The 40,484-nt window shown below is 41.4% G+C and carries 46 protein-coding genes and 2 pseudogenes; 31 read left to right on the top strand and 17 right to left on the bottom strand.

Annotated elements, in window-relative coordinates; translation table 11 throughout:
* Positions 1-116 precede the first annotated feature (116 nt).
* Positions 117-341 (bottom strand): hypothetical protein, encoded by a 225-nt coding sequence (locus J7I90_RS08395; protein WP_034310640.1) that lies wholly within the window; start codon positions 339-341, stop codon positions 117-119.
* Positions 342-677: 336 nt separating this feature from the next.
* Here J7I90_RS08395 and J7I90_RS08390 point away from each other — a divergent pair, with 336 nt between their 5' ends.
* A complete protein-coding gene (locus J7I90_RS08390; RefSeq protein WP_214770464.1) occupies positions 678-2,171 on the top strand; it encodes a peptide MFS transporter in 1,494 nt (497 codons plus the stop codon).
* 33 nt (positions 2,172-2,204) lie between these two features.
* Here the strand turns inward: J7I90_RS08390 and arfA are convergent, their stop codons facing one another.
* Both arfA and J7I90_RS08380 read right to left on the bottom strand, forming a co-directional pair.
* On the bottom strand, positions 2,205-2,420 hold the full coding sequence (gene arfA / locus J7I90_RS28100; protein ID WP_214770462.1) for an alternative ribosome rescue factor ArfA: 216 nt from the start codon (positions 2,418-2,420) through the stop codon (positions 2,205-2,207).
* 69 nt (positions 2,421-2,489) lie between these two features.
* Positions 2,490-2,603, bottom strand: coding sequence for a hypothetical protein (locus tag J7I90_RS08380; RefSeq protein WP_311380993.1), 114 nt, complete (start codon positions 2,601-2,603; stop codon positions 2,490-2,492).
* Positions 2,604-3,496: 893 nt separating this feature from the next.
* On the opposite strand from J7I90_RS08380, the gene J7I90_RS08375 reads away from it, so the two are divergent.
* A complete protein-coding gene (locus J7I90_RS08375; RefSeq protein ID WP_214770460.1) occupies positions 3,497-3,781 on the top strand; it encodes a hypothetical protein in 285 nt (94 codons plus the stop codon).
* Positions 3,782-3,853: 72 nt separating this feature from the next.
* Here the strand turns inward: J7I90_RS08375 and bioA are convergent, their stop codons facing one another.
* Genes bioA through J7I90_RS08360 form a run of 3 tightly spaced genes read right to left on the bottom strand, consistent with a single transcriptional unit; the run spans position 3,854 to position 6,503 of the window.
* Positions 3,854-5,236, bottom strand: a complete 1,383-nt coding sequence (bioA, locus tag J7I90_RS08370) for an adenosylmethionine--8-amino-7-oxononanoate transaminase (protein ID WP_214770459.1) — start codon at positions 5,234-5,236, stop codon at positions 3,854-3,856.
* Complete coding sequence (bioD, locus tag J7I90_RS08365) at positions 5,233-5,940, bottom strand: dethiobiotin synthase (RefSeq protein WP_214770457.1); 708 nt, start codon at positions 5,938-5,940, stop codon at positions 5,233-5,235. Before bioD ends, bioA begins: the two co-directional genes overlap by 4 nt.
* Entirely contained in the window at positions 5,919-6,503 is a 585-nt protein-coding gene (locus J7I90_RS08360) for a biotin transporter BioY (RefSeq protein WP_214770454.1), read from the bottom strand. The genes bioD and J7I90_RS08360 overlap by 22 nt, the downstream gene beginning before the upstream one ends.
* A gap of 288 nt (positions 6,504-6,791) precedes the next feature.
* Here J7I90_RS08360 and J7I90_RS08355 point away from each other — a divergent pair, with 288 nt between their 5' ends.
* The 6 genes from J7I90_RS08355 (at position 6,792) to modA (ending at position 12,890) form a co-directional block, all read left to right on the top strand.
* Positions 6,792-6,947, top strand: a complete 156-nt coding sequence (locus J7I90_RS08355; protein ID WP_214770450.1) for a hypothetical protein — start codon at positions 6,792-6,794, stop codon at positions 6,945-6,947.
* A 45-nt stretch (positions 6,948-6,992) separates the two neighbouring features.
* Complete coding sequence (gene bioB, locus J7I90_RS08350) at positions 6,993-7,958, top strand: biotin synthase BioB (protein ID WP_053537392.1); 966 nt, start codon at positions 6,993-6,995, stop codon at positions 7,956-7,958.
* A gap of 1,492 nt (positions 7,959-9,450) precedes the next feature.
* Positions 9,451-10,080, top strand: coding sequence for a polysaccharide deacetylase family protein (locus J7I90_RS08345; RefSeq protein WP_311380992.1), 630 nt, complete (start codon positions 9,451-9,453; stop codon positions 10,078-10,080).
* A 17-nt stretch (positions 10,081-10,097) separates the two neighbouring features.
* The gene (locus J7I90_RS08340; protein ID WP_214770447.1) at positions 10,098-10,697 is read left to right on the top strand and encodes a DedA family protein; all 600 of its coding nucleotides are present in this window, start codon (positions 10,098-10,100) and stop codon (positions 10,695-10,697) included.
* A gap of 132 nt (positions 10,698-10,829) precedes the next feature.
* Positions 10,830-11,996 (top strand): MGDG synthase family glycosyltransferase, encoded by a 1,167-nt coding sequence (locus J7I90_RS08335; RefSeq protein ID WP_214770444.1) that lies wholly within the window; start codon positions 10,830-10,832, stop codon positions 11,994-11,996.
* 102 nt (positions 11,997-12,098) lie between these two features.
* Entirely contained in the window at positions 12,099-12,890 is a 792-nt protein-coding gene (gene modA, locus J7I90_RS08330; protein WP_214770441.1) for a molybdate ABC transporter substrate-binding protein, read from the top strand.
* Positions 12,891-13,274: 384 nt separating this feature from the next.
* Here the strand turns inward: modA and J7I90_RS08325 are convergent, their stop codons facing one another.
* A complete protein-coding gene (locus tag J7I90_RS08325) occupies positions 13,275-13,769 on the bottom strand; it encodes a VanZ family protein (protein ID WP_214770439.1) in 495 nt (164 codons plus the stop codon).
* Between the two features lie 119 nt (positions 13,770-13,888).
* Between J7I90_RS08325 and J7I90_RS08320 the strand changes: the two genes are divergently transcribed.
* The 3 genes from J7I90_RS08320 to J7I90_RS08310 are packed head-to-tail and all read left to right on the top strand — an operon-like array spanning position 13,889 to position 15,305.
* Positions 13,889-14,260, top strand: coding sequence for a hypothetical protein (locus tag J7I90_RS08320; RefSeq protein ID WP_214770437.1), 372 nt, complete (start codon positions 13,889-13,891; stop codon positions 14,258-14,260).
* Complete coding sequence (locus tag J7I90_RS08315) at positions 14,257-14,757, top strand: hypothetical protein (RefSeq protein ID WP_214770434.1); 501 nt, start codon at positions 14,257-14,259, stop codon at positions 14,755-14,757. The genes J7I90_RS08320 and J7I90_RS08315 overlap by 4 nt, the downstream gene beginning before the upstream one ends.
* Before the next feature lie 38 nt (positions 14,758-14,795).
* The gene (locus J7I90_RS08310) at positions 14,796-15,305 is read left to right on the top strand and encodes a GrpB family protein (RefSeq protein ID WP_214770432.1); all 510 of its coding nucleotides are present in this window, start codon (positions 14,796-14,798) and stop codon (positions 15,303-15,305) included.
* A gap of 75 nt (positions 15,306-15,380) precedes the next feature.
* Here J7I90_RS08310 and J7I90_RS08305 read toward each other — a convergent pair whose 3' ends face one another.
* The 3 genes from J7I90_RS08305 to kduI form a co-directional block, all read right to left on the bottom strand.
* Complete coding sequence (locus J7I90_RS08305; RefSeq protein ID WP_214770430.1) at positions 15,381-16,388, bottom strand: LacI family DNA-binding transcriptional regulator; 1,008 nt, start codon at positions 16,386-16,388, stop codon at positions 15,381-15,383.
* A gap of 184 nt (positions 16,389-16,572) precedes the next feature.
* Complete coding sequence (gene kduD / locus J7I90_RS08300; protein ID WP_034310689.1) at positions 16,573-17,349, bottom strand: 2-dehydro-3-deoxy-D-gluconate 5-dehydrogenase KduD; 777 nt, start codon at positions 17,347-17,349, stop codon at positions 16,573-16,575.
* A 44-nt stretch (positions 17,350-17,393) separates the two neighbouring features.
* Positions 17,394-18,224, bottom strand: a complete 831-nt coding sequence (gene kduI, locus J7I90_RS08295; RefSeq protein WP_214770490.1) for a 5-dehydro-4-deoxy-D-glucuronate isomerase — start codon at positions 18,222-18,224, stop codon at positions 17,394-17,396.
* A gap of 289 nt (positions 18,225-18,513) precedes the next feature.
* Here kduI and J7I90_RS08290 point away from each other — a divergent pair, with 289 nt between their 5' ends.
* The 10 genes and pseudogenes from J7I90_RS08290 (at position 18,514) to J7I90_RS08240 (ending at position 26,025) form a co-directional block, all read left to right on the top strand.
* Positions 18,514-19,479 carry a sugar kinase gene (locus J7I90_RS08290; protein ID WP_214770428.1) on the top strand — a complete coding sequence of 322 codons (966 nt, stop codon included), beginning with the start codon at positions 18,514-18,516 and terminating at the stop codon, positions 19,477-19,479.
* Between the two features lie 84 nt (positions 19,480-19,563).
* Positions 19,564-20,589: a 2-keto-3-deoxygluconate permease gene (locus J7I90_RS08285; RefSeq protein ID WP_214770426.1), complete on the top strand. Its 1,026-nt coding sequence runs from the start codon at positions 19,564-19,566 to the stop codon at positions 20,587-20,589.
* A gap of 140 nt (positions 20,590-20,729) precedes the next feature.
* Positions 20,730-21,293, top strand: coding sequence for a GrpB family protein (locus J7I90_RS08280; RefSeq protein WP_214770423.1), 564 nt, complete (start codon positions 20,730-20,732; stop codon positions 21,291-21,293).
* Positions 21,244-21,639 (top strand): annotated as a pseudogene (locus J7I90_RS27300) (DUF4937 domain-containing protein). The gene J7I90_RS08280 and the pseudogene J7I90_RS27300 overlap by 50 nt, the downstream one beginning before the upstream one ends.
* Positions 21,585-21,815 (top strand): hypothetical protein, encoded by a 231-nt coding sequence (locus J7I90_RS08265; protein WP_214770419.1) that lies wholly within the window; start codon positions 21,585-21,587, stop codon positions 21,813-21,815. The pseudogene J7I90_RS27300 and the gene J7I90_RS08265 overlap by 55 nt, the downstream one beginning before the upstream one ends.
* Positions 21,816-21,969: 154 nt before the next feature.
* Entirely contained in the window at positions 21,970-22,725 is a 756-nt protein-coding gene (locus J7I90_RS08260) for an AAA family ATPase (protein WP_214770417.1), read from the top strand.
* Positions 22,726-22,904: 179 nt separating this feature from the next.
* Entirely contained in the window at positions 22,905-23,285 is a 381-nt protein-coding gene (locus J7I90_RS08255) for a GntR family transcriptional regulator (protein WP_034310706.1), read from the top strand.
* The gene (locus J7I90_RS08250) at positions 23,282-23,968 is read left to right on the top strand and encodes an ABC transporter ATP-binding protein (protein WP_214770415.1); all 687 of its coding nucleotides are present in this window, start codon (positions 23,282-23,284) and stop codon (positions 23,966-23,968) included. Before J7I90_RS08255 ends, J7I90_RS08250 begins: the two co-directional genes overlap by 4 nt.
* Positions 23,965-24,795, top strand: coding sequence for a hypothetical protein (locus J7I90_RS08245; RefSeq protein WP_214770413.1), 831 nt, complete (start codon positions 23,965-23,967; stop codon positions 24,793-24,795). Before J7I90_RS08250 ends, J7I90_RS08245 begins: the two co-directional genes overlap by 4 nt.
* A 24-nt stretch (positions 24,796-24,819) precedes the next feature.
* Positions 24,820-26,025 (top strand): hypothetical protein, encoded by a 1,206-nt coding sequence (locus J7I90_RS08240; protein WP_214770411.1) that lies wholly within the window; start codon positions 24,820-24,822, stop codon positions 26,023-26,025.
* A gap of 66 nt (positions 26,026-26,091) precedes the next feature.
* Here J7I90_RS08240 and J7I90_RS08235 read toward each other — a convergent pair whose 3' ends face one another.
* Together J7I90_RS08235 and J7I90_RS08230 are read right to left on the bottom strand one after the other, a co-directional pair.
* A complete protein-coding gene (locus J7I90_RS08235; protein WP_214770408.1) occupies positions 26,092-27,291 on the bottom strand; it encodes an MFS transporter in 1,200 nt (399 codons plus the stop codon).
* A gap of 12 nt (positions 27,292-27,303) precedes the next feature.
* Positions 27,304-27,723, bottom strand: coding sequence for a MarR family winged helix-turn-helix transcriptional regulator (locus J7I90_RS08230; RefSeq protein WP_048686687.1), 420 nt, complete (start codon positions 27,721-27,723; stop codon positions 27,304-27,306).
* Between the two features lie 196 nt (positions 27,724-27,919).
* Between J7I90_RS08230 and J7I90_RS27295 the strand changes: the two are divergent.
* Positions 27,920-28,310 (top strand): annotated as a pseudogene (locus J7I90_RS27295) (VOC family protein).
* Here J7I90_RS27295 and J7I90_RS08225 read toward each other — a convergent pair.
* Positions 28,307-28,951, bottom strand: coding sequence for a DUF6944 family repetitive protein (locus J7I90_RS08225; RefSeq protein WP_214770406.1), 645 nt, complete (start codon positions 28,949-28,951; stop codon positions 28,307-28,309). The pseudogene J7I90_RS27295 and the gene J7I90_RS08225 sit on opposite strands and share 4 nt — an antisense overlap.
* A 135-nt stretch (positions 28,952-29,086) precedes the next feature.
* On the opposite strand from J7I90_RS08225, the gene J7I90_RS08220 reads away from it, so the two are divergent.
* The 8 genes from J7I90_RS08220 to J7I90_RS08185 all read left to right on the top strand — a co-directional run bounded on the left by J7I90_RS08220 (position 29,087) and on the right by J7I90_RS08185 (position 36,390).
* A complete protein-coding gene (locus tag J7I90_RS08220) occupies positions 29,087-29,569 on the top strand; it encodes a DUF4306 domain-containing protein (protein WP_214770404.1) in 483 nt (160 codons plus the stop codon).
* Between the two features lie 214 nt (positions 29,570-29,783).
* The gene (locus J7I90_RS08215) at positions 29,784-30,431 is read left to right on the top strand and encodes a pentapeptide repeat-containing protein (RefSeq protein WP_214770402.1); all 648 of its coding nucleotides are present in this window, start codon (positions 29,784-29,786) and stop codon (positions 30,429-30,431) included.
* A 165-nt stretch (positions 30,432-30,596) separates the two neighbouring features.
* The gene (locus J7I90_RS08210) at positions 30,597-31,283 is read left to right on the top strand and encodes a VOC family protein (RefSeq protein ID WP_214770400.1); all 687 of its coding nucleotides are present in this window, start codon (positions 30,597-30,599) and stop codon (positions 31,281-31,283) included.
* A gap of 136 nt (positions 31,284-31,419) precedes the next feature.
* Positions 31,420-32,007: a glycerol-3-phosphate 1-O-acyltransferase PlsY gene (gene plsY, locus J7I90_RS08205; protein WP_214770398.1), complete on the top strand. Its 588-nt coding sequence runs from the start codon at positions 31,420-31,422 to the stop codon at positions 32,005-32,007.
* Positions 32,008-32,084: 77 nt separating this feature from the next.
* On the top strand, positions 32,085-32,222 hold the full coding sequence (locus J7I90_RS08200; RefSeq protein ID WP_214770396.1) for a VOC family protein: 138 nt from the start codon (positions 32,085-32,087) through the stop codon (positions 32,220-32,222).
* A gap of 274 nt (positions 32,223-32,496) precedes the next feature.
* Positions 32,497-32,859, top strand: coding sequence for a thioredoxin family protein (locus J7I90_RS08195; RefSeq protein WP_371748549.1), 363 nt, complete (start codon positions 32,497-32,499; stop codon positions 32,857-32,859).
* Between the two features lie 172 nt (positions 32,860-33,031).
* A complete protein-coding gene (locus J7I90_RS08190; protein ID WP_063574903.1) occupies positions 33,032-33,538 on the top strand; it encodes an Rrf2 family transcriptional regulator in 507 nt (168 codons plus the stop codon).
* Between the two features lie 2 nt (positions 33,539-33,540).
* On the top strand, positions 33,541-36,390 hold the full coding sequence (locus tag J7I90_RS08185) for a YhgE/Pip domain-containing protein (RefSeq protein ID WP_251025181.1): 2,850 nt from the start codon (positions 33,541-33,543) through the stop codon (positions 36,388-36,390).
* Positions 36,391-36,675: 285 nt separating this feature from the next.
* On the opposite strand, the gene J7I90_RS08180 is transcribed toward J7I90_RS08185, so the two are convergent.
* The 4 genes from J7I90_RS08180 to J7I90_RS08165 all read right to left on the bottom strand — a co-directional run bounded on the left by J7I90_RS08180 (position 36,676) and on the right by J7I90_RS08165 (position 38,657).
* Positions 36,676-37,026, bottom strand: a complete 351-nt coding sequence (locus J7I90_RS08180; protein ID WP_214770390.1) for an ArsR/SmtB family transcription factor — start codon at positions 37,024-37,026, stop codon at positions 36,676-36,678.
* A complete protein-coding gene (locus tag J7I90_RS08175; RefSeq protein ID WP_106027645.1) occupies positions 37,027-37,455 on the bottom strand; it encodes an SRPBCC family protein in 429 nt (142 codons plus the stop codon).
* A gap of 118 nt (positions 37,456-37,573) precedes the next feature.
* Positions 37,574-38,017 (bottom strand): DUF6376 family protein, encoded by a 444-nt coding sequence (locus J7I90_RS08170; RefSeq protein ID WP_054399099.1) that lies wholly within the window; start codon positions 38,015-38,017, stop codon positions 37,574-37,576.
* Positions 38,018-38,051: 34 nt separating this feature from the next.
* Positions 38,052-38,657 (bottom strand): protein kinase family protein, encoded by a 606-nt coding sequence (locus J7I90_RS08165; protein ID WP_214770388.1) that lies wholly within the window; start codon positions 38,655-38,657, stop codon positions 38,052-38,054.
* Positions 38,658-39,242: 585 nt separating this feature from the next.
* On the opposite strand from J7I90_RS08165, the gene J7I90_RS27290 reads away from it, so the two are divergent.
* Positions 39,243-40,484 (top strand): SH3 domain-containing protein (locus J7I90_RS27290; RefSeq protein WP_251025174.1); only part of this gene is annotated, 1,242 nt, incomplete at its 3' end.

The following is a 40,484-nucleotide window of genomic DNA, read 5'->3' as shown; positions in this document are numbered from 1 at the left end:
CTTAAATCGTTTCGTTTAAAACAACAATCTTTACGAAAAGAGCCAATTCCTATGGCGGGCGGAAGGTTTTTAAAACGGCATAATATCCATTAAAAAAGACGAACAACGTTACTGACTTACAGTAACCTTGGTTCGTCTCTTTTTTGTTCGAATTTCATCTGATCCAGTTCCAGCCTCATTTTTTCCGTCTCCATAAGGAAGTTTTCATGTTTAAGTTTTTCAAGCTCCAATTCAACTTGCAGCATCTTGTGTTTGGTTTTTGACTGTTTTTCGAAATGGCTTGTCAGTATGGCGATTATAGGGATGGAAAAAATCATCACGACGGTTATGATCCCGAACATTATGGTGCCTCCTCGTTTTTATATTTATTATACGGTGAATAAAACGGTTGTAGTGGGGTTATTTCAAATTTCACCATTTTCTACTCTCATTAATAAGTGCAAAGCAACCAAAGTTTATCAAACGTAATACCATGGGTGAAGTTAGGGTAATATATCATTGATTATCGCTTTCTATTAGATTAGATGGACTGTATTTTAGTGCGAAATCCGGACTTTTGCTTACATGGCGGAAAGCCACTTCTATTTATTTTGAAATTAATTATTTAAATATACTAAATATTTGTTTACAATAGTGAAAATTAAAGTTATTATACAATAATAAAAGGAGGGCTAGGTATGGCAACGATAAATAAACAGAAAATTGTGGATAGTGTACCTCAAAAAGGTTTTTTTGGAAACCCTAAAGGATTATTCACCCTTTTCTTTACTGAGTTCTGGGAGCGTTTCTCCTATTATGGTATGAAGGCCATTCTTGTTTACTATATGTATTACGAAGTTTCTAAAGGGGGGCTAGGCCTTGATGAACCCACAGCCCTTGCCCTTGTATCCATCTATGGATCTTTAGTATATATGTCAGGCATAATTGGCGGATGGCTCGCCGATAGGATTTTCGGGACGTCAAAAGCCGTATTTTACGGTGGTATCTTGATCATGCTCGGGCATATTGTCCTTGCTGTACCAGGCAGTCTCTCCATGTTCTTTGTTTCCATGGTACTCATTGTTCTGGGTACTGGATTATTAAAACCGAATGTTTCCAGCATTGTCGGGGAAATTTACGCAGAAAATGATGAACGCCGGGATTCCGGTTTCAGCATATTCTATATGGGTATCAACATGGGGGCATTCCTTTCGCCGTTTGTTGTCGGTACAGTCGGAATGGACTACAGCTTCCATCTTGGATTTGGACTTGCAGCAATTGGCATGTTGATTGGACTCATCGTCTTTGTTGCAACAAAGAAAAAGAACCTGGGCTTGGCTGGAACTCTTCCTGCTAACCCATTATCACAGAATGAAAAGAAAAAAGTATTCACTAAATTGGGGATAGCCGCACTTATCATAGCTGCCATCATCGGCATCACTGCTTCTGCAGGCATCTTAACGATTGAAACCTTCATTAATCTTGTAGGTATCCTGGGAATCGTTATTCCGACCCTTTATTTCATTTTCATGTATCGCAGCCCGAAAACAACTTCCGTTGAACGATCACGCTTGATTGCCTATATTCCTTTGTTTATAGCAGCCGTCATGTTCTGGGCGATTCAAGAACAAGGTGCAACAATATTGGCAAGCTATGCAGACAAACGGACACAGTTGAACTTTGCAGGATTGGAAATAAACCCGGCATGGTTCCAATCTTTGAACCCTTTGTTCATCATTACCCTTGCACCAGTATTCGCATGGTTATGGATTAAATTAGGAAAGCGCCAGCCGACCATTCCTCAAAAATTCTCGATAGGTCTACTGTTCGCCGGTTTATCATTCCTGGTGATCCTGCTTCCTGTTTATTTCGGTGGATCAGACGCATTAGTCAATCCGCTATGGCTTGTACTTAGCTATTTCCTTGTAGTGCTTGGAGAACTTTGTTTATCTCCTGTCGGACTTTCAGCAACTACAAAATTGGCTCCGGCCGCATTCTCGGCACAAACGATGAGCCTGTGGTTCCTGGCAAGTGCAGCAGCACAAGCGCTGAACGCACAAATCGTCAGATTCTACACACCTCAGACCGAAATGGCTTATTTTGGAGTGATTGGTGTTGCTTCAATGGTCCTTGGACTGATCCTGATGGTCTTATCACCAAAGATTCAAGGCTACATGAAAGGCATTCGCTAACACATAAAAAAGATGACCTCCGAATTAACGGGGTCATCTTTTTTGTTTTTGTATCCTCGCAATTTTACTGAATGAGTAGCATAGATCACCGGAATGGTTGTCAGCTAGCAATAAGCGAATGTGTAAAAAAGTGCTTCCTTTATAGGATTGCTCTTTTTTCCGGTTGTAAGAACCTTTTCCTTTTTTGTTTTTGATAATACGGGTGGAGGGGGTCAAACGCCCAACGCATTCGGCTATTTGCCAATTCACAATGGATTTCTGATTGGTTTTATTCAGTCATTGAATATATTCCTGCTTTCATAGTAATTGAACTGAATTTTAGCTTTGTACACCGTTGTTTTTGCTCGCAATAATTGAAGCCGCAATTGCAAATGGAAGTAAAAAGAAAGCCAATATTCCATATCCCGCTCCTTCAAACCCTCTGATGTTCACAAAACCGATGTAAAACAAAATAATTGAAGTTATGACGGTTAATATTCCTGGAAAAGCCTAACAAATAAAGATAAATGTAATTTCCTAAACCACCATGCTAAAAGTATTACTAACATCCCAGGGACGCAAGCAACCAGGAGGGAAACTGCCAACATCATTTTGTAACCTCCTCAAATTCATTAAGTAAATAATACCATAATAAGTAAATTCCTCTTGTATATTAGAATGAAAAAGACAGCCGGTAGTGGTCATTTTCTTGGATGCGTGCGTGAGGAAAACAAAAGTTGAACGTGAAGGATGAGGTAAATTAAATGGATAGGGATTCTATTAAGCTTTAACACAAATTTGATTGGAACAGGTGTGTGAGACTACTACGGAAAAGCGTGTCTAGGGGAGACCCCGCAGGCGCAAGCAGAGGGCCGACCGTCCGCGGAAAGCGAGTGCCTGAAGCGAAAATCAACATGCAATAAAGCCCTCAAAAAAACTGGAGGTAAAATCGATTAGTTGCCGGTTTTGTACAGACAAAGTTCACTTACACGAGTGATCGGCCCTTTTTTTATCAAAATCTCCAAATAGCCAACTGAAAAGTACAATACCTGCTACAAAATAGAATGCATATCCTAAATTCCCTGACCACCTTATCGGTTCGCCACTGAAGTATTGCAGACAAGAATGAGCAAGAAACACGAATATGATACCCACTATACATCTTATGAAAAATATTTTCTTTGTTATCGACATACTGCAAATCTTCTCCTTTGCTTATCCAGTTTGCAATAAATATCCAATCATTTAACATATATGATTATTAAAATTAGTCAATTTATGGTGCGTAATGGGATGAATGTTATATTTATATCGCACTTGATTTTTCAAAAAGAAAGGAGGTAAAAATGAAACGTTTACTTGGAATATGCATATCCATGCAAATGACTTTCGTGTTGCTTTTCTTTACCGGGATTACTCCAAAGTTGAATTCCTATGTTGGGGCCACCATTTATTTGATCATTGGGTTTGCAAGTCTGGTGATCAGCTTATATTTAGCAGGTAAGAAATTTCTCTTGGGCATTTCGTTTATTGTATTCATCTTTTCCTTGCTTATCATTTGTTTCACATTTTCATTTATTTCTTGCCTGAAGCCGGGATGCCGCCGGAAATCCCTTTGTTTGAATAGGTGAGTTCATCCAAAATTCAAGCGAAAAAAAGGGCATCTCATTGAGGTGCCCTTTTTAATTCCACATCTTTTTGAATCAGTTTGCTGCTGGAATCAATCCTTTATGAATGGAGACTTCCTGAATGGCGCGGTAGACGGTTTCGACCATGAAATCGAGTTCCTTTTCTGACATGGAAAGGATCGGCATCATCGTGATGACTGGGCCGAGTTCCCGGATGATCAGGCCATTTTCCCGGGCTGTATGGATGATTCCGGAAACGACATTCTCTTGGAGGGTGAACGTTTCCTTTGTTTGGCGGTCTTTAACGATTTCCACTCCAATCATGAAGCCGCGCTGGCGGATATCGCCGACTATCGGAAGTTCGTATAGCGCTTGCAGTTTTTCGGATAGATATTTAGATTTTTTCTGGATGTCTTTAATGAGATTGCGGCTTTCCATCAGCTCGATATTCTTCAGGGCCAGGGCACAGGCAAGCTGATTTCCTGTATAGGTGTGACCATGATAGAAGGTTTTATGTTCTTCCCGTTCCCCCAAGAAGGATTGAAAGATCTGCTCGTTCATGATGGTGGCGGCGAGTGGCATATATCCCCCAGTGATCCCTTTACCCATACACATGATATCGGGGACGACGTCTTCCTGTTCGCAGGCAAACATCGTACCGGTGCGACCGAATCCTACAGCCACCTCGTCACAAATTAAGAGGATATTGTACTTTTTGCATAATTGCCCGACCTCTTTCAAAAAGCCATGGGGATGGGTTATGATGCCTGCTGCTCCCTGCACGAGCGGCTCGATGATCAATCCTGCAATTTCCTCGGATTGTTTCTGCAGTAACTTCTCCAGTTCCTTCAAGCAATGGTTTTTCACTGCTTCTGGATCTCCATACTCAGTCATGTGATAGGCATATGGTGAAGGGGCTGAAATCCGTTGAAATAAGAGGGGCTTAAAGATTCTATGGAATAAATCCATTCCGCCCACACTCACGGCACCGACAGTATCTCCATGGTATGCTTCGTCAAGTGAGACGAATTTGTTTTTATTCTGATGCTTGACGGGATCGATATTCTGCCAATATTGATAAGCGACTTTAAGGGCGATTTCCACAGCGGCTGATCCCGTGTCCGAGTAAAAGACTTTCGATAAAGAACCAGGAGTGATCTCTGCCAGTTTTTTCGCCAGTAAGATCGATGGTACATTCGCAGATCCGAGCAGCGTCGAGTGCGCGACTTTATTCACTTGTTCAATTAGGGCGCCGTTTAATTCCGGCTCGTTATGCCCGTGCACATTCACCCATAATGAAGCATAGCCATCGAGGTAGCGTTTGCCATCCACATCAATCAGGTAGCTGCCTTCGCCGCGCTCGATGATCAGCGGTTTACTTTCCCGATACGTTTTCATTTGTGTGAACGGATGCCATACATATTCCTTATCCCATTGTTCTAAATCCTGACTGTTCATGCTTCGAACACCTCTTTCAGTTGTTGGGTATATTCTTGATCACCAAGCAAATCAAGGATGCAGATCCTCAAGTCTTTTCTAACATCGGCCAGTGTCGGGATGCAGGCGAGGCCATTCAGCCCAGTCAGTTTTTCAATGGTTTCGATATTGTCTTGATGAATCCGATTTTCTGCCCGGTAATGATTATACAAAATGGTTTTCACGTTGATATCATGGACTTGGGCATAAGAATGGGTCGTCACGACATCATGAATCGCCCCTAAACCGCTTGTGGATACGAAGAGGACAGGCATCCCGCAATCCTTTATGAAATCCGCCGTCATATAGAAACCTTCCGTTCGTTCAATAAGCGGCACAGCCAATCCGCCAGCTCCCTCGACTAATACGATGTCATACATTTCCTCAAGTTCGTGAACCCTTTCCACGACTTTCTTCTCATCGATGATACTGCCGGTTAATTTAATCGCCAAATGTGGGGAGGTTTCGGGTTCCAGTGTGTAAAACCCCGATTCCTTTACACCGAGTTCCTGCTCAAACCAAGATATATCCGGGTATGTATGATTTTCCTCATTGATTCCAGTTTGAAATGGTTTGAATATCGTGACGCTTTTTCCCAATGTTTGAAGAGACAGATAGAGTGCACTCGTGACGATGGTCTTTCCAATGTCCGTGCCAGTTCCGGTTATAAAGTAGGCTTGGCCCATGGATGATTCAGCTCCTTTACGTTTATATATCTTGCAATGCGTGGACGTACTTTCTGAATGATGACAGCACATAGAATGCATAGCATTAAATCACCGGGTACAGGTAACAAGAAGCCGTAAAGGATCGTTTGGCTGATGGAAAGCGGCGTTTCCACAATCCACTTCATCGCACCATACAGCCAGATGCAGCCGAAAAGGTAAACGGTCAGCAAAGTGGCGGCATTAGCAAAGAATATGGAACGAATCGTGGAGAGGGTAAACCGGTTGATCAGCCATCCATTTACATAGGCTCCCAGTATATATCCGAGCAAATAGCCGAAAGTGGGTTTGAATATATAGCCGAATCCCCCGCCTTCAGCAAACACGGGCACCCCGATAAGTCCGATCAAGACGTAGCATAACTGACTGAGCATCCCAAGCCGGGGCCCCAACAATGCGCCTGCCAAATAGACTGCCAGAATTTGCAGCGTGAAAGGTATGTAAGGGATAGGTATCTTAATAAAGGCGCCGATGGCAGTTAACGCGGTAAAAAGGGCCACATAAGAAATCGTCCTTGCTTTCAAGTTTTTAACCCCCTTTTTTGAAAGTGCTGGCAGAATGCCCACTATTAGTTTGCCTGATTCCTATTTTATATGTCAACTAATTTGTTATTTAGTTAACATATAAAGTGCCATTTTTCTTAGGATTTAAAGGACAACTAGGAAAATATTGAAAAAAGGCCATTGAATAATATTTTGTATGTATGTTATTATTCTAACAATATGTTAACTTTTTATATTTTAGGTTAACAAATATTATCGCTCCATTTGATACTGCTAAATGTTAATGCCCATTGAGGATTGATGGTGCACATGCAGCCGGTTGGAGGGAAAAGTGGTTTAGGGAATTTCGCGGCTGGAGCAGCAGGTTGCAGGAAGCGGGTCTATTACTGGTATCTTCCGTTTTATGTGCGGAGAACCGGAACAGGATATGTGCTTTTTCAAGGAATGGGATTCGGCACACAATAAAAGAAAAGAGGGATAGGTTTGGAAACATTGGTAAGGGATTGGAAGATGTTGGCGGAGAACGTTATCAAAGGATATAAAGTGACGGAGGAAGAGGCATTATCCATCGTCCAAGCACCAGACGAAGAGGTTTTGGAAATTCTGAATGCAGCCTATCTCATACGTAAACATCATTATGGGAAAAAGGTAAAATTGAATATGATCATCAATACGAAATCAGGATTATGTCCCGAAGATTGCGGCTACTGCTCGCAGTCGATCGTGTCGGAAGCCCCGATTGATAAATATGCTTGGCTGACTAAAGAAAAGATTGTCGAAGGAGCGCAAGAATCAATTCGCCGGAAAGCGGGTACTTATTGCATTGTTGCTTCTGGCCGTCGTCCGACCAACAGGGAAATCGATCATGTCATTGAAGCGGTAAAAGAAATCCGCGAAACGACGGATCTTAAAATCTGCTGCTGTTTAGGTTTCCTGAATGAGGAACATGCAGGTAAACTAGCGGAAGCAGGCGTTCATCGCTATAACCACAACTTGAATACATCACAGGAAAACTACAGTAAAATTACATCGACACATACATATGAAGACCGGGTAGATACAGTGGAAGCTGTGAAAGAAGCCGGAATGTCCCCATGCTCTGGAGCCATTTTCGGAATGGGTGAATCTGAGGCGGAAGCGGTGGAAATCGCTCTATCCTTACGAAGCCTTGATGCAGATTCCATTCCTTGTAATTTTCTCAATGCAATTGACGGAACGCCGCTTGAGGGAACTTCCGAGCTGACCCCCACTAAATGCCTGAAATTGATTTCGATGATGAGATTCGTTAATCCGAGTAAAGAAATCCGCCTGGCCGGCGGCCGGGAGGTCAATCTACGTTCCATGCAGCCCATGGCACTTTATGCAGCCAATTCCATCTTCGTCGGCGACTATTTAACGACAGCTGGTCAAGAACCCACAGCGGATTGGGGAATCATTGAAGACCTGGGGTTTGAAATTGAAGAATGTGCCCTTTAATTGATAAAGAAGATTATTGAGACAAACCAAAAAACACCCTTTGGGTGTTTTTTTCAGTTTGTCGACTAAAGGGAGCGGATTTCTGAAAGGGGGAGGTGTAAGGATTTCCACTCCAGGCACTCGCTTTCAGCGGGCGGTCCGGGAGCCTCCTCGGCGCTCGCCTGTGGGGTCTGGCCACGCTTTTCCCGCAGGAGTCTCGTACCTTCCGTTCCAATCAATTGGAACTTCTTTTTTTAGAAATATTGAAGGGAAACTGGCTCTTCTTCTCCAATAAGTCTACAGTCAGGCGGTTCCAACAATTTTTCGACAAAAGGAGTTTCGAATTGCTCTCGCCCCGAACCAAGATTTTAAAAATAAACTTGATTATGTTTCATGTTTTTTACTAGTTTATACGGATGAAATCCTCACTAGATATAAGAAATATGAAACACTCCTGCCGAATAACTGGCTAGCCGAGACCCCGCAGCCGTTTACCGGCGAGGAGGCTTGGCAGACAGTCGGCGGAAAGGGAGTGGATTTCTGGAATCGACTGAAATGGTTTTAAGAGAAAAAAATTGCAGGTGGTCATCCTGAAACATGTTGAAGACTAGATTATCGTACATGTTTTTTTACAACAATCCTTAAAGGATATAAGAAATATGAAACACTCCTGCCGAATAACTGGCTAGCCGAGACCCCGCAGCCGTTTACCGGCGAGGAGGCTTGGCAGACAGTCGGCGGAAAGGGAGCGGATCTCTGGAATCGACTGAAATGGTTTTAAGAGAAAAAAATTGCAGGTGGTCATCCTGAAACGTGTTGAAGACTAGATTATCGTACATGTTTTTTTACAGCAATCCTTAAAGGATGGAAGAAATATGCGACACTCCTGCCGAATAACTGGCTAGCCGAGACACCGCAGCCGTTTACCGGCGAGGAGGCTTGGCAGACAGTCGGCGGAAAGGGAGCGGATCTCTGGAATCGACTGAAATGGTTTTAAAAGAAAAAAACTGCAGGTGGTCATCCTGAAACATGTTGAAGACTAGATTATCGTACATGTTTTTTTAAAGCAATCCTTAAAGGATGGAAGAAATGAGCGACACTCCTGCCGAATAACTGGCTAGCCGAGACCCCGCAGCCGTTTACCGGCGAGGAGGCCTGGCAGGCAGTCGGCGGAAAGGGAGAGGATTTCTGGAATCGACTGAAATGGTTTTAAAAGAAAAAAACTGCAGACATTCCCGTAATAGAACTAATGTCCTTCAACCTTTACAAAAATAAAAAAGTAATGATAAGTGAAAATAATGAAAAAAAAATGCTAAATTGTAAGGAGAGGTTTTATAATGAATTACCTGAATGCAATAACATTTGCTGCATTGTAGTAAATGATTATGAAATAGGGAAAGGATCAGTATTGGTAATATCAATAATGAGAGGATAGTTTTGTGTGATGCATATATGGCTGATTAGTTTTATTATTTTATTATTGCTATTAATATTTTATACTATTATCCCAACGGTGCTTATTCGTGTAGGCAGCCTGGGAATAACCAAAAAAATAAATTCGAATAATGGGATTGCGCTAACTTTCGATGATGGCCCAAACCCTGAACATACAATGAAATTACTTGATCTTTTAAAGGAATATGAGATAAAGGCTACATTTTTTGTTGTAGGCAGTAAAGTGAAAAGTAATCCTGGGATTATTAAAAGAATGCATGAAGAGGGACATACGATAGGTATCCATCATTTTCATCATGTTTCAAGTTGGGTCCTATCACCAATTCATCTGCGAAAACAGTTGGAAATGACTGAAAAGGCGATAACGGAATGCACGGATGAAAAGGTGATATTTTATAGACCGCCATGGGGCCATTTCAATATGTTTACCCCACTGTTCAGTAGGAAATATAAAGTAATTATGTGGTCCGGCATCTTTGGGGATTGGAAAGTCCAAAATTGCAAAAATACTCTGCTTGATCAGCTTCGAAGCACTTCAACGGAAGGTTCCATCATATTGCTTCATGACTGTGGTGAAACATTGGGAGCGGATAAAGAGGCACCAGGCTATATGATTGAAATGTTGAAAATTTACCTGCAGGAGAGTAAGGAAAAAGGAACACACTTTATTTCTTTAAAAGACTCATAACTAATTCTGGGGGTATTATGGATATAGATACACTTTTACAATTTATTGATTCTTATGGATACCTGATCATTTTTCTTTTTTTATTCTTCGGCATCGTGGGAGTGCCTGCTCCAGAAGAATCACTTCTATTTCTAATTGGGGTGCTGGTTGTCCAAGGTAAGCTCTCTATGGGTTTAGCGATGCTGTGTGCAATTCTCGGCGCCTTTATCGGAATGCTTGCAGCTTACTCATGCGGAAAATACGTGGGGTATCCATTTATAAATAAATATGGAAGATTCATTGGGATTACGGCTGAACGCTGGGAGAAAGCAAAGAGAAAATATACGGATAATGCACGAAAAACGTTAGTATTGGGATTTTATATTCCGGGGATGAGGCAAATAAGTCCATATTTTGCAGGAATCTCTTCTATACCCTTTCGGAAATACTTCCTCTTTTCCCTATTAGGCACTATACTATGGACCGTCCCTTTTATAGTGGCCGGTTATTATGTGGGGGATGCTTTTAATGTTAATCCCAAATACGTTCCATATTTAGGTGTTGTATTTTTAGTTATTTTTGTACTATATGTTACTATCAAATACATTAAAAAGAGAAAACAAAGATCCAAAAGTTGAGTCGGCTCCTTATTATAAAACGTCGGAAATAAAAAATCGATTTAAGGAATTTGTTCAACGATATTGTAAGAGGAAGATATCATGAACTATATATTTTGTATTTTCAGAATGATTTCTTAGGAGATGACACACATGAAGAAGATTTTGTTTTTACCTCTCTTTCGAATGCAGTCGGGACATCATCAAGTTGCAGAGGCATTGATGGATATGTTAAAAAAGCATTCAAATGGGATCACTTATAAAAAAATCGATCTTATCAGTTATACCAATACCTCTCTAGAAAAATTCATTGCAAATAGTTATCTGACATGGATACGCTATGCGCCGGAAACCTATAATCTTGCCTATAAGAACCTGTTTTATGTTCACTCGCCAAAGGAAAGTGTATGTAAATGGTACCAGCAATTATTCATGAATAAGATGGAACGATTGATAGCGGAAGAAAAGCCTGATTTAATTGTTTGTACACACGGTTTCCCTTCATATCTTTTGAGTCAGTTAAAGATGAAAGGGAAGTGCAGTACACCGGTAATAAACGTGTACACGGACTTTTTTATTAATAATGTGTGGGGAAGCGAAGGGATAGATGCCCATTTTCTTCCTAGTCAAGAAGTGAAAGAAAAGCTGATGAGTAAGCGTCAAATACCAAAACAAACGATGATGGTCACTGGCATTCCCGTGCACGAGGAAATCACAAAAAATGCCCGTGTCCAAAGAAACACAGAACGGCCAAAAATTTTGATATCCGGAGGAAATAGCGGTCTGGGAGGGATTTTGAACTTAGGTGATGAGTTAAAGAATTCAACCGACTTTGATTATTTAGTTCTTTGCGGAAATAACAACAAGCTTTATGAAGAAATCAATACATGGAACTTACCTCATATCAAACCACTGCCCTATATCTCATCAAGGTCTGAAATGAATAAGCTTTATGAAGAAGTTGACGCAATCGTTACGAAACCGGGCGGTGTCACGATCAGTGAATCATTGCGAAAAAAGCTTCCGATTTTTGTTCATTCCAGGCTTCCGGGGCAGGAGGAAATCAATCTGCAGTATCTAAAACAGCAAGGCCTTGTATTTAAACTTAACCAGAAAACGCCTTTTGAAAAACAATTACTGAGTATATTGAAGGATCAGAAAAAAATGAAAAAGTGGAGCACATCCATAGAGTCCTATCATAAGGAAATAGAGTTGGAGAAACCCGAGGGAATAGTGGAGGTCATGAAATTGATCCTTGATCTTAATCAAAATGGTACGCCTTCCTATCTAGCCCGACAGCCCAAACTTCTTTATAGCTAAATGCATGGTGTTCCCGCTGGTGATCCTAAAAGGAAGAATGGATACGGAAGGCTGCTGAATTAGCAGCCATCCTATAATGAAAGGTCGGAGGGAAGAGTGACTTTGAAAAAAACATACCTTTTGATTTTTTTGATGATGATGCTTGTGATGGTGGGTGCAGGGTGTTCAAGTGATGAAACGGAAATGAAGGCGCAAGCCGGAGGAAAAGTGGAATTGACGGTTTCCGCAGCTGTAAGTTTGCAAGATGCCTTAAATGATATAAAGAAGTCTTTTGAAAAAGAGAATGCAAATGTGGAAGTTCATTATAACTTTGGAGCCTCTGGAGCTCTTCAGCAACAGATATCCCAAGGTGCACCTGTTGACCTGTTTTTCTCGGCAGCAGAAGATAAATTTGATAAATTAGTAGAGGAAGATCTTATTGAAGAGAAAAGCGGAATCGATTTAGTCGGCAATGACCTGGTGCTTGTGGTGCCAAAGGATTCCAAAAAGGAAATTGGATCGCTGGAAGACCTCACAAAGGCCGCTAAAATTTCGATTGGGACTCCAGAGTCTGTACCGGCAGGGCAATATGCGAAACAAACTTTGGAAAATATGAACCTTTTCAAAGAGATGGAAGATCGATTGGTATATGCCAAGGATGTGCGGCAAGTGCTTACATATGTGGAATCGGGAAATGTGGACGCAGGCCTCGTTTATAAAACGGATGCGCTCAACTCATCAAAAGTTGAAATCATTGCAGCGGCTCAGGCAGATTTACACGATCCGATCATATATCCCATGGGAATGATCGATAACCTGGATCATTCCAAGGAAGCCAAGCTATTCTATGACTATCTCCAAACGGAAGCCTCCATGAAAATCTTTGAAAAATACGGATTTAAGAATTTGAAATAACCGCCAATCCGGTGGCCGCAGTTTAACTAGGACTTGTACAGCGAACGTCGATTTCCACTACAGGCACTCGCTTTCCGCGGGCGGTCGGGGAGCCTCCTCGGCTTGCGCCTGCGGGGTCTCCCCAGACGCGCTTTTCCCGCAGGAGTCTCGCACCTTTCGTTCCAATCTTGAATTAGTTTTTAAAACTTTAGGAGAAATCCTTTTGTCCACAAACTATAACCACCAATCTGGTGGTCTTTTTTAATTCATCCGCAGTAATATTAGGTATATTTTCCTTTATATTGAAACCTCTTCTCGCTTTACACGTAAGAAAAGGGACATGCATGTATTCGTCTTTCAATCGCTGCGTAATATGGACCTTGGGACAAAAGAAGGACAGGCACATTATTGTCCTTTGGCTTGACTGCAAATGGTACCATTCTTTTTGAAAACGATGTAAAACAGTTTAATAGGCAGGTATCCTATAACCCCGCCGAGAGTATTCAGGATTAAATCATCGGTATCAAAACTTCCTAATTCAAATAAAAGCTGAAGAATCTCATAGGTGAAACTAAGACAGAATGTTGCAATCAAGATCGATTTGAGTTGGGAAAACCTTTTTGACAGTAAGGGAAGCATCAAGCCGAATGGTACAAAGCCGATGATATTCCCCGCTATATTTTCCATCCGGATCGATGGGTTAACATCCGCTAAGAACAGGTAATGGGCAATGGTTTTAAAAGGGATGAAGTTATGGGAACCCCAATAGCGGCCATGGGAAAAATTAATATGACCATTCATCTCGGTTATCGAGAAGGTTTTAAATAAAATGAGCTTTGTAAGCATTGATAGATACAGAACCATAAATAACGATAATACTATTTTCTCAAAAAATTTCATGATACAACTCCAATATTAAAGTGGGAAATATTTATCATTTTATCATAAATGGTATATGATGAGTTTAATGTAATAATTTACTATATTCTTAGTTCGAATTACCAAGGAGGGGTAAAACGGTGGAGGAAGCAATAATTGATTTTGTCATTGCAGTCATATTAATTATTGGTTTCACATACGGTCTCATTAGGCAATTTAGACATTGTGTCAGTATCGGGAAGGGAAATAAGTCGGAGTATGTACATTACAGGAGGGCATTGATTGGAAACTATCTGGTTTGCCTATCCTATTCAGGGTTTCTTTTTTCTTATATTTTGAATTCATTATTGGCATCCCGAATTATACAGGCTTCATTTATTACAAGTGATAATACTAGTTTTTGCAGTTTCAGTTTTCTTGCCATTCTATTAATCGCCAAATTTGGGATTATTCCTAAGGAAAATGAACAAGTTGAATTACAAGAATACATAGTTGAGAAAGAGGAAATATGAAGAAAATTTCGCTTATCATATTAATTGCATGTATTTCAATCACCTTTCTATTGAATGTTGCCATGCCTGAGATTGCTGGCAAAATGAAACATAATATAAGTTCCATGAATATTCTTTATTCATACAGTGTCACAAAAACATTCTCGGAACAAACCCATGATACGGTTGAAATGGCATCCGTTCCTTCAGGGAAAACAGAGACCAGGGATGCTGATTTCCGAATTGATGTCAAGCTTGAGGGCACGCCGCTGAATATTAAAAGTGTAGTGAAAGAGCACTTGAATAAACCTCAAGCGTATAAAACTAAAGAAAAGTTAACCGGGCCCGAAAAAGGGTTTTCAAACCGGACATATTATCTTACCAAAAATTATGATAAAGGAAGATATACAGTCATCCGAACGAATAAAATAACAGGAAAAGAAAAGGTGTATGCCGGAACTTACTATGAGCCGAGCACGCAAGATCCCATCGTAAAATGGTCGCGTGATGAAAAATGATGGCGGTCATACGATTTTAAGTAAAGTTGAGTGATTATATGGAAAAAACAGTGAAGATCGAGGAATATAACCCTGATTGGGTCAGTGAATTTCAACAGGAAAAAGCGAGGATCATGGAGGTTTTAAAGAACGATTCCCTTTGTGTTGAGCATATTGGAAGTACATCCGTCATGGGGGTGGGGGCTAAACCGATTTTGGACATCATGGTTGGCGTCCAACATTTAGCTGAAGTTGACGCTTTCATTGAACCGTTGACATCGATAGGGTATGAATTTGTCACGCATAAGGAGTTTCCCGAAAGGCGTTTCTTTAGAAAAGGCCAATGGAGAGCGGGTACACACCATTTGCATATCTATAGATTTGGAAGTGAACAGTGGAAGACTCAACTTTCATTCAGGGACTACCTAAGAAGCCATCCTGACGTACGGAAACAATATCAGCAATTAAAAATGTCCTTAGCAGAAAAGCATCCTGCAGATATAGTGGGGTACACAAAAGCGAAAGCGCCATTTATCTTAAATGTCATGGAATCAGCAAAAGGCGGTTGACTTCCAAGGTAAATTTTGAATTACTTGAAATATGGTAACGGCAGTGGTTTAAACTGCCGTTTGTTGTATGAACAATTAGCATGAACTTCGAACGATGGGTTCGGGGGCAAACCGATAAGTAATGTACGGGGCCTGATCCGAATTGGTTATCCGGTTCAATAGTAACTCAGCTGTTTTAATTCCCATTTGCTGAATGGGCTGTCCAATTGTCGTGATGGATGGTTCATAAAACTCCGTATAAGCGACATCATCAATGCTGACAATCGCCACTTCCCCAGGAATCGAGATTTTTTGCTTTTTCAAATAGCTAAGGATTTCACGTAATACTAAATCATTTCCTGCCACTATGGCTGTCGGTGGTTTTTCTGCATCGAATATCCGGGCCAATTTTTCTTGAATTTGGTTTCTGGGTAAAGAATGAATATCATCCTCCCTTACTTCCAATTTATGAGATGCCATCGCTTTTTTAAATCCTTCGATTCTCTCCAGCCTTGGTGTGATCGGGATATCAATCGGTAAGGTTAAAAATGCAATGTTTTCGTGTCCTTTTTCAGCCAGCATGGAAACAGCTAAAAAGATTGCAGCATGATTATCTAAAAGAACGGAATCGGAAGTTACCCCATCAACTAATCGATCGACGAATACCATTGGAATGGAATGATCGATCAAGTAATTATAGACTTTAAAATCATTTCCTACCGGAAAGATGATGATTCCGTCCACTTGCGTAGAAACGAGCAAATCAAGGTATTCTTTTTCTTTCTCTGGGTCATCGGCAGAGTCACATATGAACACTTTCATGCCATGCTGCTGAAGCTGTTCTTCTACGGTACGAATGATTTCAGTGGATAAAGTATGTAAAATATTAGCTACGAGTATGCCAATGACTTTTGTTTTTTTCACTTTTAAATTCCGGGCATTATCATTGGGACGGAAGTCAAGTTCTTGGATGACTTGCTCGATTCTGTCCTTTGTTTCAGCACTCATATAACGAAAACGCTGGTTAATATATTGAGAAACCGTACTTTTGGAAACACCGGCCTTCTCAGCAACATCTGATATGGTAGTTTTCTTTTTTTTCATGATGCTCTCCTAAAGGATATTATTTCTTGAACTAGAACGGGATACCTTCATCATAACAAAGGAGCATGACGATTCCAACGCCATTTACCTGATTTTGTTAAACATTGGATGTAAGAAACACCCTAAGCACTTGGGCTAAGGGTGTTAACCTTAAACTATTGTTTTACATATCTTGATCAGCGGATTAACGAACGAGCCAGCCTCCATCAACTGCGAGGATATGGCCATTCATATAGTCAGAGGCCTTGCTGGCAAGAAAAACGACAGTTCCCATGACATCAAAGGGTGTTCCCCATTTTTCAGCAGGGATCCTTGAGAGAATGTCTTTGTTTCTTGACTCATCTGCACGAAGCGCGGCAGTATTGGCCGTTTCAATATAACCTGGGGCAATCGCGTTTATTTGAATGTTTTTAGACGCCAATTCATTAGCGAAGGCTTTAGTCAGCCCGGCAACGCCATGTTTACTCGCAGTATACGCGGGAACGAACTTGCCTCCTTGGAAGGTGAGCATCGAAGCGATATTTATGATTTTCCCGCTGCCTTGTTCAACCATTTCTTTGGCAACGAGCTGACTGAGAAAATACAAGGAGTTAAGGTTAATGTCCATTACTGCATTCCAATCCTCGTCTTTATATTCCAATAAAGGGGCACGGCGAATCGTTCCTGCATTATTAACAAGGATATCGATTTTTCCGTATGCATCAAGACAGCCTTTTACAACTCCTTTAAGGCTTTCCTTATTCGTAAGCTCCGCCTGATAAAATACAGCTTTTTGCCCGGTCGTTTCGATTAAATCCTTTGTTTCCTGCCAATTATCACCATGAGCAACGATAAACAGATCTGCACCCGCCTTTGCTAATGCAACCGCATACCCTTGGCCCAATCCGGTATTTCCTCCTGTTACGATGGCAACTTTCCCTTTTAAACTGAAAAAGTCCATTGAAAAATCCAGTAAACTCATCTTGTTTCCTCCATCCCCATATGGATTAATAAAACACTCTAGTCTTACTTCATATCTGAAATAGGAAAGGTATCCATATCTTCATATGTATAATTCTCTCCGGCCATTGCCCAAATAAATGTGTAGTTGCTTGTAGCGGAACCACTATGTATGGACCATGGAGGTGAAATGACAGCCTGTTCATTTTTCATGACAATATGCCTTGTTTCATCGGGTTCACCCATCATGTGGAACAAAACGGCATCATCTGCCAAGTCAAAATACATATAAACTTCCACTCTGCGGTCATGGACATGAGGGGGCATGGAGTTCCAGACATTTCCTGGAGCCAATTCGGTCATCCCCATACACAGTTGGCAGCTTTGGATTCCTTTTTCATGAATCATTCTGCGAATCGTCCGCTTATTTGCCGTTTCCTGTGATCCCATTTCATCACCTTGCACTTCCTTGAACGCTACGTGTTGAATAGGGTAGTTTTTATGTGCCGGAGCAGAGGCTAAATAAAATTTAGCAGGTTCGGAGTCTGAGTCACTAATGAAAATCAGCTCCTTACAACCTAATCCTATATATAGACAATCACGATTTTCAAGGGGATATACTTTCCCGTCAACTGAGATCCTTCCTGATCCCCCTATATTAAATACCCCTAATTCTCTTCGTTGAAGAAAATAATCAGCTTTAATGAAATCATGACCCTCAAGCTTAACCTCTTTAGAAACAGGTTTGATTCCTCCTATGATGATCCTGTCATCAAGGGAATAGCATAAAGAAACGTCGTCATCGAGAAATAATTTTTCCACTAAAAAATTTTCACGGATTTCACTTGTATCAAAGTGTTTGGCTTGTGACGGATGAATGGAATAACGTTTTTCCATATGCATATAAATAACCTCCTAGTTTAGTAAAACGGTTTATCGTTAGGTTGAAAAATGTTAACGTTACCAATATTTAAAATATATCTAATGTTTTCCAAATAGTCAATATTAATAGAAAATTTTAGTAGTTTATCAGTAAGGTAGATGGAAAATATGCAAAAAATAATTTAAAAATTAGTATTGTTAATAACTGGTTTATATGATAATCTGATTTCATCCAAAAGAAAGCGCTTTCTTGTAGTGTTGGTTTACTAAACCGAAATAAACCTTTTTTCAGGAGGAATTGGGAATGTTAGATTTAGATGTGATCACCTTTGGGGAACCGATGAACATGTTCTATGCAAATGAAGTAGAGGCTTTACATGAGGCTAAATCCTTTTCCCGAGCGATTGCGGGAGCCGAATCAAACGTAGCCTGCGGATTGGCACGTCTTGATTTAAAGGTTGCTTATATGACGAAACTTGGCAACGACAGTTTCGGTAAGTTCATCATCGGAGGATTGAATAAAGAAAAAGTCGACACGACAGGTATCCGTTTTACAAGTGATCATCCGACAGGAATGCTCATTAAATCTAAAGTGCATGCCGGAGACCCGGAGGTGGAATACTTCAGAAAAAATTCAGCTGCTTCCACTCTGAATATCGACGACCTCTCAGAAGAGTATTTTCAACAAGCTAAACATCTGCATGCAACAGGTATCCCATCCGCATTATCCGAAAGCTGCCATGAATTTACCGTTGCTGCCATGAAACTTATGAAGAGCCAAGGGAAAACGGTTTCATTTGACCCGAATTTAAGGCCTAACTTATGGCCGGATAAACAAAAAATGGTGGAATGCATTAATGAACTTGCTTATATTTGTGATTTATTTCTTCCAGGCATGTCCGAAGCGGAAGTTTTAACAGGGCTCCGAACACCTGAGGAGGTGTCCGAATTTTATTTGAACAAAGGAGTTAAAATGATTGTCATCAAGCTTGGAGCAGAGGGAGCTTATTATAAAAATGCCAATGAAGAAGGGTATGTTAAAGGATTCGCACCGGAAAAAGTCATTGATACGGTAGGTGCCGGAGATGGTTTCGCAGTCGGTGTGATCAGCGGCTTGCTTGACGGGAAATCCACGCTGGAAACCGTTACTCGGGGCAATGCGATTGGCGCCCTTCAAGTCATGGCTCCCGGTGATATGGATGGCATGCCCAGCCGGAAAAAATTGCAGGACTTTATTGAAAGCCAGAACGAACTATTAAATGTTGAATGATCGATAACAGCAGCCAGTTAACTCCACAACTAGACTTCCAATTACAAATATTCATAAATTTGATAATGAAGTGGAGAGATTGTGATGAGAATAAAAGCCGCAATAGAAAAAATCCCTGGTGGCATGATGGTTGTCCCGTTGTTCATAGGTGCTTTGATACATACTATTTTTCCTGACACGGCAACCTTCTTTGGCGGATTTACAGGTGCCATGCTAACAGGTACCGCATCGATATTAGCCGTCTTTTTCTTTTGTGTCGGAGCTACGATAGATGTTAAGCAATCCGGGTATATTGCAAGAAAAGGATTTACATTGCTTTTCGGTAAAGTCGTATTTGCGGCATTATTGGGATATGGTGCAGCGTTGCTGCTTCCGGAGAATGGGATTCAAACCGGTCTCTTTTCCGGTCTTTCGGTTTTAGTGCTGATAGCGGCTTTTAATGAAACGAATGGCGGTCTTTATACCGCACTCATGACAAAATTGGGCAGAACGGAAGATGCTGCGGCATTCCCGTTCATCAGTATTGAAAGCGGTCCGTTCTTCACGATGATCATCCTCGGTGTTGGAGGCCTTGCAACCTTCCCGTGGCAAACAATTGTCTCCACATTGATTCCATTTGCAGTCGGGATGATTGTAGGGAATATTGATAAAGAGTGCCGGGAATTCTTTGGACAGGCCGTACCGGTCCTTATCCCCTTCTTCGCATTAGCTTTAGGATTCGGGTTGGATTTTGGCATGATCGTAAAATCCGGATTCATGGGTATTTTAATGGGCGTTGCTGTCGTCTTCCTGTCCGGAGGCGTCTTATATCTACTGGACCGTTACGTTACTGGCTCCGATGGTGTTGCTGGGGTCGCCGCTTCTTCAACGGCGGGTGCCGCAGTTGCTGTACCTTTCATCATCGCCGAGTTAAACCCGCAATTCGCTCCTGTAGCAGAATCGGCAACAGCAATCATCGCGACAAGTGTATTGGTGACGGCAATCCTGACACCGATGCTGACGATGTGGGTTGCAAAGAAACAGGAGGAAAGAGGCATTCCGCAGCGAAGGGGCATGAAACCAACTATTTTGAAAGATCAAAATGTGGCTTCCTTACAAAAAGCGAAATAAAACAAATGAAATGTAAGCGCTATCCAAAAAGCAACTGGGGCTATTATCCCGGCTGCTTTTTTGTGATGCATGTACATCGGTGTTAAAATAAGGAAACAGTAAAAAGGAATGTAAACGCGAATTCCTATCAAGGAGGCTTCATGAGAAAGGTAGAGGTTGTACCATATAAGAAAGAATGGTCCAAGCTATTTCATGATGAATGCCAAAAATTAGAGGATATTTTCGGGCCTGAAATGATGAATGTATACCATATTGGCAGTACGGCCATCCCGGCAATACATGCCAAGCCTGTAATAGATATTTTGGCAGTGGTGAAAGATGTGGAATGTGTCGCTGACTTTAATAAAGAGATGGAAGAGATGGGGTATGATGCCAAGGGGGAGAACGGAATCGCTGGACGACGTTTTTTTCGTAAAGGCGGGGATGAGAGGACGCACCATATTCACATGTTCCAAAAAGGACATGAAGAAATTGCCCGACACCTCGCTTTTCGGGATTATTTGCTATCATACCCTGATAAAGCACAAGAGTATAGTAGGCTGAAGCAGCGCTTGGCAGCGGAATTCCCAGATGATATTAAAGGATATGTAAACGGGAAAAATGATTTTATCAAAAAAGTCGATGAAAAAGCGAAACATTGGGCGGCGTCCTTGAATGAGGGGGATCATCATGTTAATGAAGTGGATCAAATGCCAAGTGAATGAGGAAAGCAAGAATTCATTTTCAAAATCACAAGAGGGATGGGGACAGTTGCGCCATTGTGGCTTCATCGGTCAAATCGGAGGGTAGAAATGAACCTGTGAAGCAGGCATTCTCTCCGTTTGGAAAGATCTCCATTGTTATCAACGTTTCATGCAGCATCAGCATGATGAAATATTCAGGAAGATTGACCAAGGAAGTACGTATATAAATATTTCTGTCGATATATTCGAGAGCATATCCAATATAGGAACAATGGACATGACGGATTTGTTGACAAGGGAAAATTACTTCGAGTGGCTGAATGTTCTGTTGAAAATGTTAAACAAGCCCGTTTTGAGCAGGTGCTAAAAGACGCGGGGAACAGGGCGATGACACCGGGCATGCTGTCTGGCGCATTAGCTAAATGGCAAAACGGCAGATATCTGGCCGCCTCATTATGGGACAATGAAGATTCGCATCAACAGTATGCGGATAGGGAATTGCCTGCACTGATAAACGAATCGGGAGTGAAAGATTCAACCTAGCGCATTTCAGGAAGTTTAATTGAATTGCATCCAAAGTGGGCGGTCATTTAGAATCAAACCTTATCGATCTATCAATTTGAACAATAAATGGGACTTGGATTGTTGCAGTTTTAATGGAATGGCTCTAAATATATTCAACAGAGGGTGATAACAAATGAAACTAGATTATGATTCACAGTATATCAGGGGCATCTACCTCAATAGAGACCGAATATCTTCGTATGACCATTTCCCTCTTGATCTTCCGGTTATCAGGCACCTTCAGGAAGTTGCTTTTCATCCCAGTGTTACCTATGTCATCGGGGAAAATGGAATGGGGAAGTCCACCTTGCTTGAAGGTATTGCGATTGCGTATGGCTTCAATCCAGAAGGCGGAACGTTGAATTTCAATTTTTCCAATTATGATTCACATTCCAATTTGGACGAATACCTCCGTCTGAAAAAAGGCGTATACAAACCGAAGGATCATTTCTTCTTTAGGGCGGAAACCTTTTATAATTTAGCTACGAATATAGAGGAATTGGACAGGGAGTCATCGTTTGGGTCGAAAATCATCGATTCCTTCGGTGGAAAATCGTTACACCAGCAATCTCATGGGGAATCGTTTTTTTCTGCTTTTGTAGAACGATTTCAAGGCGATGGATTGTATATTCTCGATGAGCCTGAAGCTGCTTTGTCCCCATTGAGACAAATATCGATGCTGGCCAGGATAAATGAGCTTGTTCAACAAGGATCCCAATTCATCATTTCCACCCATTCCCCGATCATCATGGCCTACCCGGATGCTAAAATCCTCCAAATTTCAGAGGAGGGAATGAGTGAGGTGGCATTAGAGGAGTCCAATCACTATTTGTTAATGAAACAGTTTTTTGAAGATAAAGATCGGCTGCTTCATCATCTATTTCAATGAGATTTTAGCATCTCCAATGAAAAACCCCGTCTGCAGTGCGCATTCGGGGGTTTCATTTTTTTGGAATTGGTTGTTGACAGCTTAGGTGTATTACAGGTATAGTACATCTATAAGGTGTATGAACCACTTAGTACATACACATATATCAGACTTTTTTAAATAAATAGGGGGTGGTTTTAATGAACGTAAATACCCGGGAACCGGTATATCTGCAAGTCGTTAGGCATTTCAAAGAACAAATAGCCATTGGTAATTTCGTGGCGGGGCAGGAAATTCCCTCCAGAAGAGAACTGGCGGCTTCACTCAATATAAATCCCAATACCGCTCAAAAAGCGTATAAAGAAATGGAGGAACAGGGCTTGATTCATACAGAACGAAATTTCCCCAGTCAAATCACGACGAATGAAACGATTTTACAGGCTGTAAGGCAGGAATTGATTTTGGCAGCCGTCGATACGTTTGTCGATGCGATTCGTCCGATTAATGTACCGGTTGATGAACTGCTTCGTGTGGTTAAAGAAAAATACTCGGAAGAAATAAGGGAGGAGGAAGAAAAATGATAGAAGTAAAAAAGATCTCCAAGAATTATGGACGGAAAAAGATCTTGGATGATGTTTCATTTACAGCCAATAAAGGGGAAGTCACTTGTCTGATCGGGATAAATGGTGTCGGTAAAACGACTACACTCAAAGCGATCATGGGCTTGACGCCATATAAAGGTGAAATCCTGATCGATGATCAAAAGATGACAAAGGAAAGTTATGAAAAAATCACCTTCATTCCGGACGCACCGACCATGCTTCCGCAAATGACCATTAAACAGGCCATGGTTTTCATGTCGGATTTCTATACGTCCTGGAATCCGGAAAGAGCTAACCAGCTAATGGGGTTTTTCAAGCTTAAAGAGGAGAATCGCATTTCGGAATTGTCAAAAGGAAATACAGCTAAGCTCAACCTGATGCTTGGTTTGTCCCTTGACGTCGATTATGTACTGATGGACGAACCATTTTCGGGAATCGATATGTTTAGCCGCGAGCAAATTGCCGATGTCTTTGCGAGCCACCTGATTGAAGATAGAGGAGTCATCATCACGACCCATGAAATCGGTGATATTGAACATTTGATCGATAAGGTCATTTTATTGGATAACGGTTCAGTGCTTAAAGAGTTCAATACAGAAGAAATGCGGGAAGAGGAAGGGAAATCGGTAGTCGATGTAATGAGAGAGGTGTATCAATCATGATGCGATATATAAAACTAGTGAACTTTGAAATCAACCGTTTCAGTAAAATCTATCTTAGCTTATTGTTGATCACCTTGGTTTCGCAATTTGCCGGAGTGATCATCGTAACGAAGAGCCTTCTTAATGATGCCAAGGATATCATGAAAGAAGAAAGACTATCTGAAGCAGCTTATATTACCAATTATGGAGGCATTGATTTTACCCATATCGCCAATAGCCTCTTGTTTGTAGGACCGATAGCGCTGTGTGCGGTTGCCCTTATTTTTTACATTTTCCTTATTTGGTATCGTGATTGGTTTGGAAAGAATACGTTCATTTATCGTCTGTTGATGTTACCGACATCCAGATTATCGATCTACCTTTCAAAAGCTACGGCCATCTTCCTGATGGTATTAGGATTGATTGCTTTCCAAATCATCATTTTACCTATGCAAAATGCACTATTTAATTCGAATGTGCCGGAAGCGCTCTTGAATGAAATGTCAATTTCTACTATCACGATAGCCAATCCGATTTTGTCATTGATCATCCCAAGCACATTCACGCAATTCCTGATTTCCTATGGCATCGGTCTTATGATCATGTCGATACTATTCACGGCGATCATGTTTGAAAGAAGTTTCCGCATAAAAGGAATCATAATGGGCTTGTTATATTGCGGAATCGCTGCGGTGTTGTTTTTAGCTCCACTTTTCGTAATGGAATTTGGGAATTTCTATTTCTATCCTAATGAATTATTTGGCCTGCTGCTCGCATTAGGAATCATTTTGACAGGCTTATCGGTTTGGCTTGGTGCCTGGTTATTTAAAAATCGCGTGACCGTATAACAACTTTAAAGGAGAGTGAACAAGGTGAAACGTTATTTATGCAGCATCATTATTGGAATGGTTGTCATCTTAAGCATCGGGACCTATTATGTCAAATTTTCCTCCGCTTCCAGCCTTCCAAAGTATACGTTCAAGACACTGGAAGGCAGCGATAAAGAGCTTGATCCGGTAATCATACATGCTACGCTTGAAAATGGTTCTTTTTATGAACCATTAACATTTGAATCCAATACAACCACATATGCCAGCGAAAGGTCTTACTTGGAGAACTTAACTGGAAGACAGGATCATCAAATTGAAAGATTAATAAAAGAACATCGTTCGTTTATGCGTGGCAAGGATTCCATTAGTTCTTTATATAAAGATGATGATTTTCTCGCTTACGCTTGGGTGAATAGCGAATATACAAAGAGCGGGAATATGGAAGCGGAGTTTGATATCGGTTTACTGGAGAAGAAGGACGAAGAGGAAACTTCTTTCCAAGTTGAACTTCCGAATCAAGGGAGAATCATGAATGTTGATGTCAGGGATGTGCAATTGGTCCATTCAAAACTACAGGTTTTAACGATGAATGATGTGAATTCCAACAATGAGAAAGAGACGAAAGAGGTTCATCTGTATACGATCGATGTAGCCAATAAAAAAGTCTTGAGCGATAAAACCCTTGTATCTGAATCCTTTACTTACCCTAATCAAGTTGATTTTGAGATGCCAACTGATGTTGCTCCCTCCCAGCCAAACAACATGGTATTCTTTTCGTTAATTAAAGGGGTAAATCATGAGGATGGCTTTGAGGAAAAACTAAAGGAAAGCAAGCTTTTATCTTATAATTATGAAACGGAAAAATTAGAAACGGTTAAAAAAGGATCGCTGAGCCTGGACATGGAAAGATCAGGATATGCAGACGTAAAAAACCTTTATACAGTTGAAATGAAATCAGGTAAATACCGCATTAAAACGTTTGATCTCAGCAGTCAAACATTAACGAATGACACGGAACTGGATTTAGCTGCTAATAAAAAGGAACAAGTTTTCGCTGCCATTAAGAACGGGCGTGTGTACTTCCTATTAGGGAACGAAGTGGATCAAGACGTTTTAACATACAAGCCTGCCAAACTTCTGATTGCAGATATAAAGACTGGAAAGACTTTATATAAAGGTGAAACAGTCATGAATAAAAAGAACAGCAAAAGTTTTGGACTTTTTATCAATGACTTGGAAGTAAAGTAAATACCTACTATCTATAAAGCTTTAAATGAAAAAGGGATATCCCCCAATGGGATATCCCTTTTTCATTTAAATGGAAGCCAAGTTCGTTCTGGCTGTACGTTCCTTCTTGCCGTGCAAGAAGTAGTAAAGGACGGAGGTCAAGATGACCACAACGCCCAAGATGACATAAAGTGTGCTGTAACCTGTTACCGGAATGATGAATCCCAGAATATAAGGGCCGAATCCAAGTCCTGCATCAAGCATGATAAAGAAGGTGGACGTTGCCATCCCCATTCGGTGAGGCGGTGTCAGTTTAACGGCAATCGCCTGAGAGCTTGATTGCATATTACCGAATCCAAGGCCAATGAGGAAACCTGCTGCCAGTAAAGTGAAACTATTGGTTGTCATACTTAGAAGCAGCAAGCCGACTCCGAAAATAATGAAAGCCGGATACATGATGAAGTTCGATCCTTTCCGGTCCATCAATGGTCCTGAGAAAGGACGTGATAGCAATACGGCTACTGCGTACACTACAAAGAAGAAGCTTGCCGTATTGACCAGATCGATTTCGATGGCATAGAAACTGATGAAAGAAAGGACACTGGAATAACAGAAAGCCAATAACAGAGTGATGATGGAAATGGGCAGTGCCTTAGGTTCAATGAAATTGGAAAGCTTGAATCCTTTGCTTTCCGTAACTTTTGCCGTCACTTTCAATGCCGGGACATACAGGAAGAATGCTGTAATCAGGGAGATCACCCCTAAAGCCAGGCAGAAGCTGAAAATGACTTGGAAGCTTGTATGTTGGGCCATATAAAGACCGATGAAAGGACCGATAGCCGTCGCAAGTGTTGCGCTCATGCTGTAATAGCCGATGCCTTCACCCTTTCGTGTCGCCGGAATGATCTGCGCAACGATCGTGCCTGTCGCAGTACTTGCCATCCCCATTGCCATCCCATGGATCAGGCGGTTAACAAGCAGGAAGCCGATTCCAAGGTCCACGAAATAAAGAATTGTTGTCAAAGTGAAAAAGATCAAACCTATGAATAACGTTTTCTTGCGGCCGATTGAATCAATGAAACGGCCAATGAACAGGCGTCCGATCAACGTCCCGATAATAAAAATTCCCGATATGAGTCCGGCTTCACTTGTAGAAGCATCCAATTCATTAACAGCATAGATGGCAAGTGTCACCATCAGTAAATAAAAGATTAATGTTATGAAAAAATTGATGGACGAAACGATGACAAAGTCCTTCGTCCACAGTCTGGTTCTGGATTGATCCATGTTATTATCTCCTTACTTTATAATGTTATTTCTAATTTCGCCCATGATGCGTATGGCAGCGAGTTGCTCCTCTTCCGTGATCCCCTTCAATATCTCCTGTTCATATTGATCGATTGTCACACGGACTTCGCTGTAGACCTTTTTGCCAAGCTCCGTAAGCCGCATCCTTTTCTCGCGTTTATCTTTGCTTGGCACATGCTCGACATACCCCAGCTCTTCCAAGCGGGCAATGGTCCTCGTAATCGTGGGTTTCTCCACGCTTTGGTAATTGGCAAGCTCGACAAGCGTCGCCGAACCATAATTGTTCAAGTAATACAAAATGGACCATTGAGCCCTGTGTAAATCATGCTTGTTCAGCTGGATATTAAGATTATTTTCAAACGGCCGGTACAGCAGCAATAATTGCTGAAAGAATTTTTGGAAAGTCTTTATCAGAAACACCTCTTATCAATATATGGTTATCTTGAGTAATTGTTACCCTAGGTAACTATAATACCAAATTTAATCCCTTCTGTCCACTCGGATTTGTTATTGTTATTTTGAAAAAATAGGGGAGGAACGGCAGAATTCACGAGTAAAAGCCGGAAACTCACGAGTAAACACTCCAAAAAGCGATCATAAGAGGAGGGTGACAGGATATCTTCAACATATTGAGCTGTATGTTCCAAATTTAAAGAGGAGCATTGATTTTGGGGGCTTGTTTTTGGACGAGCTGGGCTATGAGCCATTTCAGGAGTGGGAAAGCGGGAGGAGTTGGAGAATGGGTGAGATGTACATGTTTTTTATACAAGCGGAAACAAGGTTTCTCGACATTCCCTAACATAGGGGACGTGTGGGTCTTAACCATTTAGCTTTTTACGCCGCTTCCCGGCAACAGGTTGATGAAGTTGCCAGGAAAGTTAAGGGGGGGAGTTACCACCATTAACGCCGATAAGCATCCATTTGCAGGCGGGTAGGATCATTATGCTGTATATTTCGAAGATCCAGATCGGATGAAGGTCGAACTCGCGGCCCCTTAACAATAGTTGGCATAGCTATAACCATTATTTCCACCTTTCCCATTCTCAGGTTCGGGCTCTGGGCCAAGTGAAAAGGCCTCGATCAATATGAATGCTCCGAAAACCTGGGTCCAGCTGCCTAGTAGAAGGATATGTTCTCCCACCCGTACTTTTTCTTTTAAAATAAAAATATTTCCGACGGATTCCAAAAAAGAACCGGCTGCAATGAGGCCATTTCCCTTGATCTCAAATGGTGAAATGGCCTCATCAGTCAGCGTTGCCCCAAACGTTTCAAAGGCGGCACCGAGGCCTTGGATTCCACTGCCGATTGCATCGGTTCTCGTGCCTTCCTCCACTGAACCACTCAATTGCATATCTATTCCAACTACATTTGCGGTATTACCAATGGCCTCAAGCCAATTGCCGAATATGAAGTAGGATTGCGAACGTTCGTTTTCCGGGTTCAGCATTTTTGAACGGCCGATCGCTTGCAGGGAATTTGCAACGGCTTCAATGCCATTCCCTTTGAGGATGAGATCTTTTCCGAGATTAGTGCTCGTTAAAGTTTGCCGGGTTTGCCCGATTGCACCAACAAGAGTGCCGATGCCGAGTAACCATGCTGCTGAAATAAGGAGGTCATCTCCATTTCCATGAGTGATCATATCTTAAACGCTCCTTATAAGTGGTTAGATTATATTATTCAGGAAACAGTGTTTGTTTACTTAATGCTTTATCACTTTGGGCTTTGGTTGTAAGTTACCCATTTATTGGTATAATGACAACTGGAGGAGATGATATTGACTTTTAACAATTTTTTGCAAATGATTATCGCAGCACTTTTCTTTATGGTTTTTACGTTTTGTACCTGGTATGAAGGAAGCGAAATTCTGGATAGACCTTGGGAATGGAAGCATTCCACGCATTTCACACACGTAAGTGATGAACAGGCGATAGAAGCAGATGATATTTCGAATTTCGATCATTTCGTGTATGCCGCAAAATTCAAACCGTTATTTCCATCTCTTATGGTCCTAGCCGCATCGTACTTAATCATTCTTACGGGATATATCCTGTTCCAAAGAAGGATTAAAAAGATGGCCCTATTCTTGTTGGGATTCGGTGTCCTCTTTCTATTTTCAAGCGGTTATGTATCCAATTCCCCGACTGTTGGAGGAAATATCTTTCAAGCATTTTTTCTGATAGGCGGAATCATAGCGATAATGGCTGCAGCTATCTATTATTACCGGATGCCAAGAGGGTTCAATACGCTCATGAAGTAAGCAAGCTGCCGATGAGGCAGCTTTTTTTGTGCAAATTGTTGACACAAAATAACGAAAAATAATAGTCATTTACGCGAAATTCTTAGATTGAACTTCACTGTAATGTAGTTTATAGTTAAGTCGAAATTTAGTGGACCAGTTGTTATAATACCGGCGATGAACCCTATCGATTGGATAAACCAGTGATTGAAGAATAAAGCGAAAAGGTGATAATATGTCAGCCAAAACCAAAATTGAACAGCCAAAGATCCCCCAAGACTTAACACAAGCGAACTTTCAGGAAATATATTTTCAAGATGAGCCTTATCTTGAGTCCCGTATCATAACCAACTGCACGATCGATAGAGAAAAAATGGACAAAATCGTGTTATCACAAGTTGTTTTTAAAAATGTGACATTCAGTGATGTATCATTCAGGAATATCGAGCTGACGGATGTCATCTTTGATCATTGCGATTTAACGAATGCCGATTTCATGGGCGGCTCGATTCATCGTGTGGAATTCAAAGAGTCCAAACTTTTAGGCATTAACCTTTCTGACGCAAGCTTAGGGAATGTCTTCTTTGAGAATTGCAACCTGAATTTAAGTGCCTTTGGTTATTCCAGTTTAAAGCAAGTGAGGTTCGATCATTGCTCATTGGAAAGTGCTGATTATTATGAGTGTAAATTCATTAAAGTGAAGTTTGAAACATGCAGATTAAATGAAGTGAACTTTTCCCGGACACCCCTCAAGGGAATTGATATTAGCAGTTCTACATTTCAAAGGATTACCGTATCCCCCGAAGATTTAAAAGGATGCGAAGTTTCCCCGGACCAAGCGATAGTCTTTGCAGCCATGCTTGGACTGAAAATTAAAGAGTGAACCTTTCAATAAGGCTGAAGCGAGGGACCACCGAATTTGGCGGTCCTTTTTGAGTGATTTGTAGGGCAGAGTGAGTAGAAGTATATAGGTTTTGAAAAGCACGGAATCTTTGCACAAACGCAGTATTTATTTACAATATTTGTTAAGTGGAAAGGGGACTGGAAGTTGATTATCAATAAGGTCACTTTGTATAGTCATGCCTGGAATGAAATGCGGAATTTTTATATTGATGTGTTAGGGTTTGAGCTACTATCGCAAACGGATGGTGCTTTTGAAATTAAGGCAGGGGAAAGTGTGCTTGAAATCAAAAAATATCATCACAAAGAAAAGCCTTTTTACCATTTTGCCATGAACATTCCGACCAATTTATTTATTTCGGCAAAAGCATGGGCGAAATCAAAAGTGGAATTGACCAGGGAAGAGGATGATGACGAGGTTTATTTCAGCTTTTTAGACGCAAAGTCTTTTTATTTTTTAGACCCTTCAGGCAACATTGTCGAGTTCATATCTAGATATTCCGTATCGACCGAATCCGCGGCTGAGTCTTTTTCAGCTCAAAACGTCCTGTGCATCAGTGAAATAAACATTACGACAGATGAAGTCAGGGCCTTGGGGAATCGGTTGATCAGCAATGGTGTACCTGTTAGGAATGGTGAAGCGATAAGAGAAGATGGATTGAATTTCATGGGTGAACATGAAGCAGGTTCGTTTTTACTTCTAGGTCCAAGGAAACGGCGTTGGATTTTCTCGGATAAAGAGTCGGAAACCTATCCGCTTTCGCTAGTCATAAATCAGCATCTATATATTTCATTGGATGGCGAAGGATGTATGGAATTGAAAAAGATGGAATGATGTAGATTTATATATTGGCAATAAAGCAGGAGCGGGCTGCCTGTCATTGATGTATTTCCTATGATGGTTTTGTCATCGGGATTGTAAAAGAATGAATAAAGAATAATCTCCAATAATAACAAGAAGAAGGTAATTTATGCTGAACATGATAATTATCCTATTAAGTTACTTAATAGGTTCCATCCCATTTGCTTTGGTCATCGGGAAATTATTTTACAGTACCGATATCCGCGGATATGGGAGTGGAAATCTTGGTGCAACTAATAGTTTTAGGATTTTGGGCAAGACAGCAGGGACGATTGTAGCATTTGCTGATTTATTGAAAGGTATCATAGTCTGCGTACTCCCGATGGCGCTGCATTCGAACGTTTCCCCTGCACTATGCGGCTTACTTGCAATAATTGGCCACGCCTTTCCTGTTTTCGCGGGATTTAAAGGGGGAAAGGCTGTGGCAACATCGGCGGGAGTGTTTTTATTTTTAACCCCATTAGGTACATTCATTGCTTGCATGGTATTTCTCATTAGTTTGCTATCTTCAAAATATGTATCTCTCAGTTCGATGCTGGGGAGCATTTCCATATTGATATACAGCTTATTTTTTGAAGGCAGGCTTATCATTGCACTCTCATCATTTATTTGTTTATTCGTCATCATTTTGCATCGGGAAAATATAAAGAGAATCTGTAAGGGAACGGAAGCAAAAGTAGGCAGGACCTATAAATAGCAGGAAATGAATTACATGCAGATGTTATGGTTCTCTCAATATAGTGAATATTGCACCATAACCTAAGGAGCAAAGCCATGAAAAAAAGAAGTTTATTGATAGCGGTGGGAGTGATCGTTTTTGGGATCATTGCCTCGATAGCATTGTTTAGTAAGAAGTTCGGCTGGGTATCTGATAAGTTTGGTGTTTCCTGGCAGCTTACTCTCCCAATGTGAATGAAATGAAAAGGCCACTGCTGGATAGTGGCCTTTTTATTGCCCTTCTTCTGATCACCACATCACCGAAAAGATTCCTGACAGTGAATTGATCATTTTCTATCTTTTCATTGATGAAAGTAGTGAATTCATTTCGAGGGTTTCTTCTTTCATTAACGAGAGATTTGGACACAAAGAAAACAAGGCGTCATATCCGGGCAAGAGTTAGATGCTTTTAGGATAAACCGTTTGTGCTGTGAAGGAATTAATTATATATTAATCCTTGAGTACATTAATTCATGGATTAAAGTATGATGATAAGAAAAGCCCGGAGGAGACAATCATGAAAAATATCAATACAGAACAAGAATATCGTGAACAAATCAACCAAGAGGGACTGACGGTCGGGATTTTTACGACTACATGGTGCCCGGACTGCAAACGTTTAGACATGTTCATCGATGAGATCACTCAAGAACATCAAGACAAACAGTGGTTTACAATCGATCGTGACGAGTTCCCTGAGATTTCCGAAGAGCAAACGGTAATGGGAATTCCATCACTATTAGTATTTAAAAATGGGGAAAAGGTTGCGCACCTGCACAGTGCGAATGCTAAAACTCCAGAAGCGGTCAATGAATTTCTAAAAGACCTATAAAAGACCTGAAAATGTGAACCCCTTATTGTGCTGTAATGAGGGGTTTATTTTTTTTTAAAAATTTTTCTGGAAATGACTTGATTTCTAAGGTGAAACGGGTTTTAATTATAGATACCGAACATCCATTATGGATATGTGATATCTACATACATACTGAAAGAGGTGAAATGATTTGCAATTAACAAAAGGGGTCGAGCAAGCTATATGCATCATCGTTATACTCTCCACCCAGGATAAAAATGTCCCGCTTTCGTCAAATGAGATCAGCAGGCGATTAGAGGTGTCTCCTTCGTATTTGAAAAAAATCATAAGGAAATTGGTCGTAAAGCAGTTAATCACTTCCGTTCCAGGTAATAACGGCGGCCTTACTCTTGCCAAAAGTGTAGATAAGATTAAAAACCTTGAAATTATTGAGGCGATGGAAGGTCCCATTTCGATGTTTCCGGATACAGGACTTATAGAAAAAGCGTTTAAAGATGGAGAGTATGCAGAGAAGGGAATGGACGTCCTTCGTCGGATGTTTTCTCGGGCGGATCAACTTTTAATAGAGTTCTTTTCCAGCCAAACAGTGGCGGATTTGCTTAAAGAAAGCTTTGGCACCACGGACATACCGACCCTTAATTGGAATACCGCGTCATTGAGTGATGTACTGCGTGAAAAGAAAGGTGAAAAGAAGTGAATATGCTTAAACAAGAATGGAAGCTTTTCCTTACGAATCGAAAATTGGTCGGTGTCGCAATCGTTTTACTGTTCGTCCCGATTATTTATGGGGGGTTATTCCTTAGTTCCGCTTGGAATCCATACGGAAATACAGGCAAATTGCCTGTTGCAGTCGTGAATAAGGATGTAAAGGCGGAATATGAGGGGAAAACCTTAACAGTCGGTAATGAGCTAGTCGAGCAATTAAAGGACAATGATGATTTAGAATGGCATTTCGTAACGGAAAAAGCGGCGAAAAAAGGGTTTGATGATGGTACATATTATATGGTCGTCACCATTCCGGAGGACTTTTCAAAAAATGCTTCTACCGTCATGGATGATGAGCCTAAAAAAATGAATCTGACGTATGATGTGAATCCTGGACGCAGTTTCGTTTCTGAAACGGTCGGGAAACAGGCAACCAATAATTTGAAAACGGAAATTGCCGAAAGTGTCACAAAAGAATATGCGGAAGCGATCTTCTCCCAACTGGATGAAATCGGAGAAGGATTCGGCGATGCGGCAGATGGGGCATCAAAGCTGGATGACGGTGCAAAAAAACTGCATGATGGAAACAAAGAAGTGACGGAAAATCTGAATAAGTTAGCTTCGAGCACATTAACTTTCAAAGATGGAGCGAATAAACTCCAAGTGGGCGTTGGCGAGTTTTTGGAAGGAGCCAACAAGCTTGAAAGTGGCGCGTCGGAATTGAATAAGGGTATTTCACAATATACCTCCGGTGTCGGTCAGTTGCAAAAGGGTGCGAACGAACTCGCATCAGGCACAGGGGAATTAACTAATAATAGTGAAGCACTTATACAAGGTTCTTCCCAGCTTTCCACTGGGCTGGCCAAAGTGGTTCCAGGAGCGCAAACTTTGAATACTGGATTGGCACAAGCGCAAACAGGCAGTGCGAATTTGAATGATGGGTTGAATCAATTATCACAAAATGCAAGCCAGCTGACGGATGAATCGACAGGAATTCCAAAATTGGCAGCAGGTCAGCAGAGTTTAAATGATGGAATCAATAAACTGGCAGGAGGAAGCCAGGCACTAAATGACGGCCTGAAAAAAATGGATGGTCAATTGCCCGGAGAAGAACAGCTGGATCAGCTTAAGCAAGGACTGACAAGCATTCAAAGCGGTGTAAATCAATTGCAAGAAGCGGTTCCAGCAGGAAGCAGCGCGTCCGGTACCGTATCCGGCATTACCGAAGACCTCAATAACAGTCAAGCGGCGTTAACGGAACTTCAATCAGCGATTGCGAATAATGGTCAGAGCACGATCAATGCCGTTCAAAACACGGAAGCCTTCAAAAGCATGACCAGTGAACAGCAATCAGAAGTAATCGGAGCCATTCAAAATGAACTTCAAAGCCAGGCGGAGGCACAAAAACGGATCGCATCGGCTCTTGCTGCAAGTGTATCAGACTTATCAACGCAATTAACGGATAAGGTAATGCCTGTATTGAATGGATTAGGGCAGCTTCCGGAACAAGTGGCCCATTTAAATAATGCGGTGAATAAAGTCAATCCAAACGCCGTTTCAGCGTTAAACGGATATACGTCAATAAGGAACGCACTGGAAGAACAATTGATTCCTGGTGCAACCCAATTAAATGGCGGCTTGAATGAAGCTGTAGAAGGCAGCAATCAATTAACGGCGGCAACGCAAAGTTTAAATGAACGGACACCGGAATTAGTGAAGGGGATCAACCAGTTAGCACAAGGCGGTTCCTCGTTGAATAATGGTCTTTCAAAACTAACTGAGGGATCTGGTCAATTGGTTGATGGAGTTTCACAACTGCAAGCAGGTTCATCCTCCTTTGGGAGTGGTCTTGAGAAGTACGCATTTGGTGTTAGCCAAGTTGGCGAAGGGGCAAGCAAACTGGCTAATGGGGCCAATCAACTGGATGCCAACTCATCGGCCTTGAACGAGGGCTCATCAGCACTTGTTAAAGGAACTGAACAATTGGCAGGCAATCTGCCTACTTTGAGCAATGGGGTCATCCAGCTTGCTGATGGCGCGGGTAAGATCAATGAAGGTTCATCAGCCCTTGCTGAAGGTTCCGGTAAATTGGGTGAGGGAATCTCCTCACTTCAAGATGGAACGGTCGAGCTTTCGGAAAAACTCAGTGATGGTGCAAAAGAAATTAGTGAAAATAAAACAACTGATGATAATTACAGCATGATTGCTGAACCGACACAGGTCAAAGAACAAAAAAGCAGTGACGTGCCGAATTATGGTCATGCACTGGCTCCTTATGTCTTGTCTCTAGGGTTATTTGTTGGAGCCATTGCCTTCAATATGGGATTCCCGACAGGCTTGCCTTCTACTAGGCCTACATCAGGAGTGGCATGGTGGTTCAGTAAATTTACGGTCCTATTCATCCAAGCGACCCTTTCTGCATTAGTGTTGGATGCAATCATGATTTGGGGAATGGACTTACAGGTCGAGAACATGGGGCAATTCATTGGGGTTTCCATACTGACTTCCCTAACGTTCATGTTCATCGTTACCTTCTTGACCGTAGGATTTGGAAATCCAGGTCGTTTATTGGCAATGATATTCCTTGTATTACAGCTAGGTGCAAGCGGAGGAATGTTCCCTGTGGAACTGACAAATAACTTCTTCAGTCATGTTCACCCGTTCATTCCGATGACATACTCTGTCATGGGCTTCCGCCAGGCGATGAGTACGAGCCTTGGGGCGGATGCATTGACAGCAAGTATAGTGTTCCTTACTGGATGCATCATTGTCTTTAATCTTCTGCTATTGCTAACGATGGTCATCAAGAAGCGAAAAGCACATAATATTGAGATGAATGCATAAACAAAAACCCCCGGTGCAATGCGCCGGGGGTTTTTTCATTAGGCTGTTTTCGTATACTTTGTTGCAATTCACCAAGTAATGCCGTGTGGTTGATTTCCCCTCCAATGCTCGCTTTCCGCGGGGCGGGCGGTGAGCCTCCTCGGCGGGAACGCCTGTGGGGTCTCACCTGCCCCGCTGCTCCCGCAGGAGTCTCGCACTTCCGCTCCAATCAACCTTAAATCGTTTCGTTTTAAAAACAACAATCTTTATGAAAAGAGCTTTTCATTATGATGGTTCATTCGTGTCCTATTCTTTTTCGATGACTTTCAATCCATTTTCCCCTGAATTTTCAATCACATGTTTAAGGATGGATAATTTGTTATCCCAGAATTGATCGTAAAAAGAAAGCCACTGTTTTAATTCCGCTAAAGGTTCCGGCTGAAGCCGAAAGCGTTTCTCTCTTCCTACCTTGCGGCCACTGACCAATTCAGCTTCAGAAAGGATATGAAGATGCTTGGCAATCGCCGTACGGCTCATGGAAAAGTGAGAAGTGATTTCTGAAATGGGTAAATCCCCTTCAGCAAGCAATTGCAGGACCTTTCGGCGGGTTGGGTCGGCGATAGCCTGAAATACATCATGTTTTTCTGATGCAGACACTTAGCCCTCAACAGCCTTTTTAAGACCTTGATTAACGATCTGTTCCCAGCCATGATTCATTCTATCGCGAATCACTGAGCTTTTTTCGTTCGGTTTCGGAAGAATCGTATCCGGCTCTTTCCAGCCGCCATGAATAAGGGTGAACTCCGTTTTGCCATCCACTTCTTTTAAAAGGAAGGAAATGAACCAACCGTCCGTATCCCAACTGAATGAAAGGCGATGAGGAGCATCTAACTCCGTTACCTTACAAGGAGATGGGCCGAAGGGTGATTGCACATGGAACTCATGTCCCACTTTCGGTTGAAAATCATTTGGCATGAACCATGAAGCTATACCCTCTGCAGTGGAAACTGTATCCCAGACTTTTTGGATAGGTGCTTCAAGAATAACCGTCTTCTTGATATCCTGTAATGTATTTTCCATACTGATTCTCCTTTTAAGTGAAAATATGAAACCAATTGGTTTTGCTTTGTTGATTATATAAAACCTTTTGGTTTCATGTCAATAATTTGTTTCAAGCGATTCCTTTTTATTCATTGCAGGAGGCTTAATTTCCCAACTCTTCGATTTGTTTTGCCAATCCCGTTATATTATCGATTGATTTCATTATCTCTGAATCTTCCAATGCCTTAGGATCAATTTGGCCCTTTTCAATATTATTCAGATATAATTCAATTCCATCTGAAAGCTGCTGATTTGAGCTGACGATCTTCTCATGGATGCCTTCAGCGATTTGGGGTGGTTCAGTTGCATTGAATTCTTCAATCTCCGTTTTCATCAATTCCAGTTCTTTTTCAAGATTTGCTCTTGTTTCGGCATTCGTGATGGCGTCCTGTGACATGGCGGGAACCTCATTGGCAAAATCCTGAACGGTATTTACATACTCCGTCGCATCATCTGCATACTCCAATGATGAATTGACTTCTTCTAATGCTGAACATCCGCTTAATGTAAGGATGGACAGCAGAGCAATGGTCATTATTTTTTTCATATGTGCCTCCAATGTGATTTTTTTATAGTAAGGATCAGATGGGCAGAAATCTTTTTTTATAAATTGCAGCAATGGAATTGAGTATGAAGCTGGGAATCTTCTTCGGAAAAAACGACTTCGAATAGAAAAGGTGAAAAGCACTTTTCAAGTCGTGCCACTGATTACAGGATTTCACCTGTTTAAACCTTGCAACGTCGATGATCTTCACCTTTTTTTCAGAAGTGATGAAGATGTTTCGTAAGTGGATATCCGAAGGGTTCAATCCCTCTTTCCTTGCCAATTGCAACGCATGGTCAATCTCCGCAATGTTTTCTTCCGTAATCGGGATTCCCAATGTTAAACATTCAAAAAGAGTGTTGCCTTCAATGTGATCTATAACCAGGTAATTTATCCCCGCATCATATAGGGTTGGATAGTATTCGATGGATTGGACGGTTTTGTATATTTCAGCTTCAACTTTAGCTGTGTGAGTATGATCCGGGAAAAACACTTTTAGTGCCTTATTGGTGGAATGTATTCGGAAAACATATGCGCTTCGGCCTTTTCCGATCAGTGATAAAGATGGGTCGGCATCGAGCAATACATGCTTTTTATCATCGGAAATCTTAACGCTTTGAGCTAATTCATTATAGTTCTGCATACTTTTCACCTCTATTGTGCAATTTTTCGAATCAAAAAAGACGGTATAACCGATTATTGGTCATACCGTCTTTAAATTAAAAGACCTCACCAAATAATCGGCAAGGTCTTGCAAACAACTAAATCAGTTGCCAATAAAGCCGAGGATTCAATCCTGTACTGACGACTTTATTGTATAGCTACTCCCCTTAACAGAAGGATTCTTATAAATTATATACAGTAATTATATAGGTTATTGCCTCGATCCGTCAAATATAAGGATCGTGTGCCTACCCTTTATATATATTCGATTTAGGCAGAAAGATGCTCGTCTCATTAGCATTAATTTGAGCGACAAGTAATTATATCAATATACTTAATTGCCATCATTTGCTTGACGCATAAGCTTCGTTGCAAATATTTCTATATAATTACTTAAATGTCTATTAGTTTACTATTATGTTACAATCACTTTTTACCTCCCTATAGATCTAAAGGAATATGTTATATTTTAGATGAATGAGTATATTAGCCTATATTATCGTACTAATCTTAACCGATATTTAAATAAATGTTAAAAATATAATTCTTTAGTAGGGAGAATGAGATGAAGAAATTAATTATACCAACTTTCTGTTTTGCAGTGTTGTCTACAGTTGCTTTCGAAGAAAAAATATCTGCAGCTCCACTACATGCCGAACAGGCCAATATTGAAGACGTTATGTTTGTGCAGGTGAATTCCGGATCGCTCAATATGAGAAAAACCGGGGCGGAAGGTGCCAGCATAGTCGCAAAGCTCGCAAATGGCACACAGGTGACGGTGTATTCTGAATCCAAAGGCTGGGCAAAGATCAAAGCCAATGGAAAAGAGGGATATGTCAGTGCCAAGTATCTATCTGCAACGAAGGCAGGGACTTTAACGAAAACTGCAGTAACCATAAAAACGACAACAAAATATGTGAATGTGAGCACAGGTTCACTTAATATGCGAAAAAGCGGGAGTGATAGTGCCAGCATAGTCGCAAAGCTGACAAGGGGTACACAGGTGACGGTGTATTCTGAATCCAAAGGCTGGGCGAAGGTCAAGGCCAATGGAAAAGAAGGATATGTCAGTACCAAGTATCTATCGGCAACGAAGCCTGGAGCGGTAAAAAAAGCTGCGGTGACCGTTAAAACGACAACGAAATATGTGAATGTGAGCACAGGTCAACTTAATATGCGAAAAAGCGGGAGTGATAGTGCCAGCTTAGTAGCAAAGCTGACAAGAGGCACACAGGTAACGGTCTATTCGGAATCCAAAGGCTGGGCGAAAATCAAAGCCAATGGAAAGGATGGATATGTCAGCACGAAGTATCTATCGGCAACGAAGCCTGGAACAGTGACCAAAGCGGCAACGGTTAAAACGACAACGAAATATGTGAATGTGAGCACGGGATCACTCAATATGCGAAAAAGTGGAAAAGCTACCGCAAGCATAGTTGCCATCCTTTCAAAAGGGACGAAAGTGACGGTGTACTCGGAATCCAATGGCTGGGCGAAAATCAAAGCCAATGGAAAGGATGGATATGTCAACACCAAATATCTGTCTGCTTCTAAGCCGGGATCGGGATCAACGGCAGCCACGCCTGTAAAAACGACGACGAAATATGTAAACGTGAGCGCGGGATCACTCAATATGCGAAAAAGCGGAAAAGCTACCGCAAGCATAGTAGCCATCCTTTCAAAAGGAACGAAAGTGACGGTGTATTCGGAATCCAATGGCTGGGCGAAAGTCAAAGCCAATGGAAAGGATGGATATGTCAGCACGAAATATCTTTCTGCTACAAAGCCAGGAACGGGTTCAACGGCA

Origin of the sequence: Bacillus sp. ISL-57, from assembly GCF_018613135.1 — a bacterium.
Lineage (GTDB): Bacteria > Bacillota > Bacilli > Bacillales > DSM-1321 > Peribacillus > Peribacillus frigoritolerans.
The sequence above is the reverse complement of the archived record's forward strand: the minus strand, read 5'-3'. Positions and strand labels throughout refer to the sequence as shown.

Excerpts from the sequence above, each read along its gene's own strand:
- kduD (WP_034310689.1), bottom strand. The coding sequence starts at position 17,349 with ATGAGTTTACTGGATTTTTCAATGGACTTTTTCAGTTTAAAAGGGAAA.
- bioB (WP_053537392.1), top strand. The coding sequence starts at position 6,993 with ATGTTGGCGGAGAACGTTATCAAAGGATATAAAGTGACGGAGGAAGAG.
- J7I90_RS08225 (WP_214770406.1), bottom strand. The coding sequence starts at position 28,951 with ATGATCACTCATGGAAATGGAGATGACCTCCTTATTTCAGCAGCATGG.
- bioD (WP_214770457.1), bottom strand. The coding sequence starts at position 5,940 with ATGGGCCAAGCCTACTTTATAACCGGAACTGGCACGGACATTGGAAAG.
- J7I90_RS08310 (WP_214770432.1), top strand. The coding sequence starts at position 14,796 with ATGGAAAAAACAGTGAAGATCGAGGAATATAACCCTGATTGGGTCAGT.
- J7I90_RS08255 (WP_034310706.1), top strand. The coding sequence starts at position 22,905 with ATGAACGTAAATACCCGGGAACCGGTATATCTGCAAGTCGTTAGGCAT.
- J7I90_RS08340 (WP_214770447.1), top strand. The coding sequence starts at position 10,098 with ATGGATATAGATACACTTTTACAATTTATTGATTCTTATGGATACCTG.
- J7I90_RS08335 (WP_214770444.1), top strand. The coding sequence starts at position 10,830 with ATGAAGAAGATTTTGTTTTTACCTCTCTTTCGAATGCAGTCGGGACAT.
- J7I90_RS08285 (WP_214770426.1), top strand. The coding sequence starts at position 19,564 with ATGAGAATAAAAGCCGCAATAGAAAAAATCCCTGGTGGCATGATGGTT.
- J7I90_RS08305 (WP_214770430.1), bottom strand. The coding sequence starts at position 16,388 with ATGAAAAAAAAGAAAACTACCATATCAGATGTTGCTGAGAAGGCCGGT.
- kduI (WP_214770490.1), bottom strand. The coding sequence starts at position 18,224 with ATGGAAAAACGTTATTCCATTCATCCGTCACAAGCCAAACACTTTGAT.
- J7I90_RS08165 (WP_214770388.1), bottom strand. The coding sequence starts at position 38,657 with ATGCAGAACTATAATGAATTAGCTCAAAGCGTTAAGATTTCCGATGAT.
- J7I90_RS08260 (WP_214770417.1), top strand. The coding sequence starts at position 21,970 with ATGAAACTAGATTATGATTCACAGTATATCAGGGGCATCTACCTCAAT.
- J7I90_RS08185 (WP_251025181.1), top strand. The coding sequence starts at position 33,541 with ATGCTTAAACAAGAATGGAAGCTTTTCCTTACGAATCGAAAATTGGTC.
- J7I90_RS08250 (WP_214770415.1), top strand. The coding sequence starts at position 23,282 with ATGATAGAAGTAAAAAAGATCTCCAAGAATTATGGACGGAAAAAGATC.
- J7I90_RS08390 (WP_214770464.1), top strand. The coding sequence starts at position 678 with ATGGCAACGATAAATAAACAGAAAATTGTGGATAGTGTACCTCAAAAA.
- J7I90_RS08245 (WP_214770413.1), top strand. The coding sequence starts at position 23,965 with ATGATGCGATATATAAAACTAGTGAACTTTGAAATCAACCGTTTCAGT.
- J7I90_RS08290 (WP_214770428.1), top strand. The coding sequence starts at position 18,514 with ATGTTAGATTTAGATGTGATCACCTTTGGGGAACCGATGAACATGTTC.
- bioA (WP_214770459.1), bottom strand. The coding sequence starts at position 5,236 with ATGAACAGTCAGGATTTAGAACAATGGGATAAGGAATATGTATGGCAT.
- plsY (WP_214770398.1), top strand. The coding sequence starts at position 31,420 with ATGCTGAACATGATAATTATCCTATTAAGTTACTTAATAGGTTCCATC.
- J7I90_RS08215 (WP_214770402.1), top strand. The coding sequence starts at position 29,784 with ATGTCAGCCAAAACCAAAATTGAACAGCCAAAGATCCCCCAAGACTTA.
- J7I90_RS08280 (WP_214770423.1), top strand. The coding sequence starts at position 20,730 with ATGAGAAAGGTAGAGGTTGTACCATATAAGAAAGAATGGTCCAAGCTA.
- J7I90_RS08355 (WP_214770450.1), top strand. The coding sequence starts at position 6,792 with ATGCAGCCGGTTGGAGGGAAAAGTGGTTTAGGGAATTTCGCGGCTGGA.
- J7I90_RS08170 (WP_054399099.1), bottom strand. The coding sequence starts at position 38,017 with ATGAAAAAAATAATGACCATTGCTCTGCTGTCCATCCTTACATTAAGC.
- J7I90_RS08200 (WP_214770396.1), top strand. The coding sequence starts at position 32,085 with ATGAAAAAAAGAAGTTTATTGATAGCGGTGGGAGTGATCGTTTTTGGG.
- J7I90_RS08315 (WP_214770434.1), top strand. The coding sequence starts at position 14,257 with ATGAAGAAAATTTCGCTTATCATATTAATTGCATGTATTTCAATCACC.
- J7I90_RS08325 (WP_214770439.1), bottom strand. The coding sequence starts at position 13,769 with ATGAAATTTTTTGAGAAAATAGTATTATCGTTATTTATGGTTCTGTAT.
- J7I90_RS08235 (WP_214770408.1), bottom strand. The coding sequence starts at position 27,291 with ATGGATCAATCCAGAACCAGACTGTGGACGAAGGACTTTGTCATCGTT.
- J7I90_RS08375 (WP_214770460.1), top strand. The coding sequence starts at position 3,497 with ATGAAACGTTTACTTGGAATATGCATATCCATGCAAATGACTTTCGTG.
- J7I90_RS08395 (WP_034310640.1), bottom strand. The coding sequence starts at position 341 with ATGTTCGGGATCATAACCGTCGTGATGATTTTTTCCATCCCTATAATC.